This window comes from Pseudomonas sp. Irchel 3F3 (assembly GCF_900187545.1).
Classification (GTDB): domain Bacteria; phylum Pseudomonadota; class Gammaproteobacteria; order Pseudomonadales; family Pseudomonadaceae; genus Aquipseudomonas; species Aquipseudomonas fortuita.
In genome coordinates, this window is record NZ_FYDS01000017.1 from 1 (window position 1) to 57,671 (window position 57,671).

The window sequence follows — 57,671 nt, forward strand, 5'->3', positions numbered from 1 at the left end:
TCACCTTTCCGCCCTTACGGCGGGTCACTTTTTGTCAAACGCGACAAAAAGTAACCAAAAAACGCTGCGCTCCCATCATCCGGCCCCTACGCTGCGCTCCGGGGTCCCCTCGCTCCGGGCTTGCTCCCGGGAGGACCGCGCTGCAGGCCCCATCCTGGGGCCCAGCGCTTGACGGGCATCCATGCCCGTCACCTCCCTCCGCAAGCCCTGCGCTCGGCCTCCTGAAGTCGCAATCTGCGTCGCCTGAGCTACCGCGCGCTTAAAAGCAAAAGCAAAAGCAAAAGCGAAAGCGAAAGCGAAAGCAAAAGCAAAAGCAAAAGCCGAAGCAGGGTTACTGGGCGAACGCTCGCCCTAACCCACCCGGCACGCCACTGCTGTCAGTGTCCTGCCAAGGCCCATTCGGGCTCAGCGACCAGCTCCAGCCGTTATCAAACCGGTAGTACGTACGCTGCCGGTAGAACGTATTGGGCTGCTTTTCCAATACATATACACCCAGCTTGGGGTCCCAGTGGCTGGCACCGCCAGGCGGTGGCGCAAAGCTGGCCGAGGTACGCGGCATCGGCTTGGGAATCGCCGCCGGTTTGCTCGGCTGGGTGGACGGTTGCCCACCCGGCAACGGCTTGACCACCGGCCCTTGCGGCGGCACGCGCTCGATCGGGGGTGCCGGCTGTTCATACGGCTGATGCACCGTACACGCAGACAAACCCAGGGCCAGGGTGATCAGGGTCAGGCGGACGGTGCTGTGCATGGCTTTGCTCTCTTACAGGTCTGGGCTGTCGATGGTCAGGTGCTGGGTAGCCTGGGTGGTGCTGGGCAACGGCGCGCCCTGGCCAATCCACTCGCCGCGGGTAGGCTGACCAGCGCGGGAAACCCGTGCAACCAGTTGGACTTCGGCAAATTGCGACAGTTTCATCTGCGGCATCATCGCGTCAGCATCGGACAACTCCACTTCGATCGGCAACTGCGCCACCGTCACCCGCTTGGCTGCCAGGGGCATCGGCGGGCCATTGCTGGCGCGAGCGAAGATGAACACCGTATCGTCAGGTTTTACCTTGTCCTTCAGTGCCGCCGCCAGTTCCACCCGCACTTTCATCCGCGCAGCCACCGGCGCGGGCTCTGCAGCCTGCCCTGCCGGGCCACCCAGGCGTTCGGCAGCGCGGTCGATGCCGCCTTGCAGGGCATCGCGCGATGCATCGCCTTCCGGCAACTGCGCCAACAGGCGCTTCCAGTAGTCGATGGCTTCCTGGTAACGCTCGCCTTCAAAGGCCGCGATACCGCGCAGGCCCAGGCTGGTCACCTCGTTGGGGTCGGCCTTCAGCGCTTCATCCGTCAGTGCCTGCAACTGCGGGCTCCACCGCTTGTCGGCGGCAAAGTACAGGGCCTGGGCCCACTGGCCCAGCAGCTCGGGCTGGCGGCCAGCCAAGGCCACCGCCCGCTCGAAAGTACGCGCAGCATCGGCCGGGCGCTGCTCGGCCATGTAGGCACGGCCCAGGAAATACACGGCCTCGGCCGACTCAGGCTGGGCCTGCACCACACGCTCCAGGCGCGTGGTCATTTCTTCCATCGACTTGGGTGCTTCGGCGAATTCCTGGGTCAGCGCCACCTTGTCGGCCGCACCAAAATGCAGGTACAGCCCCAGCGCCATCAGCGGTACCAGCACGGCAGCCAGTAGCGGCAGGGCTTTGCCCAAATGCCCCTGGCGTGGGGCATCGGCGCCTTCGGTATCAGCCAGCAATTCGCGGGCAGCCTCGTCACGGCCCTTGGCCAACTGTGCCTCATCGAGCACACCGGCAGCCTGCTGGGCAGCCAGTTCGGCAACGCGTTCCTGATACAGGGCCACGTTCAGGGCAGTGCGGTCTTCTTCCTGCTGGCGACGGCGGCCACGCAGGATCGGGATCAGCAAAAAGCTGAGGGCGGCGAGCAGCAGCAGGCCCGCGCTAAGCCAGAATTCAATCATGGGTCTGTTCTTTTTCCAGCAGTTTGGCGAGTCGCTCGCGTTCTTCGACAGAAAGCTCGTTGTTGCCCGGCAAAGCCGTACCACGGCGTCGGCGCACGATCACCGCCAGCACCACGAAACCACCGGCCAACAGGATGCCCGGGCCGAACCACAACAGCCAGGTACGCCCGCTGAGCGCCGGCTTGTAGCGCACGAAGTCACCGTAGCGGTCCACCATGAAGTCGACGATCTGCTGGTTGCTCTTGCCTTCGCCAAGCATGCGGAAGATCTCTCGGCGCAGGTCGGCAGCAATCGGTGCGTTGGAATCGGCGATGTCCTGGTTCTGGCACTTGGGGCAACGCAGTTCCTTGGTCAACTGCTGGTAGCGCTCGCGCTCGGCTTCATCGCGGAACTGGTAAGTGTCGATGGCCGCCTTGGCCACACTGGCCAGGCTCATGCCCAGCACGGCAGCTGCCAGCCAGCGCCTCATTGCCTGGCCTCATCGACCAGGCCCTGGTACAGCGGTGCCAGCTGCTCACGCCACACCGTGGCATCGACAATGCCCACATGCTTGTAGCGGATGATGCCCTTGGCGTCGATCAGGAAAGTTTCCGGCGCGCCGTACACCCCGAGATCCAGGCCAAGGCTGCCCTGCTCGTCACGGATATCCAGCTGGTAAGGGTTGTGGAATTCGGCCAGCCATTTCTGCGCAGCGGCGTTGTCGTCCTTGTAATTGACGCCGTGGATCACCACGCCCTGCTGCGCCAGCTGGTTCAGGTAGGGGTGCTCGACCTTGCACGACGGGCACCAGGTGGCCCACACGTTGACCAATGCCGGGCGGCCCTGCAAGTCGGCCTGGGTCAGGGTCCGGTCGCCCTGGGTCGAAGCCAGGGAAAACACCGGGAACGGTTTGCCGATCATTGCCGAAGGCAGCTCGTCGGGCTTGAGAAACAGCCCCTTGTAGAGAAACACCGCCACCAGCAGGAACACTGCCAAGGGGACTACCATGATCCAACGCTTCATGCAGCTGCTCCAGACACGCCCAGGGCCTCACGCACCCGGGTCTTGACCTTGACGCGGTAGCGCCGGTCGAGTGCCGCCAGCAACCCGCCCAGGCCGGTCAGCAGACCGCCCAGCCAGATCCAGCGGACATAAGGCTTGATGTGCACACGCACGGCCCAGGCGCCGTTCTCAAGCGGCTCGCCAAGGGCAACGTAAAGGTCGCGGGTAAAGCCGGCGTCGATGCCGGCTTCCGTCATCATCGATTGCTGCACGGTGTACAGGCGCTTTTCCGGGTGCAGGGTCGTCACTTCACGGCCACCACGGCTGACTACCACCGTACCCTTGTCGGAGATGAAGTTCGGCCCTTCGAAGTGCTTGGCGCCCTGGAACAGGAACTGGTAGCCACCCAGCTCCACGCTTTCGCCCGGGGCCATGCGCAGGTCGCGTTCGGCGCTGTTGTTGCTCGACAGCACCACACCCAGCGCACACACCGCCAGGCCCAGGTGTGCCAGTTGCATGCCCCAGTAGCTGCGGCCCAGGCCAGGCAGGCCCTTGAGCAGGCCTTTGTGACGGGTCTTGTCGAGGATGTCGCGCAGCCCGCCAAGTACCACCCAGGCAGCCAGGGCGAAGGCGGTCAGGGTCGGCCAGTCGAAGTCGTCAACGATAAAACCGGCAACCGGAGCAAGAATGGCACTGCCGATCAGCACCGGGGTCATCATGCTGACCAGCCATTTGACCGGGGTGTCCTTCCAGCGCACCACCACGCCCACGCTCATTACCACCATCAGCAGTGCCATCAGCGGCAGGAACAAGGCATCGAAATAGGGCGGCCCCACCGACAGCTTGGCCCCGGTCAGGGCATCAAGCACCAGCGGGTACAGCGTGCCGAGCAGAATCATCGATGCGGCCACCACCAGCACCAGGTTGTTGGCCAGCAGCAGCGTCTCGCGCGACCACAGGGCGAAACCGACCTGGCTCTTGACCACCGGTGCGCGCAGGGCGAACAGGGTCAGCGAACCACCGACCACGAACAACAGGAAGAACAGGATGAAAATGCCCCGCGATGGGTCGGCAGCAAATGCGTGCACCGAGGTCAGCACGCCGGAACGCACCAGGAAAGTACCCAGCAGGCTCAGCGAGAATGCGGCAATTGCCAACAGCACGGTCCAGCTCTTGAACACCCCGCGCTTTTCAGTCACCGCCAGCGAGTGGATCAGCGCCGTGCCCACCAGCCAAGGCATGAACGAGGCGTTTTCCACCGGGTCCCAGAACCACCAGCCACCCCAGCCCAGCTCATAGTAGGCCCACCAGGAGCCCAGGGTGATGCCGACCCCCAGGAAAGCCCAGGCGACGATGGTCCAGGGCCGCGACCAGCGCGCCCAGGCAGCGTCCAGACGGCCGCCGAGCAAGGCGGCAATGGCGAAGGCAAAGGCCACCGAGAAGCCCACGTAGCCCATGTACAGCATCGGCGGGTGAACGATCAGGCCGAAGTCCTGCAGCAACGGGTTTAGATCGCGACCGTCGGTGGGCACTTGCGGCAGCAGGCGCTGGAATGGGTTGGAAGTAATGATCAAAAAGCTCAGGAAGCCGACGCTGATCATGCCCATCACTGCCAGCACGCGGGCCAGCATCACCTGCGGCAACTGCCGCGAAAACACCGACACGGCAAAGGTCCAGCCGCCCAGGATCAGCGCCCACAGCAGCAGCGAACCCTCGTGGGCGCCCCACACGGCGCTGAATTTGTAGTACCAGGGCAAGGCGCTGTTGGAGTTGCTGGCCACATAGGCGACCGAGAAGTTGTCGGTCATGAAGGCATGGGTCAAACAGGCGAAGGCAAAAGCCAGGAAGGCGAATTGCCCCCAGGCCGCCGGCCGTGCCAGGCTCATCCACAGGCTGTCGCCACGCCACGCGCCAAGCAGCGGCACACTGGCCTGCACGGTGGCAAAGCAGATGGCCAGGATCATCGCCAACTGGCCGAGTTCGGGTATAACCAGCGCCGCATTCATGGCCTGGCCTCCGTTCCTGTGGCGGCTTGGCCGCTTTCCTTCAGGGCCTTGGTGACCTCGGGCGGCATGTACTTCTCGTCGTGCTTGGCCAGTACTTCATCGGCCACCACCACGCCGTCGGCGTTGACTTTGCCCAGGGCAACAATGCCCTGCCCTTCGCGGAACAGGTCAGGCAGGATGCCGCGGTAGGTGATCGGCACCGACTTGTTGAAGTCGGTGACCACAAAGCGCACGTCCAGCGAGTCGGACGAGCGCTGCACCGAGCCTTTCTCGACCATGCCGCCAGCACGGATGCGGGTGTCCAGCGGCGCTTCGCCATTGGCGATCTGGGTGGGCGTATAGAACAGGTTGATGTTCTGCTGCAATGCGCTCAAGGCAAAGCCGACGGCAACCCCGACACCGACCAGCAGGCCGACGATGAGCAACAGGCGTTTCTTGCGCTGCGGATTCACTGGTTGTTCTCCCGGCGCAAACGGCGCGCCTCTTCTTGCAGGTAGCGACGACGGGCCAGCAGCGGCGCGGCGACATTCAGCGCCAGCACTGCCAGGCAGATGCCATAGGCCGACCACACGTACAGGCCATGGTGGCCCATGGCGAGAAAATCACCGAAGGTGGCAAAGCTCATTGTGCGGCCCTCCGCCCCAGGCTGTTCAACACTTCATCCTTGACCCAACTGGCGCGCGCCTCGCGCTTGAGCACTTCAAGGCGCATGCGTAGCAACAGCACGGCGCCGAAGAAACAGTAGAAACCCAACGCCGTGCACAGCAACGGCAGCCACATTTCGGCGGGCATCGCCGGCTTTTCGGTGAGGGTGAAGGTGGCGCCCTGGTGCAGGGTGTTCCACCACTCCACCGAGTACTTGATGATCGGGATGTTGACTACGCCGACAATCGCCAGCACCGCGCAGGCCTTGGCCGCACTGTCACGATTACTGATCGCCTGGCCCAGCGCAATAATGCCGAAGTACAGGAACAGCAGAATGAGCATGGACGTAAGGCGGGCGTCCCACACCCACCAGCTGCCCCAGGTCGGCTTGCCCCAGATAGCGCCGGTAACCAGCGCCACGGCGGTCATCCAGGCGCCGATGGGCGCGGCACATTGCAGGGCGACGTCGGCCAGTTTCATCTTCCACACCAGCCCCACCACACCGGCGACGGCCAGCAGCACGTAGCAGGATTGCGCCAGCATCGCCGCCGGCACATGAATGTAGATGATGCGGAAGCTGTTGCCTTGCTGGTAGTCCTGGGGGGCAAACGCCAGGCCCCAGGTGATACCGACCAGCAGCAGGAGCACGGCAGCGCCGGCCAGCCATGGCAGCATGCGGCCGCTGATGGCATAGAACCATTTCGGGGAGCCCAGCTTGTGGAACCACGTCCAGCTTATTTTCATCAGGGTACATCCAGGGTATTTGCCGGGCTTGAGAGCCCGGGACTCGTTATTCGCCGACGCTGATCTTCAGGCCGGCCGCTATCGCAAAGGGTGCCAGGGTCACGGCCAGGGCCGTCAGGCTGGCGAGCCAGAGCAGGTGGCCGGTTGCGGGCATATTTTGCAATGCCGCTTGCAACGCACCACTGCCCAGGATCAATACAGGGATATACAACGGCAGAATCAGCAACGCCAGTAACAAACCACCGCGCTTCAGACCGACCGTCAGGGCGGCGCCCACCGCACCCAGCAGGCTCAATACCGGCGTGCCCAGCAGCAAGGAGCCAAGCAGCACCGGCAGGCAATGGCTCGGCAGCCCCAGCATCAGCGCCAGCAGCGGCGCCAACAATACCAGTGCCAGCCCGGAAAAGATCCAGTGCGCCAGCACCTTGGCCAGCACCAGCAACGCCAGTGGGTGCGGTGACAGCACCCACTGCTCCAGCGAGCCGTCCTCGAAATCGCTGCGGAACAAGCCGTCCAGCGACAGCAGCACTGCCAGCAGTGCCGCCACCCAGACCAGGCCCGGCGACAAGGTTTGCAACAATTGGCTTTCTGGGCCGACCGCCAAAGGGAACAGCGCCACGACGATGGCAAAGAACACCAGCGGGTTGGCCAGCTCGGCAGGGCGACGGAACAGCAGCCGTGCTTCGCGACGCAACAACAAAATGAATACGCTCATGCCGCCCATTGCCCCAGGTTCAGTTCACGGTAACCGGAGGGCTTGCGTTCCAGCGTGTGGTGGGTGGTCAGCACCACCGTGCCGCCCTGTTCGCAGTGTGCCGCCAGGTGCGCTTCCAGCTGGGCCACGCCTTGCTTGTCGAGCGCGGTGAACGGTTCGTCGAGAATCCATAACGGCGGGCAAGCCAGGTGCAGCCGGGCCAGGGCCACGCGGCGCTGTTGACCAGCTGACAGGGTATGGCAGGGTACGTCTTCGAAACCGCGCAGGCCGACCGCCTCCAGCGCCGCCCAGATCGCCTCGCGGCTGGCCGGCTGGTGCAAGGCGCACAGCCAGGTGAGATTTTCCTCGGCGGTGAGCAGGTCCTTGATACCTGCGGCGTGGCCAATCCACAGCAGGATGCTTTCCAGCGCATGGCGCTGCTCGGCCAGTGGCTTGCCGCCCAGCAGAATCTGCCCGGCGGTCGGCTGCATCAAGCCGGCCAGCAGGCGCAGCAAGCTGGTCTTGCCGCTGCCATTAGGACCGCTGATTTGCAGCATGTCGCCGGCGCCCAGCTCAAAATCGAGCTGCTCGAACAGCAAGCGCCAGTCGCGCTCGCAGGCCAGGCCTGCGGCTTGGAGGTGAAGGGTCACGGTTTCGCCTTATCTTTGTAGGGCTTCGGGCCGGCGTCGCCTGTTTCGCGGGCTTGCCCGCGAAGCAGGCGACGCCGCTCCAGAACCCTTGTGTCTCAAGTCGCCCCGCGCGCTGCCGTTATACTGGCAACCACGGGCGCCCGGCATTATTACACGCGCCGCCGCGCTGCCAAGAGGCCGGGCTCGACAGGTTGTATACAATCATGACTGAAATCAATAGTCTCGGCGCACAAACCGCGATCAACAGCCAAGCCATGAAGGCAGGCATGACCGGTGAACTGCTGCGCCTGATCCAGGCGCAGCCGGGTCTGCTGGCCCCCGGCGAGACCGCGCAGGCCGAAGTCGTGTCGTTGCGCCAGACGGGCCAGGAGTTCCAGTTGGTACTGCGCCTGATACAGGCCAACGGCGTGCAGACCCAGCTGCAAGCCAGCGCCAGCCAGCCACTGCCCCAAGGCAGCCAGGTCACCGTCAGCCAAACCGAAAGCAACCGACTGGCAATCATGCTGCAGCAGGCCAATACCAGCCAGATCGCCACCCTCACCCGCCTGGACACCAGCAAAGTGCCCGTCGGCACCCTGCTGCAAGGCAAGGTCCTGACCAACCAGGCATTGGCCCAGGCGCCCGGCCAACCGCCGATCTACCGGGCGCTGGTCAGCCTGCTCAACAGTGCACAGGCCGGCGCCACCTTGAGCGTCGACAGCCCACGCCCCCTGGCCATTGGCAGCCTGCTCAGCGCGTTGGTGCAAGGCGACCAGTCGCTGCGTTTCGTGCCGCTTAGTGGCAGACAGGACCAACTGAGCATTGCCCAGCAACTGCTGACCCAGCAAAACCGCCAAGCCTCCCTGCCCGGTGTGCTCAACGCGCTGCAACAGCTCGCCCGCGACCCGAGCGCCGATGGCGACCTGCGCGCCAGTGCCGAACGCCTGTTGGCCGGCCTGCCGGACGCGCGGCAACTGGGCGACGCCAAAGGCGTGGCCCAGGCGCTGAACAACAGCGGCGCCTTCCTTGAAGCGAAACTGCTGGGCGGTTTTCCTGCCAGCGTGGCCACTGACCTTAAGGCACACCTGCTGCGCCTGATCACCCAGGCCCCGGTCAGCACACCAGGCATGCCCAACCTGGCGCCCGCCAGCCTGGCCGTGACCATGCCGGCGCTGGCCCGCAGCGCACTGGGCATGCTCGAACGGGTCAGCCCCAAGCCGCAGCCAGGGGCGTTCCCCCTGCCGTCGCGCCTGCTCAAGGCCCTGGAAGACGAAGGCGACCTGCAACAGCTGCTGCGCCTGGCCGCAGCTGCCGTTTCACGCTTGCAAAACCATGCCATGAGCAGCCTGCAACAAACCGGCACACTGGAAAACGGCAACCTGCAGACCACCTGGCAAACCGAAGTGCCGATCCGCCACGGTCAGGAGTTCATCCCGCTGCAAGTCAAAATCCAGCGCGAGGAAACACCGCAACAGCAGGCCGACCGCCAACATGAAGCGCAAGACCCGCTGCAAGCCCTGTGGCGCATCGAGCTGGCCTTCGACCTGTCACCCCTTGGCCCGCTGCAAGTCCAGGCGCAGTTGAGCCAAGGCCGCCTGAGCGGGCATCTGTGGGCAGAACGTGAACCCACCGCAAGGCTGATCGACAGCCAGCTCGGTGCCTTGCGCCAGCGCCTGCTGGACCGCGGCCTGGACGTTGGCGACCTGGAATGCCACCCGGGCATCCCCCCTCAAGGCCCGCGCACACGGGTGGAGCAACGCTGGGTAGACGAAAACGCATGACACAGCAACCAACACGCCAGGCCATCGCCCTGACCTACGACGGCCAGCAGGCCCCTACCCTCAGCGCCAAGGGTGACGATGCGCTGGCCGAGGCCATCCTGGCCCTGGCCCGCGAGCACGAGGTGCCGATCTACGAAAATGCCGAGCTGGTGCGCCTGCTGGCGCGCCTGGAGCTGGGCGAACAGATTCCCGAAACACTGTACCTGACCATCGCCGAGATCATTGCTTTCGCCTGGCAACTGCGCGGCCGCGTCCCGGCGGGCTTCGCCGACGACACCGCCACGCCCCGTGACATCACGCCAGCGCTGCTGGGGCTGCCCCCTCCCGGCAGCGTTACCTGACGCCGTGAGTTGCACCCTCACACTACCCTGATGCCCTTCATCGATAGAAGGGTTACTCAATGCGCCCCATTCCGCACCACAGCCTGGCCCGTATCCGCCAGGCACTGCAGGACTTTCCCCGCCCCGACCTGCTGGCACAACAGACACTTTCCGAATGGCTTACCTCGAAGGGGGTGGCGCAGTCGCCTTTGCTGACCGACGTGGTCACCTTCCACTACCGGATAGAACCGGCGGGAGAAGGGCGTTCACAGGGCAGTACGAAGGCCGTCATCACCCAGAAGATGAACCTGGTCGAAGCATTGCTTGCCAACTGGCAGGGCGAACCGGCCGCAGGCTATGACGGTTTCCACTATGGCGACTGGGCAGGCCTGCCGCCACAGGACCCATTGACCATCGTTGAACGGCTTGCGCCACTGAGCCCGTTATCCAATGCTTCGCCCTATCAGGTGTTCAACGGCCTGTACAAACGCACAGAGCCTCCCCGCTACGCCCCGGATACGCGCCTGCCGATACGCGCAGAAGACTTTCAGACCGCTAACTGGAGGCTGAATTTTCACACCCTGTTCAAACAACAACTCGACAACTACTGGGCTCAACACAATGACGATTATCGGCAGGCCATTCACCTTGCCTTGATTGCCGCCTGCAACCGTCAGGTAATAGAGGGCAGCCTGTCCGAGCCTCAGCGCCAGCTGGTCTGGCGAGTTTGCGGGCTGTTACCTCAGGGCGACCTCAGTATTTCGATGCTGAACGTCTACGGTTATACCGCGACCGATATTCTGTACATCAAACAAACCAGCGACCCAGGGGTTGTCCTGTACATTCCAGGCAATGCTTCGCCGCTTCATGCGTTCACCGATGCGTCCGCCATGAAGGATTGGTTCGCAGAACAATGCAAGGTCCCCGACAAGCGCAATGCAATGCTGGTCCACTTCGCCCGTGCCGACTGGCCCGACGGCCTGGACTTCAGCGGCTTGCGTACGGCCTTGATCGGCTTGGGCTTGTACCCTGCTGCGCATCATTTCAACCCCCAGCACCCGGGTTTTGCGACCAGCGGGCATTGGGACCCGCAAGCGATCATCGACTATCGCCCCGACACCTACTCCCCCCCGATCATCGGCGACCTGTTCGAGCACCTGAGCTTGCAGCGCAAGCGCCGCACCTATGCCGATACCGACAGCCTGATCACCAGCAATCATGACATCGACAAGTCCCGCTGGGGCAACTACCTCTCTGTGGCCACTGCGCTGCTTGCCCCGTTTGCCCTCCTTTTGCCCGAACTGGCTCCGTTGCTGGTGATCGGTGGCCTGAGCCAATTCACCCTTGGCCTTGATCAGGCCATCAATGGCAAGAGCCTGGAGAGCCGAAGCGCAGGCGTCGCCGACCAGACATTCGGCTTGTTCAACGCGCTCCCCCTGGCCGGCCAGGGCTTTGCCAGGGAGGCGTCGGTGTTTCGTTGCAGCCGCCCCGGGTTCTTCACCCCGTCACGCCTCTCCAATGTGCTGGGTATGCCGGTTGGCGCCGCCCCCATCGCCCAGGCGAGCGACTCGGTAGAGTTGGCATTCCGTGAGCAAGCGACCCTGTCCTCCGACAGCCTCGCGGCTGTGGTGACGCGTGTCGACGAAAACCTCGAGCACCGCTTCATGGCATGGCTGCAAACACCCGAGGGCGTGGTCAGCGAATGGGTCGAGTACGAGTTTGCCAGCGACAGCTTCGTCCGCTCCCGTGACACACACATGATCGTGCCACCGCGCTGGCGGCTCGCCAATACCAGCGACACCTCGCTGACGCTGTCCAGAAGGCGATTCAACGCCACCGATGAGCAGCGCAACACGACGCTTCGGGCTTTGGGGATCGACGTGGAGATGCCCATCGACTACGCCCTTTACGGGCAATTGGTGCGCACACCGATTCCCAGACTGATCAGCAGCGTCTGGGTGGGTGACAGCGTGCTGCAAGGTGAATTCCTCGAAGCATTGGCCCACAACACGCGCATCGCCCGCCTCAGCGGGTATCGCTACCAGATTTTGCTATCGCAGCAAGACCCACTGGTTTTTGAACGCAATATGCGTCTGCTCCGCACCAGGGCTGAAGGCGCGCAGCTGCTCCCTCTGGAGACTCAAGGTTTCTTTCAGGCGTTCACCCAATCAGCTTATTACCCGCAATACCAGGCCGCCATCGCAGGCAACGGCGGGCTCGGCCGCAACCTTGCCTCTGCGTGCGACATCTTGCGCTACCGCTTGCTCAAGCACTATGGCGGGCTTTATCTGGATGCCGACGATCGGCTGCTGGACACCACCAGAGGTGAGCTCAACCCACCCTTGGCCACCGTGATGCTCCAGGCCACGGATGATGGCCTGCTGTTCTCGCCGCCGGTGTCTAACGACCAGTTGGGCATGTACGTCAAGTTCAACAACAGCATGATCGGCAGCCTCCCCGGTAACCCGACGCTGGACGCGGTGTCCGATGAGATCCTGCGACGCTACGGCATGGAACCCGAGTTCTACAACAGCCGCCCGGACCCTCGCCTGGCGCCGTTGCCGTTCCAGGCGTACGCCCGGCGTCTGAGCCTGTTGACCGGCCCAGGTGTGCTCAATGCCGTAGTAGACCAACGACTGCCGCTCCTCAAACAACTGCGTGAAATCTGTCATTTGCTGGTGTCACCGGTTTACGACATCCATGCAACGCTGAACTTCGATATGTTCCATGCCGTGCTGCAACAACACGTACCGCTCGACAGGGTGGCCCGCATGGGCCACGAGCACAGCTGGGCCTATACCTGAAACGGTCGCGGCGGGCCAGGTACAAGCCGGGGGCAATCGACGGGTTTCGTCGTCGCGCACGGCTTGGTTTACCAAGGATGCGCAACGCCTGCGACACTCACCTACATATGTAGTGCCACCGCCCCCCGTATGCAGGTCACCTTTGCCAGCCCATACAGACTCAAAGGTGACCGCCATGACAACCCAATACGTCAATGCCAAGGGCGTGCAATTTGTGCGTGACAGCCTCGCCGGTTTTCCGCGCCCGGACCGTGCGGCAGCCAGTGCCATCCATCAGTGGGCCCAGGAACGCTCCATCGACCTGGACCCAGACCGCGTCGACGCGGTCACCCTGCATTACCAGTTCAGCCCCAAGCTCGGCTGGATTGCGCTCGTCGCGCAGAAGATGACACTGACCCAGGCCGTGCTCTCGAACTGGCAGGGTGAGTCGGCCAACAACTGGTTAGGCGCGGCGATCGATGCTCCTTGGGCCGGCGAGTTACCCGAAGGGCCACTGACCATTGTCCAGACACTGCGCGAGCAAAACCTGTTTGACCATCACGCACCCTATAGCGTCTACAACGGGTTGTTCAGGCACAGCGACCACCCGCTATACAACGCAGACACGCACGTCCCGCTGGCAGCTGAGGAGTTCCAGTCGTTTATCTGGGGCCTGGACTTGCAGGTGCAGTACAAGTCGATGCTCGACAGCTACTGGGATGCCAACCTGGAACGCTACCGTATCAGCGCAAAGATCAACTTCATCGCCGCCTGCAACAAGCAAGTCACCGAGGGCAGCCTCAGTGATGCCGGCAGAAAGCTGGCCTGGCAGGCATGCGGCCTGCAAGCCTCAACGTCGGTAACGCCCGGTGACGAAAAGCCGGGCAGCAAACCGAGGCTGCGCGCCAGGTGGCTAAATGTGTACGGCTACACCGCCACTGACCTGCTGTGCCTGCACGACGCCGTCAGCGGCCTGGTTTTACTCTACATTCCGGGTAATGCCTCGCCCCTGCACGAGTTCAGCGACAAAAAGGCCATGCTGGACTGGTTCGCCAACCAGTGCCGTACCCCGCGCACGCGCGACGCCCTGCAGGGCCACTTCGCCCTGGCCGATCGCGAAGACGGTTTGAGCTACAGCGGCCTTCATACTGCCCTGTGCGGCCTGGGCAGCTACCCAGCTCCCTACCACCTCGACAGCAACCGCCCCGGCTTCACGGCGCAGGGCATCTGGCCCCCACAGGACTACATCAACTACAAGGTCAAGGACTACAGCCCCCTGATAGAAGGCGACCTGTTCCTTTCCCTGGCCCGCCGCCAGAAACAGCGCAGTTACCAGGACGCTCATTTCATCATCACCAGCGACAGCGAAGTGACCAAGGCCAAATGGCGCGGCTACTTGAACTCGGCAATCAACGTGCTGGGCCCTTTGGCCCTGGTAGTGCCCGAGCTGGCCCCGCTGTTCGCCCTGGGCGGCATCGCCCAGTTCGGCCTGGGCCTGGACCAGGCCATCCACGCCAAAAACGCCCGGCAAAGCGCCGAAGGCATCGGCACGTCGGTGTTTGGGGTGCTCAATGCACTACCGCTGGTGGCTGCCGGGGTGTCCAAGGCACCTGTGCTGCTGCGCTTCAAGCATGAAGGTTTTGTGATCCCCAGCCGGGTCAACGAACAAATCGGCTACCCCTTGAGCCCCATCACCCCCCCTGAGCTGCCACTGGCCGACGTGGCAGATTATTTCCATACTCCAGACCCCATCGCGCCTCTGCCGGGTGCCGACGACGGTGTGGCCGGTGCCGTTGTCAGGACGCCTCGCTACGACGGTTCGCCCGACCTGCTCACGACGATGATCGGCGGTTATCAAGAGCATGTGCTCTACGACATGGAACTCGATGCCTTTCGCCTGGAAAGCGACCTCAATGAGGTTGAGCCAAGCTGCTACATCGCAACGCCCGGCTCGCTCAATCTGGTCGAGGTGGATGCCCGAGCGCGTCAGGTGACCGATGACATGCGCATGGCGACCTTGCGTGCATTGGGCGTTGATCTGAACCTGCCCATTGCGCTACCGGTCGTACCTACCGAAGGACTGCGACCAATCCCTAAACACGTCCTGAATATCTGGGTAGGCGACAAGGTCATTGAGCAAACCCTGATCGACAATATCGCCCGCAACGCCCGCACGCTGCAGGAGACTCAGTATGTTCATCGCCTGTATCTCTCCAGGGCAGAGCCGGCTGCGTTCCAGGCCAACCTGCAGCTTTTGGCGGAGCATGCGCCCGGGGTAGAAGTATTGCCACTTGAGGACCAGCCGTTCTATGCGCGTTTCAAGGAGAGTGCCAACTTCCCCCAATACCAGGCAGCGATCCACGGTAACGGTGGGGTGGCCAGCAACTTTTCGTCGGCGTCGGACGTTTTGCGCTATGCCCTGCTTGAACAGGAAGGTGGCCTGTACATGGATGTCGACGACACGCTGCTAGCGCCTGGTGAGTACCCTGTGTTCATCGATGGCGCCCCCAGAGGCACGCCGGGAGAGCGCCTTGATGACGTAGCACTTGCCACCTCTGAAAACGGCCTGCTGCTGCACTCGGCGGTGTCCAACGAAAAATTGGGCATGAACTGCCTGTACAACGGCAGCCTGGTAGGCAGCCACGCGAATAATCCGACGCTCAAGGCAATCCTGGAAGAAATGCAGGCGCGCTACGAACAAGCGCCAAACTTCTATCAAAGCAAGCCATCCCTACAAACCGACCCGCAAGCGTTCTATGGTTATGCCCAGGCCCTTAGCCACCTCACCGGGCCGAAGTTGCTCACCGACGTGGTCGACCGTCTGTTGCCTGAGCTCGGCATGATGCGTCAGATCATCAACCTGTATGCGTTCCCCCGCACTAACTCCTGGCAGTTCGTCAGCCTTCCTGAGTTTCAGGCGGTGCAACGGCAACTGCTGCCACTCAACCGCATTGCCAGGATAGGGGGATACAACTCCTGGGCCAGGCCCTGAGCGGCACGTCCAGCTAGGGCCCGACAGGCTTGAGCAAGCAACCGCGGCAATAGAAAAAGGCGACCTCAGGTCGCCTTTTCACGTTATTCGCTGCGATGCAACTTGCTCATCAACTCTGCCTCGGCCCGCGTCAGCCCGCAGGTTTCGGTCAACTCCGACACGCTCGCGCCCATCCCCACCAACTTGGCCGCCTGGCTGAACGTGACACTACTGGGGTCGCGTTGCTCCAGCCGCTCCAGCCGGTCAGGCACACTGGCCACCGACACACGCAGCTCGTGAAGGGCCTCGCCCATGCGCACGGTACCGTTCTGGTAGTCGTCCAGGCGCTTGGCCAGGTCCTTGATGCGCTGGTCACGCAGGGCATCGCCCTCGGCCTGCTGCGCAGCCAGCTCGCGCTGGCGCTTGCTGTAGTTGAGGAAGAACCACAGGCTCAGCGCCCAGACCAGCGCCAGGAAGATGACAGCAACCTCTAGGATCAACTCAGATGTTCTCCAGCTCGGACCACTCTTCCTCGGTCATCATCTTGTCCAGTTCGACGAGGATCAGCAGTTCACCGTTCTTGTTGCACACGCCCTGAATGAATTTGGCCGACTCTTCGTTACCCACATTCGGCGCGGTCTCGATTTCGGACTGGCGCAGGTAAACTACCTCGGCCACGCTGTCGACCAGAATGCCGACCACTTGCTTATCGGCTTCGATGATGACGATACGGGTGTTGTCGGTGACCTCGGTCGGCATCAGGCCAAAACGCTGACGGGTGTCGATCACTGTCACCACGTTGCCGCGCAGGTTGATGATACCCAGTACGTAGCTTGGCGCACCCGGCACCGGGGCGATCTCGGTGTAGCGCAGCACTTCCTGCACCTGCATCACGTTGATGCCGTAGGACTCGTTGTCCAGACGGAAGGTAACCCACTGCAGGATCGGATCTTCGGAACCTTGTGCAGACGACTTTTTCATTCCCCTACCCTCAAAATCCGCTGTTTGGCGGTTGTGTTCTGTGTCATTTCTGTTTGGCGTGCATCTGCTTGACCGCGCCGCTGGCGATCAGCTCGGCCAGTGCGGCGACGTCGAGCAATGCACACATGTGTTCAATCACCGTGCCAGCCAGCCAAGGGCGCTGGCCCCGCTGGCTGCGCCACTTGATTTCGGACGGGTCCAGGCGCAGCGAACGGCTGACCTGGTGTACGGCCAGCCCCCATTCGTAGCCCTGCACGGAAATCACATAATTCAGGCCTTGGCGAAAATCGTCGCGGTAGCGGTCGGGCATTACCCAACGCGCCGTGTCCAGCACCTTCAGGTTACCGGCCTGGCAGGTCAGGATGCCGAGGAACCAGTCCGGCTGGCCGAACAGCGGGGTCAGCTCCTGGCCGGCCAGGTTGTAGATCGAGCCCAGGCACACCAGCGGCACCGCCAGGGTCAGGCCGGCGACATCGAACAACAGGCATTCGAATGGTTCGGCCGCCCACACCGGGCGGCCGTCCACGGTGGCCGGCGGCACCGGCAGGTTCGGCGCCGGGAGGTGCACGTCGACCAGCGGCACTGCGGGTTCCACGGTTTGTTCTTCGACCAGCACCGGGATGGCGGCCTCGGCGATCACCTGCTGCTCGACCACTGTGACCACCGGCGCTTCTATCGGCATGACGCTGGGCAACACCGCCACCTTGGGTTCGGCAAACGGCCGTTGGGCAAGGCTGACAGGGGCTTGGGCTGGCATCGGCCCGGCGGGCTGACGCGCATCACGTGCCTGCTCCTCGCGCACCGCCTCGGCGAACTCGTCTGGCGCCGCTGGCGGCTCAAACAGCTCTTCGGCTTCGGTGGCCTCCTGCAGCAGGCCGTCGAGGTACGACTGCAGGGCCATCTGCGGCCGGGTGCTGGTGTGTCGGGTCTGGGTCATCAGGCCACCTGCACTGCGGTCTTGTAAGTCAGCAGGTGCTTGAGCAGCGCCCGATAGGCAATCAGACCGCGGCTCTTGCTGTCGAACTGCGAGGGCGTGACGCCCTTGCGGCTGGCATCGCGCAGGCGCGTATCGACTGGGATGTAGCCCTGCCACACCTGTTGGCCGTAGGTATCACGCAGCAGCTTGAGTGTGCCCAGGGAGGCCTGGGTACGGCGGTCGAACAGGGTGGGTACGATCTGGTACGGCAGCGCCTGCTTGCGCGAACGGTTGATCATGGCCAAGGTGCCAACCATGCGTTCCAGGCCCTTCACTGCCAGAAATTCGGTCTGCACCGGTATCACCAACTGCTGGCTGGCGGCCAGGGCATTGACCATCAGCACACCCAGCAAGGGGGGGCTGTCGATCACGGCATAGTCGAAATCCTGCCACAGCTGCGCCAGACTCTTGGCGATCACCAGGCCCAGGCCATTTTGCCCGGGTGACTGGCGCTCCAGCACTGCCAAAGCGGTGCTCGACGGCAACAGCGAAATGCGCTCGTCGCTGGTAGGCAGCAACAACTGCCCGGGCAGGCCGTCTGGTACTGCGCCCTTGTGCAGGAACAGGTCGTAGCAGCTGTGCTCCAGCGCATCGGGGTTGTGCCCGAAATAGCTGGTCATCGACCCGTGCGGATCGAGGTCGACGACGACCACGCGCTTGCCAGCCTCAGCCAGCAGGCCAGCCAGGGCGATGGTTGTGGTGGTCTTGCCGACGCCACCTTTTTGATTGGCTACTGCCCAGACTCTCATCAAGCAAACTCTATCTATTGATTTGGCAGGGACACTGTAGAAACAACTATCCAAGAGCCGGCACGACCCCTGTGGGAGCGGGCGAGCCCGCGAACACCGGCGCAGCCGGTGCCACTCACCGCGTCGCCTGCTTCGCGGGCATGCCCGCTCCCACAGGGGACGGAGTCACTTTCAATACAATGGCGCGACGGGGAATTGACGGATCACTGCCCCGCCACCGTTGCTGACGTTGCCGGTGCACTTTGTGTGCCAGCCCGGCGCAATGCGGCATCCGGCGTTGCATTGGCACTGCCCGAGCCCGTCAGGCTGCGGCGCACTTCGAGGTTACGGGAAATCACCAGCACCACCCGGCGATTACGCGCGCGACCGTCGGCGGTGTCATTGCCGGCCACCGGCTGGTACTCGCCATAACCCACCGATGCCATGCGTGCCGGGTTGACCCCTTCCATGGCCAGCAGGCGCACGATGCTCGCCGCCCGTGCCGACGACAGCTCCCAGTTGGTCGGGTACTGTGCCGTGCGGATCGGCAGGTTGTCGGTGAAGCCTTCGACATGCACCGGGTTGGCGAATGGCTTGAGGATGTTTGCCACCTTCTCGATGATGGCAAACGCCTTGTCGCTGGGCATGGCATCGCCACTGCCGAACAACAGCGATGAATTCAGCTCGATCTCGATCCACAGCTCGTTGCCGCGCACGGTCATCTGGTTGCTGTTGATCAGGTCGCCAAAGGCATCGCGCACGTCATCGCTGATGGTTTTCAACGGGTCGACCTGGGTCGCCGCCAAGCCCGCTTCGGTCTGCTCGCTGTCTTTGACCAGCGGCTCTGCCGGGCGCACGCTCAACGGCTGCTCATCGGCAATAGGGATCGGTTTCATGCTGCGCTCAGGGTCGTTGAACACCCCGAGCAAGGCCTGGGAAATGACCTTGTACTTGCCCTCGTTGATCGAGGAAATCGAGTACATCACCACGAAAAAGGCGAACAGCAAGGTGATGAAGTCAGCGTACGACACCAGCCAGCGTTCGTGGTTTTCGTGTTCCTCGGTATGACGACGGCGACGCATGGGTTACTCCATGAAGCCTTGCAGCTTCAACTCGATCGAGCGCGGGTTTTCACCCTCGGCAATCGACAACAGGCCTTCGAGCAGCATCTCGCGGTAGCGCGACTGGCGCATGACGTTGGCCTTGAGCTTGTTGGCGATCGGCAGCAGGATCAGGTTGGCGCTGGCCACGCCGTAGATGGTGGCGACAAAGGCCACGGCAATCCCGTTGCCCAGCTGCGAAGGGTCAGCGAGGTTGCCCATCACGTGGATCAGGCCCATCACCGCACCGATGATGCCGATGGTCGGCGCGTAGCCGCCCATGCTCTCGAATACCTTGGCAGCCTGGATGTCACGGCTCTCCTGGGTCAGAAAGTCGACTTCAAGGATGCTGCGGATGGCTTCTGGCTCAGCGCCGTCCACCAGCAATTGCAGGCCTTTGCGCGCATACGGGTCGGGCTCTGCATCGGCCACGCCCTCAAGGCCCAGCAGGCCTTCCTTGCGCGCGGTCAGGCTCCAGTTCACCACACGGTCGATACCACCCGCCAGGTCTACCCGCGGCGGAAACAGTATCCAGCGCAAAATCTGCAAGGCGCGCTTGAAGGAAGACAGCGGCGACTGCAACAAGGCTGCCGCCAGGGTGCCACCCAGCACGATCAGCGCCGCCGGGCCATTGACCAGCGCGCCGGCATGGCCACCTTCCAGAAAGTTGCCACCGACGATGGCGACAAAGGCGAGAATCAGGCCGATCAGGCTGAGGACGTCCATCAGACGCAGGCCTCCACCAAGTGCTTGCCGATTTCGTCCAGGCTGTAGACCGCATCGGCCAGGTTGGCCTTGACGATGGCCATGGGCATGCCATAGATCACGCAGCTGGCTTCATCCTGGGCCCACACGGTACTGCCGCCCTGCTTGAGCAGGCGTGCACCTTCACGGCCATCGGCGCCCATGCCGGTGAGCACCACCGACAGCACCTTGTCGCCGTAAGACTTTGCTGCCGAACCAAAGGTGATGTCCACGCACGGCTTGTAGTTCAGGCGCTCGTCACCGGGCAGGATCTTCACGGTGCCACGGCCGTCGATCATCATCTGCTTGCCGCCGGGGGCCAGCAGGGCCAGGCCTGGGCGCAGCACGTCGCCGTCCTCGGCTTCCTTGACGTTAATGCGACACAGCTTGTCCAGGCGTTCGGCAAAGGCCTTGGTGAACGCCGCCGGCATGTGCTGGATCAACACGATCGGCGCCGGGAAGTTGGCAGGCAGCTGGGTCAATACCCGCTGCAGGGCCACGGGGCCGCCCGTGGAGGTGCCAATGGCCACCAGCTTGTAGGGTTTGCGCTTGGGGGCTGGCGAGTGCGACGCCGCCGGGGCAGCTGCACGGGCCGGCGCCGCAGGACGGGCTGGCGCGGGGTTGGCGAAACTGCTGGCGGGCGCAGGGCTGCTGGCCGGCACCGGCGCGGCGGCCGGTGCCGGCCTGGCATAGCTGCCCAGGCGGCGGTTGCTGCGCGAAAGGGTATGCACCTTCTCGCACAGCATTTGCCTGACCTTGTCGGGGTTGCGCGAAATGTCCTCGAAGTTTTTCGGCAGGTAATCCACCGCGCCAGCATCCAGCGCGTCGAGGGTGACGCGAGCGCCTTCGTGGGTCAGCGAGGAAAACATCAACACCGGCGTCGGGCAGCGCTGCATGATATGCCGCACCGCGGTGATGCCGTCCATCATGGGCATCTCGTAGTCCATGGTGATGACATCGGGCTTGAGCGCCAGCGCCTGGTCGATTGCTTCCTTGCCATTGGTCGCGGTACCCACTACCTGGATCGTCGGATCCGCCGAGAGGATTTCCGAGACGCGGCGGCGGAAGAAACCGGAATCATCCACCACCAGGACCTTGACTGCCATAAACACTCCATTAGGCGGCGCAACCCGCCAGGGTGCGCCACCGAAATCAAATACGCCGTGCGGCGTAACGCTTGAGCATGCTCGGGACGTCGAGAATCAACGCGATACGACCGTCACCGGTGATGGTGGCCCCGGACATGCCCGGGGTGCCCTGCAACATCTTGCCCAGCGGCTTGATTACCACTTCTTCCTGGCCCACCAGTTGATCGACGACAAAGCCGATGCGCTGCGTGCCAACCGACAGGATCACTACGTGGCCCTCGTGCTGCTCTTCGTGCACCTGGCCCTGTACCAGCCAGCGCTTGAGGTAGAACAGCGGCAGCGCCTTGTCGCGCACGATCACCACTTCCTGGCCGTCGACCACGTTGGTGCGCGACAGGTCGAGGTGGAAGATTTCGTTGACGTTGACCAGCGGGAAGGCAAACGCCTGGTTGCCCAGCATCACCATCAGGGTGGGCATGATCGCCAAGGTCAGCGGCACCTTGATGACGATCTTCGAGCCCTGGCCCTTGGCCGAGTAGATATTGATCGATCCGTTGAGCTGGGAAATCTTGGTTTTCACCACGTCCATGCCCACGCCACGGCCAGACACGTCGGAAATCTCGGTCTTGGTCGAGAAGCCCGGGGCGAAGATCAGGTTGTAGCAGTCCGATTCACTCAGGCGCTCAGCGGCATCCTTGTCCATCAGGCCTTTTTCCACGGCCTTGGCACGCAGGATGTTCGGGTCCATGCCCTTGCCGTCGTCAGAGATCGACAGCAGGATGTGATCACCTTCCTGTTCGGCCGACAGCACCACACGGCCGGTGCGGGCCTTGCCAGAGGCTTCACGCTCATCGGGCATCTCGACACCATGGTCGACGGCGTTACGCACCAGGTGCACCAACGGGTCGGCCAGGGCCTCGACCAGGTTCTTGTCCAGGTCAGTCTCTTCGCCGACCAGCTCCAGGTTGATCTCTTTCTTCAACTGGCGGGCAAGGTCGCGCACCAGGCGCGGGAAGCGGCCGAACACTTTCTTGATCGGCTGCATGCGGGTTTTCATCACCGCCGTCTGCAGGTCGGCAGTGACCACGTCGAGGTTGGACACGGCCTTGGACATGGCCTCGTCGCCGCTGTTCAGGCCCAGGCGTACCAGGCGGTTACGCACCAGCACCAGTTCGCCGACCATGTTCATGATTTCGTCCAGGCGCGCGGTGTCAACGCGGACCGTGGTTTCCGCTTCGCTGACGGCATGCTTCTCTGCTGCCGGAGCCGGTGCACGAGGGGCCGGCGCAGGCTTGCTGGTGGCCGCGGGTGCGGGGGCAGCAGGGGCTGGCTTGGCGACCGGCTGGCTGTCGGCCTTGGCTTGAGCAGGCGCTTGCACCTTGGCAACAGCCGGGGCCTCGACCGCAGCAACGTCACCACCAAACTTGCCCTTGCCGTGCAACTGGTCCAGCAGGGCCTCGAACTCGTGCTCGCTGATTTCGTCGCTGGCGGCGCTGTTGTCAACCGCGACCGGCGCCGGCGCGTTGGCGGCAGGCAAGGCATCGGCCTGGAATGTGCCCTTGCCATGCAACTGGTCGAGTAACGATTCGAATTCTTCGTCGGTAATTTCGTCGCTTGCCGCGTCTGCAGGCACGGCGACCGGCTGTACCGCGACTTCGACACTGAACTGGCCTTTGCCGTGCAACTGGTCGAGCAGCGACTCGAATTCGGCGTCAGTGATTTCGTCACCTTCGCCACTGCCAGCCTCGCCCTGCATCTGCTCGTCGACCGCGGCTTGCGCCTTGACCGCATCGAGCGAGTCGAGCAACTGCTCAAACTCGCTGTCGGTGATGTCCTGTTCATCGGCAGGGGCCGTGGCCGCAACCGGCGCCTCGGCTGACGGTGCCGCTGCAACAGGCGCTTGGGCAACCTCGGCGCCACCGGGTTCGGCCAGCCGCGACAGGGCCGCCAGCAGCTCGGGCGTGGCCGGGGTAACCTCGGCACGCTCGCGCACCTGCCCGAACATGCTGTTGACCGTGTCGAGTGCCTCAAGCACCACATCCATCAGTTCCGCATCGACCCGGCGCTCACCTTTGCGCAGGATGTCGAACACGTTCTCGGCGATATGGCAGCACTCCACCAGCTCGTTCAGCTGAAGGAAGCCGGCGCCCCCTTTTACAGTGTGGAAACCGCGAAAGATCGCATTGAGCAAGTCGGCATCGTCGGGTCGGCTTTCCAGCTCGACCAGTTGCTCGGACAGTTGCTCAAGAATTTCGCCGGCTTCTACCAGGAAATCCTGGAGGATTTCTTCATCGGCGCCGAAGCTCATCAAACGTGCTCCTTAAAAACCCAGGCTGGACAGCAAATCATCGACATCGTCCTGACCGGACACAACGTCTTCACGCTTATCGGCATGAATCTGCGGACCTTCACCCCGAGTCGGATGTTTTTCTAGATCTTTTTCTGCGCGCAGTTGATCGTGGTCATGCTGGATACCGGCAAAGCGGTCGACCTGGCTGGCCATCAGCACCAGTTTGAGCAGGTTGCTTTCCACCTCGGTCACCAGCGTGGTGACGCGTTTGATCACCTGCCCGGTCAGGTCCTGATAGTCCTGAGCCAGCAGAATGTCGTTGAGGTGGCCGGCAACCTTGCGGTTACCTTCAGCGCTGTGCGTGAGGAAACTGTCGACGCGTTTGACCAGGTCACGGAACTCCGGCGCTGCCACTTCGCGGCGCATGAAGCGCTGCCAGTCGGTACTCAGGGCCTTCGCTTCGCTGGCCAGGTCGTTGAGCACCGGGGTGCTTTCCTCGACCAGGTCCATGGTGCGGTTGGCCGCACCCTCGGTCAGCTTGACCACGTACGACAGGCGCTCGGTAGCGTCGGTTATCTGCGACACCTCCTCGGCCTGTGGCATGGTCGGGTCGATCTGGAAGCTGACGATAGCGCTGTGCAACTCGCGGGTCAGCTTGCCGACCTCCTGGTACAGGCCACGGTCGCGAGTCTGGTTCAGCTCGTGAATCAGCTGTACCGCCTCGCCGAAACGGCCCCGCTCCAGGCTTTCGACCAACTCCTGGGCATGTTTCTTCAGGGTCGATTCGAACTCCCCCAAAGACGTTTGTGATGAATCCATGGCGCGCCCCCTGACGTGACTCAGCCGTTGACGCGTTCGAAGATCTTCTCGATCTTTTCTTTGAGCACCTGGGCGGTGAACGGCTTGACCACATAGCCATTGACGCCGGCCTGGGCCGCTTCGATGATCTGGTCGCGCTTGGCCTCGGCAGTCACCATCAGTACCGGCATGGTTTTCAGCTTTTCACTGGCACGCACTTTACGCAGCAGGTCGATACCGGACATGCCGGGCATGTTCCAGTCGGTCACCAGGAAGTCGTAGTGGCCGTTTTCCAGCATCGGCAGCGCCGTGGTGCCATCGTCGGCTTCTTCGGTGTTGGTGAAGCCCAGGTCACGCAACAGGTTCTTGATGATCCGCCGCATCGTCGAAAAGTCGTCAACGATGAGGATTTTCATGTTCTTGTCCAATTAGACCTCCAAGCAGTCTCAAACGCGCCCGGCCGACCGGGCACGCACTCATTCAATTCGGTACAACGTGGAAAACGCACGTGGAAAACGACTGCAACGACCCCGGGCTCAACGTGCCCGCCATTCCCCCAGGCGGCTACGCAGGCGCGCGGCACATTGGCTGTGCAACTGGCTGACCCGCGATTCGCTGACCCCAAGCACCTCGCCGATTTCCTTGAGGTTCAGCTCTTCGTCGTAGTACAGCGCCAATACCAGGCGCTCACGCTCCGGCAGGTTGGCAATGGCCTCGGTCAGGGCAGCCTGGAAGCGTTCGTCCTCAAGGCCACGTGCAGGTTCGACGTGGCCACTGGCGCCATCCTCATGCAGCCCTTCGTGCTCGCCGTCCTGCAACAGGTCGTCAAAGCTGAACAGGCGGCTGCCCAAGGTATCGTTCAAGATCCCGTAGTAATCATCGAGACTCAACTGGAGTTCGGCAGCAACTTCATGATCTTTAGCGTCTCGACCGGTTCTGGCTTCAACGGCACGCATCGCGTCACTGACCATGCGGGTATTGCGGTGCACCGAACGCGGTGCCCAGTCGCCCTTGCGCACCTCGTCCAGCATGGCCCCGCGGATGCGGATGCCGGCATAGGTTTCAAAGCTGGCGCCTTTGCTGGCGTCATACTTGTTGGCCACTTCAAGCAGGCCGATCATGCCGGCCTGGATCAGGTCCTCGACCTGCACGTTGGCCGGCAACCGCGCCAACAGGTGGTAGGCAATGCGCTTCACCAGCGGGGCGTAGCGTTCGATCAGCTCGTACTGGCCGTCTTTCGCTGCCCGGCTGTACATCTTGAAGCCGCTGGCATTCATAGCACGGGTCCCGCGCTGGTGGGCTGCACCAGACGCTCGACAAAGAACTCCAGGTGACCGCGCGGATTGGCCGGCAGCGGCCAACTGTCAACCTTCTGGGCAATCGCCTTGAAGGCCAGCGCGCACTTGGAGCGTGGGAACGCTTCGTAGACGGCGCGCTGCTTCTGCACCGCCTTGCGCACGCACTCGTCGTACGGCACGGCACCCACGTACTGCAGGGCCACATCGAGGAAGCGGTCGGTGACCTTGGTCAGCTTGGCGAACAGGTTGCGTCCTTCCTGCGGGCTCTGCGCCATGTTGGCCAGCACACGGAAACGATTCATCCCGTAGTCGCGGTTGAGCAGTTTGATCAGGGCGTAGGCATCGGTGATCGAGGTGGGCTCGTCACACACTACCAGCAGCACTTCCTGGGCGGCGCGAACGAAGCTGACCACCGACTCACCAATCCCCGCTGCAGTGTCGATCACCAGCACGTCGAGGTTGTCGCCGACTTCACTGAACGCCTGGATAAGACCGGCATGCTGGGCCGGGGCCAGGTGCACCATGCTCTGGGTGCCCGAGGCTGCGGGGACGATGCGCACGCCGCCAGGGCCCTGCAACATCACGTCACGCAGCTCACAGCGCCCTTCGATGACATCGGCCAGGGTACGTTTGGGGGTAAGGCCCAGCAACACGTCGACGTTGGCCAGGCCCAGGTCGGCGTCCAGCAGCATGACCCTGCGGCCAAGCTCGGCCAGCGCCAGGGACAAGTTCACTGAAACGTTAGTCTTGCCGACGCCACCTTTGCCACCGGTCACGGCGATCACCTGTACGGGATGCATGCTACCCATGTCTGTTCTTTACCTTGTCTCGCTGGGACTCAGGCCACACGTGGGGCAATTCTGCGTACCCCTTGGCATAGCTACTTTGCACACGCTTCATGGTCAACCCGCTCGCCGGGGGTTGTGATAGAGATCAGCGAACATGTCGGCCATGGCCTCTTCGCTGGGCTCGTCCTGCTGCTGCACATTGACCGCACGGGAGACCAGTTGGTGGCCGCGCGGCAGGTGCAGGTCGTCAGGAATGCGCGGGCCATCGGTCAGGTAGGCCACGGGCAGTTCATGACTGATGGCAAGGCTCAGCACATCGCCAAGGCTTGCCGTTTCATCCAGCTTGGTCAGGATGCAACCGGCCAGACCACAACGTTTGTAGCTGTGGTAGGCGGCGGTCAGCACCTGTTTCTGGCTGGTGGTGGCCAGCACCAGGTAATTCTTCGCGGCAATGCCACGCCCGGCCAAGGTTTCCAGCTGCATGCGCAGTGCCGGGTCGCTGGCCTGCAGGCCGGCGGTATCAATCAGCACAACGCGCTTGCGCAACAGCGGTTCCAGCGCCGCGGCCAGGGACTGGCCCGGGTCGACGTAGGTCACTGGCACGTTGAGGATGCGGCCCAGGGTCTTGAGCTGCTCCTGCGCGCCGATACGAAAGCTGTCCATGCTCACCAGCGCCAGGTTCTGCGCGCCGTACTTGAGCACGTAGCGGGCAGCCAGCTTGGCCAGGGTGGTGGTCTTGCCCATGCCGGCAGGGCCGACCATGGCAATCACCCCACCCTCTTCGATCGGCTCGATTTCCGGCATTTCGATCATCCGCGCCAGGTGCGCCAGCAGCATGCGCCAAGCCTGGCGAGGCTCTTCGATCTCGGTGGTGAGGTCCAGCAGCTCACGGGCGATCGGCCCGGACAGGCCGATACGCTGCAGACGGCGCCAGAGGTTGGCCTGCTGTGGCTTGCTGCCTTGCAGCTGGTTCCAGGCCAGCGAACCGAGCTGCACTTCCAGCAACTCGCGCAGGCCCGACAGCTCGGAGCGCATCGCATCGAACAGGCGCGGGTCGACCGGCGCGGCAGCCGGGGCAGCGGCGGGCTCAGGGGCATCGACGTGCGGCTCGATCAACGGCTCGGCGGCCGTCAGCGACTGCCCGGCAAACAATTGGCGGTTGTTGTCGCTGCTGTCCTGGCGGTGGTCCAGCTCGGCCTGGGCGGTAGCGATGCGCGTGTGGGTCTTGCGCAGCTCTTGTTCCAGCTCGGCGTTAGGCACGCGCGGGGCCAGGGCGGACAGCTTGTAGTCCAGCGCGGCCGTCAGTTCGACACCACCGGCAATGCGGCGGTTGCCAATGATCGCGGCATCGGCGCCCAGCTCGTCACGGACCAGTTTCATGGCCTGACGCATATCGGCGGCGAAAAATCGCTTAACTTGCATTATCCACTACCTCAGCCGTTAGGGCCCACGGTGGCAACGATGGTGACTTGCTTGTTGTCCGGTATTTCCTGATACGCCAGCACATGCAAATTCGGTACAGCCAGGCGACCGAAACGCGACAGCATGGCGCGGATCGGGCCGGCGACCAGCAGGATGGCCGGCTGGCCCTGCATCTCCTGACGCTGGGCCGCTTCGATCAGCGAACGTTGCAGCTTCTCGGCCATGCTCGGCTCCAGAAGAACACCATCTTCCTGACCCTGCCCGGCCCTTTGCAGACTATTGAGCAAAATCTGTTCCAACCTTGGCTCCAGGGTAATCACTGGCAGCTCCGACTCAACGCCGACAATGCTTTGCACGATGGCGCGACACAATCCGACGCGCACCACCGCCACCAGCGCGGCGGTATCTTGACTCTTGCCGGCGTTGTTCGCGATGGCTTCGGCAATACTGCGAATATCGCGCACCGGCACCTGTTCCGACAACAGCGCTTGCAGCACCTTGAGCAGGCCCGACAAGGAAATGACACCGGGCACCAGCTCTTCTGCAAGTTTAGGCGATGCCTTGGACAGCACCTGCAGCAGTTGCTGAACCTCTTCGTGGCCGATCAGCTCGTGACAGTGCTTCTGCAAGATCTGGTTGAGGTGGGTGGCCACCACGGTGCTTGCGTCGACCACGGTGTAGCCCAGCGACTGCGCCTGTGAACGCTGGCCGACATCGATCCACACCGCCTCCAGGCCAAACGCCGGGTCGCGTGCGGCAATGCCGTTGAGGGTGCCGAACACTTGCCCAGGGTTGATCGCCAGCTCCCGGTCCGGGTAAATCTCCGCTTCGGCCAGGATTACCCCCATCAAGGTCAGGCGATAGGCGCTGGGCTGCAGGTCGAGGTTGTCGCGAATATGCACGGTGGGCATGAGGAAACCCAGGTCCTGGGACAGCTTCTTGCGCACACCCTTGATCCGCGCCAGCAACTGGCCGCCCTGGTTGCGGTCGACCAGCGGGATCAGCCGGTAGCCGACTTCCAGGCCGATCATGTCGATGGGCGTCACGTCGTCCCAGCCCAGTTCCTTGGTATCAAGCGCGCGCTGCGGCGAGGGCAGCAGGTCTTGCTGCCGCTGCGCCTCCTGCTGCGCGTCCAGCTTGGCCTTGTGCTGCTTCTTCCACACCAGGTAGGCACCGCCACAAGCCAGCAGGCCAAGACCGAGGAAGGCCACGTGGGGCATGCCAGGCACCAGCCCCATGACGATCATCAGCGCACCGGACACCGCCAGCGCCTTGGGCGAATCGAACATCTGCCGGTTGATCAGCTTGCCCATGTCCTCGGAGCCCGAGGCACGGGTAACCATGATTGCGGCGGCAGTGGACAGCAGCAGGGATGGCAATTGCGCCACCAAACCGTCACCGATGGTCAGCAAGGCGTACACCTTGCCGGCATCACCGAAACTCATGCCGTGCTGCAGCATGCCGATCAGCATGCCGCCAATCAGGTTGATGAACAGGATAAGCAGGCCGGCAATGGCGTCACCGCGCACGAACTTGCTGGCACCGTCCATCGAGCCGTAGAACTCCGCCTCCTGCGCCACCTCGGCACGGCGGTGCTTGGCCTGGGCCTGGTCGATCAGGCCGGCGTTGAGGTCGGCGTCGATGGCCATCTGCTTGCCGGGCATGGCGTCGAGGGTGAAACGCGCGCTCACCTCCGAAATACGCCCGGCACCCTTGGTCACCACCACGAAGTTGATGATCATGAGGATGGCAAACACCACGGCACCGACCACGTAGTTGCCGCCGATCACCACCTCACCGAAGGCCTGGATTACCTTACCGGCAGCACCGTGGCCCTCCTGGCCGTGCAGCATGACCACACGGGTGGACGCCACGTTCAGGGCCAGGCGCAACAGCGTGGCCACCAGCAGGATGGTGGGGAAGGCGGCAAAGTCCAGTGGGCGCAGGGCGTACACGCAGACCAGCAGCACCACGATCGACAGGGCGATGTTGAAGGTGAAGAACACGTCGAGCAGGAACGGCGGTATCGGCAACATCATCATTGCCAACATCACCAGCAGCAGCAACGGCACACCCAGATTGCCCCGGCCGAGGCCGGCCAGGTTGTTGCGGGCGTTGCTGATTAACTGAGTGCGATCCACCGCGAGTCCTCTTGATGCAAAACTTTGACGCCCAGGGGGCGCCTGGGCGTGGCTTTGCAAGAAGCCTTCCAACTTTGCTCGGTGGGAGATTTATGTTTCCTGTGCTGGCCTCTTCGCGGGCATGCCCGCTCCCACAGGCCCCCGCAATACCTGTGGGAGCGGGCGTGCCCGCGAAAGGGCCAGAAGCCCTGACACAAGGTCAACTGTCGCGGCGCAGGTCCGGCGGGATCGGCAGGTCTTCTTTCAACGGCTCTGGCCGCTTGCCCCTGCCAGCGCGGTACTGGCGGATCTGGAACACATAGGCCAGTACCTGCGCCACGGCCAGGTACAAGCCGGCAGGGATTTCCTGCTCAGGCTCGGTGGAGTAGTAGATCGCCCGCGCCAGCGCCGGCGATTCGAGGATCTGGATCTTGTGCTCCACACCAATCTCACGAATCTTCAGGGCCATGAAGTCGGTGCCCTTGGCCAGCAGCAAGGGTGCTGCCCCGCCCTTCTCCGGGTCGTACTGCAGGGCCACCGCATAGTGCGTCGGGTTGGTGATGATCACATCGGCCTGCGGCACCGCCGCCATCATGCGCCGCTGCGACATCTCGCGCTGCAGTTGGCGAATACGTTGCTTGACCTCGGGCTTGCCCTCGCTGTCCTTGTACTCGTCGCGCACTTCCTGCTTGGTCATCTTCATTTTCTTGTGCGTCTGGTACAGCTGGATGGGCACGTCCGCCGCCGCAATCAGCAGCAGCCCGGCCGACATCCACAACGCACTCCAGCCCACCACCTGCAGGCTGTGAATGATCGCCTGCTCAAGCGGTTCGTTGGCGATCGACAACAATGCCTGGCGGTCGCTGACCAACACCACCACCGCCACCGCCAGAATCACGAAGAATTTGGCCAGCGCCTTGAGCAGCTCGGTCAAGCCGTTCACCGAGAACATCCGCTTGATCCCCGACAGAGGGTTCATGCGGCTGAATTTTGGCTGCAGCAAGCTGCCCGAGAACAGGAAACCGCTAAGGGCAATGGGCGCAACGAAGGAAATCACGAACAGCAGGATAAGCACCGGCTGCACAGCCCATATCGCCATCTTGCCCGAGGCCAGCAGGAAGGCGCCCATTGCCCGCTCGTCGACAATGATGTCGCGCGTGAGGCTGAAGTTCATGCGCATGATGCTCAGCAACGTCTCGGCCATGTGACCGCCGAACGCCAGCAGGCCTCCAGCGCCAGCCAAGGTCACCGCCACCGTGTTCAGCTCCTTGGAGCGCGCGATCTCGCCTTTCTCGCGGGCATCGCGCTTGCGTTTCTCGGTGGGGTCTTCTGTCTTGTCCTGACCGCTCTCGCTTTCTGCCATGCTCAGCGCGCCCTCGCCAGTTCACGCAGCCATTGCAGCGCTTCGCTGGCCAATGCCTGATAGTGGGACAGCACATCGGCCAGACCCACCCAGAAAATGAGCATGCCCAGGACCAGGGTCAACGGGAGGCCAATGGAGAAGATGTTCAACTGTGGCGCGGCTCGGGTCATCACGCCAAAGGCGATGTTCACCACCAGCAAGGCGGCGACGACCGGCAGGATCAGCAGCAGGCCGGCCGCAAACATCCAACCCACTCGCCCGACCAGTTCCCAGAACTGGTTGACCACCAGCGCATTGCCCACCGGCAAGGTGGTAAAGCTTTCGGTCAGTACTTCGAACACCACCAGGTGGCCGTTCATCAACAGGAACAGCACGCTTACCAGCATGGTCATGAACTGGCTGATCACCGTGACGTTCACGCCGTTGGCGGGGTCGACCATCGAGGCGAAGGCCATACCCATCTGCACCGCGACGATCTGCCCGGCAATCACGAAAGCCTGGAACAGCAACTGCAGGGCCAGGCCGAACAGCGTGCCGACGATGATCTGTTCGCCACACAGCAACAGGCCTCGCAGGCTCAGCGGGTCGAATTCGGGCAGCGGCGGCAGCGCCGGCACGATCACCACGGTAATGGCCACCGCCACGTACAGGCGCACCCGCGCCGGCAGCATGCGAGTGCCAAAGATCGGCATGGTCATCAGCACCGCAGTCACCCTGAACAACGGCAGGATGAAGGTGGCGACCCAGGTGCCGATCTGCGCGTCGGTCAGCTCCAGCATGTCAGCGTCAACCGATGAGCTGCGGGATGTTGGTGTAGAGGGTGGTGATGTACTCCATGAACTTCTGTACCAGCCATGGCCCGGCAACGATCAGCGTAACCAGCATTACCAGCAGGCGCGGCAAAAAGCTCAGGGTCTGTTCGTTGATCTGCGTGGCGGCCTGGAACATCGCCACCACCAGGCCCACCAGCAGGCTCGGCACCACCAGCACAGCGACCATCAGGGTGGTCAGCCACAGGGCGTCACGGAACAGGTCGACGGCTACTTCGGGTGTCATCGGCGGCTCTCCTTGACGGCGTCAGACGCCGCCGAAACTGCTGGCCAGGGTGCCCATGATCAGCGCCCAGCCATCCACCAGCACGAACAACATGATCTTGAACGGCAGCGAGATGATCAGCGGCGACAACATCATCATACCCATGGCCATCAGCACACTGGCCACGACCATGTCGATGATCAGGAACGGGATGAAGATCATGAAGCCGATCTGAAACGCGGTTTTCAGCTCGGAGGTAACGAATGCCGGCACCAAAATCGTCAGCGGGACCTGATCGGGGCCGGCGATGTCGGTGCGCTTGGACAGGCGCATGAACAAGTCCAGGTCGCTTTGCCGGGTTTGCGCCAGCATGAAGTCCTTGAGCGGCACCTGGGCCTTGTCGATGGCCTGCTGGGCAGTCATCTGCTCCTTGAGGTACGGCTGCAGGGCGTCCTGGTTCACCCGGTCGAACACCGGCGCCATGATGAACATGGTCAGAAACAGCGCCATGCCGGTCAGGATCTGGTTGGACGGCGTCTGCTGCAGGCCCAGGGCCTGACGCAGGATCGAGAACACGATGATGATGCGGGTAAAACTGGTCATCAGGATGACGAACGCCGGGATGAAGCTGAGCGCCGTCATGATCAGCAGAATCTGCAGGCTGACCGAATACTCCTGCTGCCCGTCCGCCCCGTTGGACAGGGTAATGGCCGGGATCGACAACGGGTCGGCGGCCAGGGCCAGCGGCGCAGCCAGCAGCAGCGCCAAAGTCAACAACATACGCAGCGGGCCGCTCATCACTTCTTGTCCTTAGGGTCCTTGCCCATCAGCTCCATCAACCGCTGGGCAAATTCCGGCGTTGCCTGACGTGCGCCAGCCGGCACTTCCACGGGTTCGGCCAGCACATGCAGCGCCTCGATGCTACCGGGGGTGTGGCCAATCAGGATCTGCTCCTTGCCCACCTGCACCAGCAGCAGGCGGTCACGCGGGCCGATGGCCCGGCTGCCGACGATCTCGATCACCTGCCCGCCCTTCACCGCCGTGCTCTGCATGCGCCGCAGCACCCAGGCCAGAAAGAAGATCAGGCCCACCACCAGCAGCAGACCGAAGACCATCTGCGCCAACTGACCGCCAAGGCTGCCAGGCGCCGTCGCCGGGGTTGCCGCCGGCGTGGCTGCAGCCAGACAGGCCTGGCTGGCCAGCAGCGCAGCGAACGCCGCAAAGGCGCGCATCGTGCCCTTCACTCAGCGCAGCTTCTTGATACGTTCGCTGGGGCTGATCACGTCGGTCAGGCGAATGCCGAACTTCTCGTTGACCACCACCACTTCGCCATGGGCAATCAGTGTGCCGTTGACCAGCACGTCCAGCGGCTCGCCGGCCAGGCGGTCAAGCTCGATCACCGAGCCCTGGTTGAGCTGCAGCAGGTTGCGGATGTTGATCTCGGTGCTGCCCACTTCCATGGAAATGTTCACCGGAATGTCCAGGATCACATCCAGGTTCGGGCCTTCGAGGCTGACGTTTTCGTTCGGCTTCGGCGAGCTGGCGAACTCTTCCATCGGCATGCGGCCGGGGCCGCCGCTGCTGCCGGTGTCACCGCCCAGCAGCGCATCGATGTCGGCCTGCCCCGCCGAGCCGGTCTCTTCAAGGGCCGCAGCCCACTCATCGGCCAGCGCCTGGTCCTCTGCGGAGGTGATCTCGTTTTCGTTAGCCATGGTTTCCTCTACAGGCATTCAATTCGTTATGAGCGACCGGTACGCCGTCAGCGGCGTTCGATCGGGTCGATGATCTGCAGGGCCAGGTTGCCCTTGTGCGAACCCAGGCGCGCCTTGAACGACGGCACGCCGTTGGCACGCAGCACCAGGTGCTCGGGCAGCTCCACCGGGATCACGTCGCCAGGCTGCATGTGCAGAATGTCGCGCAGCTTCAGCTGGCGGCGGGCGACCGTGGCGGTCAGGGGCACGGCCACATCCAGCACGTCCTCGCGCAGGGCCTTGACCCAGCGCTCGTCCTGGTCGTCCAGGTCGGACTGGAAACCGGCATCGAGCATTTCCCGCACCGGCTCGATCATCGAGTACGGCATGGTCACGTGCAGGTCGCCGCCACCGCCGTCCAGTTCGATGTGGAAGGTGGACACCACCACTGCCTCGCTGGGCCCGACAATGTTGGCCATGGCCGGGTTGACTTCGGAGTTCATGTACTCGAAGGTGACCGGCATGATCGCCTGCCAGGCTTCCTTGAGGTCGACGAAGCACTGGTCCAGCACCATGCGCACCACGCGCAGTTCGGTAGGGGTGAATTCGCGGCCTTCGATCTTGGCGTGGCGGCCATCGCCACCGAAGAAGTTGTCTACCAGCTTGAACACCAGCTTGGCATCGAGGATGAACAGCGAGGTGCCGCGCAGCGGCTTGATCTTCACCAGGTTGAGGCTGGTGGGCACGTACAGCGAGTGCACGTATTCGCCGAACTTCATCACCTGCACGCCGCCCACGGCCACGTCGGCAGAACGGCGCAGCAGGTTGAACATGCTGATACGGGTGTAACGGGCGAAGCGCTCGTTGATCATTTCAAGGGTCGGCATGCGACCCCGTACGATACGGTCCTGGCTGGTCAGGTCGTAGCTTTTGATACTGCCAGGCTCGGATGCGCTTTCGGTCTGCACCAGCCCGTCGTCGACGCCGTGCAACAGGGCATCGATTTCATCCTGGGACAGCAGGTCCTGTACGGCCATTGCGGACTCCTACTGCAATACGAAATTGGTGAACAGCAACTGGTCGATGACCGGCTTGCCGACTTCCTTCTGCGCCACTTCCTGGACCACTGCGGTAGCCTTCTGGCGCAACATCTCCTGCCCGACCGGGCTGCTGGCCAGGGTGTCGAAACCCTGCCCGGAGAACATCATCACCAGGTTGTTGCGGATCACCGGCATGTGCACCTTCAGGGCATCCAGGTCAGCCTGGTTACGCGCCTGCATCGTGATGCTCAGTTGCATGTAGCGCTGGCGGCCGTTCTGGTTGAAATTCACCACGAATGCCGGGGTCAGCGCCTCGTAGATCGCCGCAGGCTTGACGTTGCCGGCGGCAGGCTCGGCGGCCGGGGCCGACTCGCTCTTGTGCATGATGAACCAGGTAGCGCCCACCGAAAGGCCGATTGCCAGCAACAGGCCTACGACCGCCAGCAGGATCAGCTTGAGTTTGCCTTTAGTGGCGGGGTCTTTGACTGCTTCGCTCTTCGCCATGCCAATAATCCGTCGTCCATCGGGGGTTCAAAGGTGGATGGCTTGGCTTGAGCAAGTGTTATGCCAGAATTCGGCTTCAGGGATTTTACGGCGGTGAGATCGAGCGCCGCGCGGGCGGCGCTCGATCTAAGTAGGCGCCACCCCCCCCAGCCATGCATCACGCGTAGTAATCAACCGCACTGTCGCCGATAACCACTTGCTGTTCCACAGGTCGGGCGCTTTCGACTGGCTCGGCCCCACCCTGCTCCGCCTGCCGTGCCGCCACCCCGGACAGGTTGCTGCCCTGCGCCTGCCCCTGCTGCTGTTGCTGCCCGCGCGACTGGTCGGCCACGTTGACATCTGGCTGCGCCAGCCCCTGCTGGGCGAACAGTTCGCGCAAGCGGTGCACCTGGCTGTCGAGTGCATCACGCACACCGGCGTGGCCGCTGATGAAGGTGACTTGGGTCGATTGGTCCGTCGCAACATTGACGCGAATATCCAAACGGCCCAGCTCGGCCGGCTCCAGCTGGATATCCGCCGACTTGAGGTTCTGGCTGGACAAGTACATGACCCGGTTGACCAAGCCCTCGGCCCAGGCGCCCTGGCTCATCGGCAATGGCTGGTGCAGCGGGCCGGCATTGGCCGGTACGGCGTTGGCGGTCTTGGCCGTGGCAGCCTGGGTCAGGCTGGCCAGGCGGTTGGCAAAATCATCGATGCGAGTGTCGCTATCGGCGCTCTTGGTGTCTTTCAGGCCATCTTCAAGCAGGGCACCAAAAGCCTTGTCACCCGACTCACCCGCTTCACCCTCGGCATGCTCCACCAGGTTCGCCAAGGTATTGACGGTTGCCTGCCCATCTTCGCCCTGGGCGCGGGACGGGTCCAGGGCATGCGCCGAGGTAGCGCCTTTGGCCTGGGCGCTGTGCTCCAGCGCCAGGCGCAAGGTTGGCAGGTTGGCCAACGGGTCGGCATCGGGGTCGAAGGCTTCTTCGGCAGATGGCGCTTCGGGCAGTGCCGCAGCCTGCGCCGTGGCCGCCTGCAGCACCGGCGCGACAGCCTCGGCCTGCGCCTGGATCAGCTGGGCGCCAGGCTGGGCGTCGGTGACCTGGCCGGCCACCAGGCTGGCATCACGCAGCGCGGTATCGGCCTGGGCAGCGTCATCAGCTGGCAACTTGTTGCCGTCATCGGCAACCGCAGTTTTCTCGGCGGGCTCTTTCTTGCCCCCCGCTGCCGCCTCAGGTTTGTCCTTGGGTTGGGCCGGGGCGACCTTGTCATTTTGCCCAGCGGCCTTGTCACGCCCCTGCCTGGCCATCACCTGGCCAAAGCCGTCACCCTTGTCACCCAACGCCTGCAGCGGTTTATCCGCCTGCGCGGTGGCCGAACGCGAGGTGCTTTTAATGGCGTTGGCTTGCAACAAAGGGTTGGGTGCGACAGGCATTGAGCGGTCTCCGCGCCAGGAACAGTAAAATCATCCAGCCAGAGAAAAGCAAGACTCGCGCCAACTCACGCATCAGCCTGCAGAAATACGCTGCTGCTCATCACGGTAGAAGCGCTGCACCACGCCATATTCCAGATCGATACGGTGGATCAGGTCTTCGATACCATACAGTGGACGCTGCCGGGCGCGGTCTTCCAGTTGCTGACACAAGCGCGCCAGGGCCACTGCGCCCATGTTGCTGCTGCTGCCCTTGAAACTGTGGGCGGCAGCACCGAGCTCTTCGGCGCTTTTGGCCGCGTGCAACTGGCTCAAGCGCCGCTCGGAATCGTCGAGAAAGGTCTTCACCAACTGCAGGAAGCCATCTTCCATGACTTCACGCAGGTCACTGAGGACCTTGTGGTCAATATGCATGTCAGTCACTTGCTCACTCCTTGATCAAGCCAGATTATGCCCGAGCCAACCTGTGGCTCACCATATGAACTCCACATGCGCGCGACGCCCGTCCTCACTCCAGCGGGCGTTGCTGGCCAGCCGCTGGACCAGGTTCAGGCCTCGCCCGCTCAGGCCGTGCGCCAGCGAAGGCCGCGACAGCACACGCTGCACGTCGAACCCGGCGCCGCTGTCGAGCACCTCAACTATCAGACGCCCGCCACCGGCGTGCGGTTCAACCGTAAAGTCGATGCGCACGAACCCGTCGGTCAACGCGCCCAGACGCCGGGCGCGCTCCTGGTAATAGTCGGCAAACCCCTGCCCATCGCGCTTGAGCCGCGAATCCAGGCCCAGCACCCCATGCTCCAGCGCATTGGAATACAGTTCGCTGAGCACTGCGTGCAGGCTGCCGGTGCGTGCGCGCAGGCCGTGAATTTCCTGCAACAACTGCACCAGGTACGGCACCGGATTGAAGCGCTTGAGGCTTTCGCCCCGCACCTCGAACCCCAGCGACCAGTCCAGCGGGCTGGAGCGGCCGCTATCAGAGTAGATGATCGGCGCCGGCACCCGCTCCTCAGCGCTGAACATGCGAATGTCGCACAGGCTGATATCGTCCCGCGGGCGCCCGCCAAAGCGCTTCAATGCCTGCATCACCTCATCGAACAGCCGCTCCGGGTCGCGATTGTCGGCCAGCACCGTACGCAGGCGCCGGACGCCGAATAACCGCTCCTGGTCATCGGCGGTATCCAGCACGCCGTCCGACAATAATAACAGCCGCTCACCCGGCGCCAATGGCAACACTTCGGTGCTGTCATCGAAACGCTCCGCAGCCAGGATGCCCAGTGGGAGGTGCCGCGACCTCAGCGATGATAGCACCTGGCCATCAATCGACAAGTGATAACCATCGGGCATGCCCCCATTCCACACCTCTACTGCGCCACGCTGCAAGCTGAGGTCGAGCAGCAGCGCACAGCAGAACATGTCCACTGGCAGGATGCGTTTGAGCTTGGCGTTCATCTCGCGCAGGATCTGCGCCATGCCGTAGCCCTTGGCAGTCATGCCGTAGAACACCTCTGCCAGTGGCATGGCCCCCACCGCCGCCGGCAGGCCGTGGCCGGTGAAATCGCCGAGCAGCACGCGCATGTCACCGGCCGGCGTGAACGCGGCCAGCATCAGGTCGCCATTGAACAGCGCATAGGGCGATTGCAGGTAGCGGATGTTGGGGGCAGACAGGCATCCGGAGTGAGCCACCTTGTCGAACACCGCCTTGGCCACCCGCTGCTCGTTGAGCAGGTGGTGGTGGTGCCGGGAGATCTGGTCGCGCTGCTCCAGCACGGTAGCCTGCAGCCGGCGCAGGCGGTCCATGGCGCGAATCTTGGCGCCGAGGATCACCGCACTGTAAGGCTTGGCCATGAAATCATCGCCCCCGGCCTCCAGGCAACGCACCAGGCCCTCTTCTTCATTCAGCGACGTCAGGAAAATGATCGGCACCAGCGCCTCGCCGGCCAGGGCCTTGATCTGCCGCGCCGCCTCAAAGCCATCCATCACCGGCATCAGTGCATCCAGCAGCACCAGCTGCGGGCGCCGCTCGACGAACAGCGCCACCGCCTGCTCGCCATTTTCTGCGGTGACTACCTGATGGCCCTGGCGTCGCACGATCTGCGCCAACAGCAGTCGGTCGGCGGCTCCGTCTTCGGCGACCAGCACTGTCAACGCCTGTTCGGCGGGCATGTCGACGCTCAACTGATGTCGAAGAGTTTTTCGAAATTGGAGATCGCAAGGATCTTGCGCACATCAGAGCTGGCATGCACCACGCGCACGTCCGACTCATCGCCGCCCGCGTGGTCCCTGAGCAACAGCAGCATGCCGAGCGCGGAACTGTCGAGGTAGGTGGTGTCTTTCAGGTCAACGATCACCGAATCGGGCCGGTACGGCTGGCGTTCGTAGGCGTCACGAAATTCCTGATGCTTGCCGAAATCGAAGCGCCCCTTGATCTTGATTGTCAGCTTTTTCCCTTCCTGCGAAAAATCAGTCTCGACTGCCATGCTAGCGATTCCTTCGATGATGGCGAATGCAACTCCAGTAAGGTTTAGCAGGCGATGGCATGGGTCGCAAGAACGCGCCCCCTGTAGGAGCGGCCTTGTGCCGCGAAAGGGGCGCGTAGCGGCCCCAGATTTTCAGCTTCGCAGCAGATATCGCCGGGGCCGCTCTGCGGCCCTTTCGCGGCACAAGGCCGCTCCTACAAGGCACAGCGCAAGGCTTTGGCTAAAGGATTTGGCGGGGCAAGCGCTGCGACAACTCATCCAGCAACCGCTGCTCACGCTTGTCTTCGGCGCGCCGGGCTTCGTCCATGTAGCGCTGCACCAGCTTGCGCAACCCCTCTACCCGGGCATAGGCCTGCTGCCAAATGCCACGGGCATTGTTGAGGTTGTTCTGGTGCCAGACCAGGCTCTGACGCTGCTGGGTCATGGCCGTTTCCAGCTGCCCCAGAAAACGCTGGTAGTTGACCAGCCAGCTGCCATTTACCCCCTGCCCGCCACGGTTGATCCACTGCAGCTGGTAATCCTCACGAAAACGCTCCAGTTCGGCCAGCTTGGCCTGAGCCGTGGCCACTTGCTGCTGGAAATGCCCCAGGCGCTGGGCGGCCTTGCGCTCGGCCTCTTCGGCCATGCCCACCACCGGCGTCAGGCGCGCCGCGCGCCCAGGCAGGGCCATGCCCTATCAGCCTGCCGGGGGCGTGAAGATCGCCCCCAACTGTTCGCGGCTCTGCGCCATGCCCACATTCTCCTGCAGGCCTTGGCGCAGAAAATCCACAAGCCTGGATTGCAAGGCAATGGCCAGGTCGGTTTCCGGGTCGCCGCCGGCCACGTAGGCGCCCACGCTGATCAGGTCGCGGCTTTGCGACAGGCGCGACCACAGTTGCTTGAACTTTTGCGCCTGGCGCAAGTGGTCGGCGTCGACCACCTGGGGCATCACCCGGCTGATCGAGGCTTCGATGTCGATCGCTGGGTAATGGCCCTCTTCGGCCAACCGGCGCGACAGCACGAAGTGGCCGTCGAGTACACCGCGCGCCGAGTCGGCGATGGGGTCTTGCTGGTCATCACCTTCGGACAATACGGTGTAGAACGCGGTAATCGAGCCACCGCCCGGCTCGCCATTGCCCGCCCGCTCCACCAGCTTGGGCAGCTTGGCAAATACCGACGGCGGGTAACCACGGGTGGCCGGCGGCTCACCGATGGCCAGGGCAATTTCCCGCTGGGCCTGGGCGAAACGGGTGAGCGAGTCCATCAACAACAGCACGTTCTTGCCTTTGTCACGGAAGTACTCGGCAATGCGCGTGCAATACATGGCAGCACGCAGGCGCATCAGCGGCGCATCATCGGCAGGTGAAGCCACCACCACCGAGCGCTTGAGGCCCTCCTCACCCAGGATGTGCTCGATGAATTCCTTCACCTCGCGGCCCCGTTCGCCGATCAGGCCAACCACGATGATTTCGGCTTCGGTAAAGCGGGTCATCATGCCCAGCAACACCGACTTACCCACGCCGGTACCGGCGAACAGGCCCAGGCGCTGGCCGCGACCAACGGTCAGCAGGCCATTGATACTGCGGATGCCCACGTCCAGCGGCTTGCTGATAGGGTCACGGTTGAGCGGGTTGATCACCGGCCCATCCATCGGCACCCAGTCCTCAGCCTTCATCCCGCCCTTGCCATCCAGCGCGCGGCCGGCGCCATCCAGCACCCGACCGAGCATGCTCATGCCCATGGGCAATCGGCCGCCGTCGTCCAGCGGCACCACCCGGGCGCCGGGGGCGATACCGACAATGCTGCCGACCGGCATGAGGAACACCTTGGGCCCGGCAAACCCCATGACTTCGGCTTCCACCTGGACCGGGTGGTAGCTGTCGTCGTTGATTACCAGGCAGCGGCTACCCACGGCGGCGCGCAGGCCTTCGGCCTCCAGGGTGAGCCCGACCATGCGCAGCAGGCGGCCTTCGACGATGGGTTGGGTCGGCAGCGCGATGGCCTCGGCATAACTGCCCAGGCGCTTGCCGAAGCTGGTGCGCTTAAGGTGCATCAGGGCTTTCCACCGAACGCTCGACGGGGGCGTCCAGGTCTACCGACATGTCTGGCGCCGCCGGGTGCAGAGAATGATCGTGCAACTGGTCGAACAGCTGCGCCACGGTTTTCTCGATGCGCGTTTCCATGGTTGCATCAATGCGGCTATGGGCAGTCTCGATACGGCAGCCCCCCGGTAGCAGTGCGCTGTCTTCCAGCAACCGCCAGTTTTCCTCATGGCGTTCGCGCAGGGCCTTGACCAGCTCGAAGTCCTGCGGGTTGAGGTGAATGCGGATATTGTCCGCCCCCATGGGCAGCAGCTTCAGTGCTTCGCGCAGCACCTGGGTGATCTGGCTGGAGTCGTTGCGCAATTCGCGGCCAATCACCTGGCGGGTCATGTGCGCCACCAGGTGAACGAGGGTTTTCTCGATCTGCGTGTCTTGCTCGGCGATCGGGTCCATCAGGTGGGTCATCAGTTGCTCGAGGCTGTCGAGCTTGGCCTTCAGGGCCGCTTCGGCCTCTTGGCGGACCTTGAGCTGGGTGCTGTGAAAGCCCTCTCGCTCGCCGGTGGCGAAACCTTCGTTGTAGGCTTCCTGGCGGATCGCCTCGAGCTCTTCCAGGGTGAGTGGCTGGACTTCTTCCAGCGGCACTTCCTCGATTTCTTCCTCGACCGCCTCGGGTTCCGGCTCAGGCTCGGGTACGGGCTCTGGCTCCGGGTCGAAGCTGGGCAGCGTCCACACGTCCACACCCTCGAGGTCGCGGGCGCGGATCAGGTCGCTGGGGTGATGTTCTTTGCTGGACATGTTTTCAGGTACTCACAACCCTGTTCAAAGGGATACAGGTCTGGCCCCTGTGGGAGCGGGCTTTTCCCGCGAAGCAGGCGCCGCGGTGCATGGCACCGGCGTTGCCGGTGTTCGCGGGGCAAGCCCGCTCCTACACAGAACCCTCAAGGCCCGCCGCTAGTGACTCAGATCATTTCCTCGGCACCCTTGCCGCCGAGCACGATCTCGCCGGCCTCGGCCATGCGGCGGGCGATGGTGAGGATTTCCTTCTGCGCCGTTTCCACGTCGCTGACCCGCACCGGCCCTTTGGCCTCCAGGTCGTCGCGCAGCAGTTCCGAGGCACGTTTGGACATGTTCTTGAAAATCTTGTCCTTGACCCGCTCGTCGGCGCCCTTGAGCGACACCACCAACACGTCGGACGACACTTCGCGCAGCAGCGCCTGGATACCCCGGTCGTCGACGTCGGCCAGGTTGTTGAAGACGAACATCAGGTCTTCGATCTGCTCCGACAGGTCGCTGTCGACTTCGCGGATCGCATCCATCAGTGCACCTTCCACGGAGCTGTCGAGGAAGTTCATGATGTCGGCAGCGCGCTTGATACCGCCCAAGGTGGTGCGCGCGGCGTTGGAGTTGCCCGAGAACTGCTTCTCCAGAATCTGGTTCAGCTCTTTGAGCGCCGCCGGCTGCACGGTGTTCAGCGACGACACGCGCAGGACGATGTCCAGGCGCACCTTGTGGTCGAAGTTGCTCAGTACTTCACCCGCCTGGTCAGGGTCGAGGTAAGCGACCACGATGGCCTGGATCTGCGGGTGCTCGTAGCGGATCACGTCGGCGACGGCGCGCGGCTCCATCCACTTCAGGCTGTCCAGGCCGCTGGTGTTGCCACCCAGCAGGATGCGGTCGACCAGGCCGTTGGCCTTGTCCTCGCCCAGCGCCTGGTTGAGCATCTTGCGGATATAGGCATCGGACCCCACGCCCAGGCTGGTCTGGTCGCCGACAATGTCGACGAACTCGCTCATCACCTGCTCCACCTGGTCACGGTGCACATTACCCATCTGCGCCATGGCCACACCCACCCGCTGCACTTCCTTGGGGCCCATGTGCCGCAGTACCTGGGCCGCATCGGTCTCGCCCAGCGAGAGCAACAGGATTGCCGCTTTGTCGACGCGGCTCAGCTTGGCGGTAACGGCTCGGTTATCACTCATCGGCGTTGATCCAGTCTTTGACGACCTGGGCTACACGGCCCGGGTCTTCGGCCACCAGGCCTTTGATTGCGTTGAGCTGTGCCTCGTAACCCTCGCTCGGGCTAGGCAGCAGAATGCTTGTCGGGCCACCCAGGCTGACGCGGTCGTTGGCCAGTTCGCCATCCAACCCCACCATGCCGCCCAGCTCCATGTCGCTATCGGAAGCCGCCTGCTTGCCGCCCCCTGTGATGTTGTTAAGCACCGGCCGCAGCACGCCGAACACCAGCACCAGAATGAACACCACGCCCAGCACTTGCTTGACGATGTCCCAGAACCACGGCTGCTGGTAGAAGGCGATATCGGCGATTTCTTCGCCACGGTCGGCGGCAAATGGCACGTTGATCACCGTCACGCTGTCACCACGGCTGGCGTCGAAGCCGACCGCGTCCTGCACCAGGCGAGTGAAGCGCGCCAGGTCTTCGGCAGCCCACGGCGCACGGCTGGTGTTGCCGGTGGCCGGGTCGATCTTGACCTGGTCGTCCACGACCACCGCCACCGACAGGCGGGTCATGCGCCCCTGCTGCTGACGGGTGTGGCTGATGGAGCGGTCCAGCTCGAAGTTCTTGGTGCTTTGCTGGCGTTTGTCCGACGGGTACGGCGCGAGCATCGGCTGACCGGTAGCCGGGTCCATGACCTGCTGGCCGTTGGCATCCACCAGCGGCTGGCCAGGCTGAATGGCGGCGGCCGGGGTAGCGGCGCCACCGGTGGTTTGCGGTGCCGAAGCGGCGCCTGGCGGCTGGTTGCTCAGCGCACCAGGCACGCCTTGCGGGCCTTGGCTGCTGGCACGTTGCTCTTCAACCGACTGCTCGCTGCGCAATGCTGGCTGATCGGGGTTGAACTGCTCGGCGGTCGACTCGACGGCACTGAAGTCCAGGTCGGCAGACACTTCGGCCTTGTAGCGGTCATTGCCCAGCACGGGCTGCAGGATGTTGCGCACGCGCTGGGTGAGCATGCTTTCCATGCGGCGGCTGTAGTCGTACTGCTTGCCGGCTTCGGTCAGGGCAGAGTCCTGCAACTGCTCGGACAGCAAGTTACCCTTCTGGTCGACCACGGTGACCTGGGATTTATCCAGCTCCGGCACACTGGTCGCCACCAGGTTGACGATGGCCAACACCTGACCGGCCTCCAGGGCACGGCCCGGGTACAGCTCGACCAGCACCGAGGCGCTGGGCTTTCGATCGTCACGCACGAACACCGAGCTTTTCGGGATGGCCAGGTGCACGCGCGCGGCCTTCACGTTGTTCAGGCTGGAAACGGTACGCGCCAGCTCGCCTTCCAGGCTGCGGCGGTAGCGCGTGGCCTCCATGAACTGGCTGGTGCCCAGGCCTTGCTCCTTGTCGAGCAGTTCGAAGCCAACATTGCCATCGCTGGGCGCTACGCCGGCAGCCGCCAGTTTCAGGCGCGCACGGGAGAGGTCGTCGGCCTTGACCAGCAGAGCACCGGAGTTGGGCTCAACGTTATAAGGGATATCAGCGGCACCCAGGGTGTCCATGACCTGCTTGGTGTCCATGCCCGACAGGCTGCCGTACAGCGGACGGTAATCGGGTTGTTGCGACCACAGCACCACGGCAAAGCCGATCGCCACGCTGGCCGCCAGGCCGACCATGAGGCCGACCTGGCGCAGCATGGGCATCTGCGCGATGTTTTCCAGGAACGACATACCTGGCAGCGGGCGCTTGGCCGCTGCCGGGCCCGTCTTGGCGGGGGCGTTGTCGACGACTGCTTCAGCCATGGTTTACGTCCGTCCTCAAACCGGCATCTGCATGATGTCCTGATACGCCTGGACCAGCTTGTTGCGTACCTGGGTCATGGCCTGCATCGACACGCTGGCCTTTTGCGAAGCGATCATCACGTCAGTCAGGTCGACGCCGCTCTTGCCGATCTCGAAGGCATTGGCCAGTTGGGTCGATGCCTGCTGCGTCTCATGCACCTTGCCGATGGCCTGGCCAAGCATGTCGGCAAAGGTACTCTGCCCCGGTGCCAGCTCGGGGGCTGCGGTGACCTTAGGCAGCGACATGGCATCGGCCTGCATGGCCCGCATGTCCAGCATCAGACGATTGAATTCAACACCTTGGCTCATGACCCTTCTCTCTCCTGCGGCCGCATTTTTTTGACACTCATGCGGCGAATAGCCTACGTAAAGCAACAAAGGTGCCAGCCTTGGCAATCACCTTCACGGGTTGGTGCGGCCCCTGTGGGAGCGGGCGAGCCCGCGAACACCGGCGCAGCCGGTGCCAGCCACCGCGTGGGGTTCTTCGCGGGCATGCCCGCTCCCACAGGGTGGTATCCATTCACAGCGGGGCGCAGTGTCAGCCGAACAGGCTGGCCTCGACGTCGAACCCGGCATCGCGCATCTGCGCCAGCTTGTAGCGCAAGGTGCGTGGGCTGATGCCCAGCCGTTCGGCCGCCTCTTTGCGCCGACCGCGCTCGGCGCGCAGGGTGTCGATGATCATCTGGTACTCATGGCGACGCATGTCATCGCCCAGCCCGCTGGCCTCGACTGACACTCCAGGTGATGGCTCTGTGCCAGCTGACAATGGAATGGCGCCTGCCAGACAGAAATCCGCCGCCTCGATCACCCCGCCCTGCTGCAGGATCAGCGCCCGCTGAAGCGCGTTGTCGAGTTCGCGCACGTTGCCCGGCCAGGCATAGGCCTGCAGGCAAGCCCGGGCCTGCGGCGACAGGCGCACCGGGGCGTGTTTCATCTTGGCCGCGTGGCGCGCCAGGAGGCGCTCGGCCAGTTGCAAGATATCGCCCGGGCGCTCACGCAATGGGCACCAGGCCAGGGGGAACACTGACAGGCGGTAGTACAGGTCTTCACGGAAGCGCCCGGCGGCCACTTCGCCAGCAAGGTCGCGGTTGGTCGTGGCCAGCACACGGATGTCCAGGCTGATCGGCTTGCGCCCGCCGACCCGCTCCACCTCGCGCTCCTGCAACACGCGCAGCAGCTTGGCCTGCAAGGCCATTGGCATTTCCGAAATTTCGTCGAGCAACAAGGTGCCCCCTTCGGCCTGCTCGAACTTGCCGGCCTGGGCAGCGATAGCACCGGTGAAGGCACCCTTTTCATGGCCAAACAAGGTGGCTTCGAGCATGTTGTCGGGGATGGCCGCGCAGTTGATTGCCACGAAGGGCTGCGCTGCCCGCGGCGATTGCTGGTGGATGTAACGTGCAAGCACTTCCTTGCCGGTGCCGGATTCCCCGGAAATCAGCACAGTCGAATCACTGCGCGCCACGCGCGCGGCCAGCTCCAGCAACTGGCGGCTGGCCGGCTCGCAGGCCACCGGGCCTTCTTCGGCGACCACCCGCCCCGCGGCATGCCGCTCGACCAGGCTGAGCAGCGCCTTGGGCTCGAACGGCTTGACCAGATAGTCGGCAGCCCCCTGGCGCATGGCCTCGACGGCACGCTCGACGGCGGCGTGCGCCGTCATCAACAGCACCGGCAACTGGGGCTGCTGACGGCGCAACTGGCTCAGCAACTGGTGCCCGTCCATACCGGGCATGTTCACATCGCTGACCACCAGGCTGAAAGCATCATCCAGCACCGCCTCCAGCGCTTCCTCAGCACTGCCCACCGCCTGGTAGGCGAAACCGCCGATTTCCAGGGTATCGCCCAGCGCCTGGCGCAATACGCGGTCGTCCTCGACCAGCAGCACCTTGATTGCCATTACACCCCCTCCGCCAATTGCCCGTCGATCAACGGCAGCTCTACCCGCACGCAGGTGCCACGGCCCACTTTCGAGCGCAGATGCAAACGGCCCTGATGGGCACGCACCACAGCCTGGACCACCGCCAGGCCAAGGCCGGTGCCAGTGGCTTTGGTAGTCAGGAACGGCTCACCCAGACGCGCCAACAACCCGGCGTCGATACCACTGCCCGCATCACTTACGCACATCTGCAAGGTGCGCTCGCGGCGGAACAGGTGCACCTTCAACCGCGCCGAGCTGTCGCTGGCCTGCAGGGCATTCTCGATCAGGTTGAGCAAGGCACCGACCAAGGTATCGCGATTGCACAACAGCTCACCCAGATGGCTGTCGCACTGCCAGCGCACAGCGTGCCCCTGCACATGGGCCTGGGCCGCCTGCTGCAGGGCCTGGAAAAGGGCTTTTGGGGTAACCCGGTCACCCAGCGGCAACTCGCCACGGGCGAACACCAGCATGTCGCGCACCTGATGCTCCAGCTCGTGCAGGCGCTCCTTCAAGGTACCGGCGAAACGCTGGCGGGTTTCCGCGCTCAACGCTTGCTCGCTATCGGCCAGGTGGCTGGCATAGAGCATGGCTGCCGACAGCGGCGTGCGAATCTGGTGGGCCAGCGAGGCGACCATCCGCCCCAGCGATGACAGGCGCTCGTGGCGGGCCAGTTGGTCTTGCAGGCGACGGGTTTCAGTCAGGTCGTTGAGCAGCACGAGTTGGCCGGGTTCGGCATCCAGCGACCGGGTGGAGATCGACAGGCGGCGGCCATCGCGCAGCGAGATTTCATGGCCGTCGTCCTTGCGCGGCGCAAAGCTGCGGGCGATTACCTGGCGCCACAATTCGCCGATCAGCGGCTCGCCGAGCAGTTCGCAGGCAGCCGGGTTGGCTTCACGTACAAGGCCATGACCATCGATCACGATTACCCCGCCAGGCAGCAGGTCCAGCAGGTTCTGCAGGCGGTTGGCCAGGCGTTCCTTTTCGCTGAGTTCTTCGATGCGCTGCGCACTGACCACCGCCAGCTCGCCTTTCAGCTCACTGACCCGGGCTTCGAGCAGGCTGTAGGACTGGCTGAGTTGGCTGGACACCTGGTTGAACAGGGCGAAGGCGTGCTCGATACCCTGGTGGCTGTCCTGCTCGATCGGGGCATGCCCCTGCTGATTGGGGGCTCGGGTTACGTGGGCGGCCTGGGGCATCGTGCTCTCTCGCGTGGCTGACCGTCATAAAAACGGTGTGTTGCCAGCGGTGTAGCAATAGCCGTGCCGGAGATGGGGATTTGAGTTGCCTGTGCCGGCCTCTTCGCGGGCTTGCCCGCTCCCACGGGGCCAGCATGGGTTTAAGCCCTGTACTGTACCTATGGGAGCGGGCAAGCCCGCGAAGAGGCCGGCCCAAGCCTACGGCGATGTATCAGTCCGGCAGCCAGGCCTTGCGCCAGTTGCTCAGGTTGTCACCTTCGAGCATCCAGCCGCCCAGCACTGCATCGCGCAGCGCATCACCGGCCTTGGCCGTGGCATCCAGATCCGAGATGTGCATGCGAATGGCATCTACCCAGCCTCGGAAACGGTTTTTCACCAGAGTGACCGGCAAATCGCTGTAGCCCTGGTAGCAACGCAGGTCGCTGGCGATTACCGGGAAACCACAGGCGCCGTACTCCAGCAGGCGCAGGTTGCTCTTGCACTCGTTGAACAGGTTCTGTTCGACGGGCGCCAGGGCCAGGTCCAGGTTCATCCTGGCCAGCGTCGCGGGGTATTGCTCAATCGAGACACTCGGGTGGAACTCATGAACATAAGGCCGCAGCTTGTCCGGGCACATGCCGAAGAACACCCATTCCACCTCATTGGCCAATTCCTTGACCACGTCCGCGATCACTTCCAGGTCGCCCGTATGGCTCGCCCCACCTGCCCAGCCGACACGCGGTTTGCGCGACTGCCGGCGCAGGGCCTTGAGGTCTTTCCAGTAGCGCGTATCCAGCGTGTTGTGCACCACCCGGATATCGCCATGCAGGCCTGCGAAGGCCTCGGCCAGCGGCTGGGTAGAGACGACAAAGCGGTCCACATAGGCCAGGCCGCGACGCAGAGAGCGCAGAATGTCCTTGGGCATGTGTGCCCTGTGCACGCTCTTGAGTGGCAGGTTGGGCAGATAGTCGTCCAGCTCGAAGACCTTGAAGGCCCGCGAAAACGCGTGCATCCGGCGCATGTGCTCAATCTGCTCGTCGCCCACCTGGCGCTGCAGGATGATGCTGTCCGGCTGATAGCGCTCAAGCTCCGCTGGCGCCAGATAATTCCACGCCACCACCCCCTCGGCCAGCCCCTCGCGGTTGAGCGTATCCAGCGGCTGAATGACCCGGTAGTTGCCACACCCCCCTCTGTCCGCCGCATGGGCAAGGACAGTCGGCAGCGGGTTCCAGGACGACAACGGTCGCCAGCTCAGACCGGAGGGCGCCAGGCCGAGGCCATTGTTGGAAGACAGCGAGAAATTCGGGTTGTGGAGCGGGTCGCGTGCCAATACAGGCAGCCAGCGGTCATACAACGCATCTTCTTCTGCGGCGGTGGCCGGCGTTACAGCATCCTCACTGAGCAGCAACTGCACACGCGGCGTCCACACGTTCAGGTAGCCGCCACGGTGCAGGCGCAGGCACAGATCAACATCCGTCCAGCGCTGCAACTCGGGCGCCTCGTCGAAACCGCCTGCCTCCAGGAACAGGCTTTTGCTCACCAGCAAGCACTTGCCGCTGACTGCGACATAGTTCTGATCGATTTGCAGGCGCTGCAGATAGCCGGACGCGTCCATCGGCTGACCAGCAAAGGCTTCGCCAACAGGGCCATTCAGGCCAAGCACGTAACCGGCATGGCTGATGGTGGCGTCCCCCGCCACCAGTTTGGCCCCCACTACGCCGACTTCCTGGCGCATGCCGTGGTTGAGCATCTGCTGCAACCAATCGTTATCGAGCACCGCTGCGCCTTCGTCCAGCCACAGCAAGAAATCACCACGGGCCTGCCCGGCAGCCTGGTTGCGCATTTGCACAGGCGCCATGCCTGCCGGGAAACGCATGCAACGAATGGCATCGGTGCCAAGCCGGGCAACGTTGTCGAGCCAGCTGTTTACTGCCGGGCTGGCATTATCACGCGCCAGCAGCAGCACCTCGTAGTTTCGATAGGTTGTCTTCTCCAGAATGGTTTCCATGCAACGCTGCACCCGCTCGGTGCTGTTGCCCTGGAGCAGAATCAGGATGCTGACCGGTGCGTCACCGGGGGCGCCATAGTCGAGATCATAACGACCGGGCAGACGAGACCCGACGCGGGCGTGGGCAAAGCCGCGGGTCTGCAGATGGCGCTGAATGACACCACGCTCGTCCGGGCAGTCGCGCAGCGACGGGGCATCACAGACCAACAACGGCTCGCTGATATGTCCCAACCCCTCGAAACCGGCAGACTCGATAAGGCGCAGGATGTAATCCAGCTCGAATGCCTGGCCGGCCTCCTGGCGGAAGCCCCCCATCTCCAGCCACACCTGACGGTTGAACAGCCAGTGGCGTGACAGGCTTGCCGGCAAACTGAGCAGCAGATCAAGGTTGAGATCAGGGCGCAGCGCGGCGCCCATTTCCGCCCCATCGAAACGCAACCCTTCATCGCCATATACGGCACGACAGCCTGGCGCCGCCAACAGATCAAGCGCGGCAATCAGCAAGCCGCTCGCAGTGAACTCACTCCCCGCCTCTACCAGCATGAACCAGTCGAACTCACCCGCCTGAACTGCCTGGTTCAGCTGATCGCCCAGACTGGCATCGGTCAAACGCAGGAAATGCAGCTTGTCCTGCGCCGAAGTCGCGGGTGCCTCGCCCCTTGTCAGCGCCACAATTTTCAACGTGGAATAGAGGCAGTGATCGCTACTCAGGCTTTGCACAGAGGCTTTCAATGCATCTGCGTGCCCATCAGCGTCAACCACGATAATGCCGATCACAGGGCCGCCCTGATGGGCCTGCAGACGCTGTTCGATCAGGCGACTCTGCATGGCATCCGGAATGCGTTCGGCCAGCCAGGTTTGCAGTGTCAACGCCTTGGGCTTGCCACCCAGATGCTCCAGCATTTGCTGGCGCCCGCGCTGTACTTCTTCGCTGCCGACGTCGCCATGGCGCGCATACAGCTCGCGATAAAGCGCTGGGTAATCTTTCAGTGCCTGCTCGGAGCGTCGTGCAGGTGCATTGTCGTCCCGGCGCATACGGACTTCCACCGTCTCGCTGCGCACATGATGGAAAGCGCTTCGCGCACTCAGGCGCATGAGGAAATCCCAATCCTCCAGCCCTGCCAGCGACTCGTCGAAGTCCCCCACGGCGAGGGCAAGCGCGCGTGGGCAGGCAAAGGTGTTGATCGGGATGTAGTTGTTTACAAGCAAACGCTCTCGCGAGTAGGCCTCGTGTGGATAGCGTTGTTCACGCGACACCTCGGTCCGCTTGCCTGCCGCAATGGTTTCCTGAATGAAGACTGCATCCGTGTACACCACACTGTCGGGGTGGGCATCCAGCGCTTTGGCCAATGTTTCAAGATGGTCAGGCAGGTAGAGGTCGTCGTCGTCCAGATACACGACGTACCGACCCCGGGCCACGTGCAACGCGGTATTACGGGCTGCGGCAGGGCCGCGATTACGGCCTTGGCGGATGTACGTGACAGGGAAATCGTACTCAGCCAGCAGCGACTCGACCGGGTCACCGTTGTCATTGACCAGGATGACGTCAAGGTCCTTGAAGGACTGATGAGCAATGCTGTCCAGCGCATCCTTGAGCAATTGCGGGCGGTTGTAGGTGGTCAGGATAACAGAGAACAACGTCTCCTCTTGCTGCCGCGCCTGTTCTTCCAGGCGCTCGCAAAGCCGGCGCGCCCGGGCCCCCAGCTCGGAACCCTGCTCGTCAGGATACAGATCCAGACGCCGCTTGAGGTGCCCCGCCACCTCGCGCTCACGCCCGTGAAGGTGATGCTGCGCATTGCGCTCGAATACGCCTTCGACAATGGCCACGTGCCCCATCAATGGCTCGCTGGAGGCATAAAACCCGCTCGAATACTGCGCACCATGCCAGCGATAGCTGACACCCGGCATGTCGACGTAGGCGAAATCGGGGTAACGCTCCGCCATCTGCACGACCATTTCCCAGTCACCAGCACCGTAGGTGTTCCCCGGCTTCCAGACACTGCAAAACGCTTCACGCCGGTAGATTACCGCCGAGGGCGTCATGTAAAGGTCGTGGATCAACAGATCAGCGACTTCATTGCGGTCGCCTACGTAATCGCCATTGCGGTATCCCGGATGGCGAGACCGGTTCAAGGGCTGCCCGGCACCATCGACCCAGCGAATGCCGGTATAGCCCACTGCAACGTTGGGATTGTTTTCCAGCGTGGGCAGCAAACGCGTCAGGTGCCCTGGGTTGAAATAGTCATCGGCGGAAAGGAACGTGAAATAACGCCCCTGTGCGATACGCAAGCCATTTCGCCAGTTGTAACCCGGGCCGTAATTGTATCGGTTACGGATGTAACGCACTTTCGGGTTGCTCGCGAATGCCGCCATTACCTCAGCGGTATCGTCCGTGGAAGCGTTGTCCAGGACCAGGATCTCGATATTGTCCACACCCTGATCGAGCACCGACTGAACACACTGGGCCAGATAACGCCCGTAGTTGTAGGTGGGGATGGCAACACTCAGCAGAGGCTCGATCTTGCGTGCCGCTGCCGCATCATCAGCGATTGCGGCAGTTACCTGACAAAGCCAATAGTCAGCCGAACAGTGATAATTGAGGGAATAATCACGATCTTCCGTACCTCGGGGTATTGGCCACTCTCCCGAATCGGACCCGTCAGAATCGGAAAGCTCCAGGCAACCCGTATAGACCCGCGAACGACTGAGACGCCCTTCCCATGCTGGAACAAGAACTTTGCTGAAGGATGAATCTTCTTGCAGTGCGTCCGCTTGCTCGGAGGTGCGTAGCAGCAGATACCGTTGCGCCTGCAATGGCAACTTGAATACCGCTTGGGCATGACGAGAGTGGGCAATCAGCAGAACGCCATCGGACTGCCCCACGGCATCGGTAGCCCGCTCGAACAACATTCCATTGCCCAAGCCATAGGCTGCCAGGGGCTGCAGGGGCAATTGTCGCTGCAATGCTTCCCAATCAGCATCGGACAACAGGAATGCCTGCTGATCGTCCAGGCAAAACCCGGCGACCCGTACTCGCCAAGGCTGCCCGACACATCGCCCACCAGCGATCAAAGCCCAATTCGTCATGCTGTCACTCCCCAATATTGTTGCTCGCTTGCCGCAGGCGACACGGCGCCTGTCCGCACGCAGACTGTATGTCGTGAATCAAGAAGCTTCCGTCAGCTCTTTCCAGGACACGACGCTTGCCGGTGTCATGAGATTTTGGCGAATAAGCGCTTCGATGTAATGTTCATGATCCCGCTCGGAACTGATGATCACGACATCGTCTGGGCCGACTTGCTCACTCATCCAGGCCAAGGGCTGAATGGGTACGCCCAGCATTTCTTTACCCTGGCGATTGAGGTTGGAGTCGATGCAGGCGACGACCTGACCGCCGATTTTCTCGGCTTCAAGAATCAGCAGTGCGGCGACGAAGGCACTACCAAAGATGATGATCCTGCGCCCCTCCAGGCTGGCCAGGATGCTCGCCGATGGCGTTTCAATGGTTTTGCGTGTCCAGGTCAGAAGTTTCTGAGTAGCACTGGCGTGCCCAGACCCTGACAGTTTATCCATCTGGCCCGCCGCCAGATCCAGCGACAGAAGATGGGTAAGCAAGACCACCGGCAAGCCCGCCAGGAAGGCGTCGGGTGCGTGCTCCATGTTAGCCTGCAAGCCGGCGGCCGCTTTAGCAATCTTTCTCAGAACGCCTTTGCTGACCGACCTGCCTGCTTCGGTTGTAATTGCCTCCTGAATCTCAAAGCGCGCCGTGCAGGCATCGAAATGCAGAGCGTCTGCCTCTAACCCGGCAACTCCCCTGGCGATGTGCTTCAGCCCTCGATAAAGGGCGACCCCTGGCAACGACAGACTTGCCACATGGGAGAACTGCCTGGTATGCACGCGACGGCGCAGCAATGGTTGGTCAAGGTAGCCGATGGCATGCCGGCGATTGATGCGCGCCGGCAACAGCACATCCTCGATGCCCGCAGCGTCCTTCGTTTGCTTGCGGGGAGCGTCGCCAAGGTAGCGGTGTACCGCATAGGACTTGGGCAGTGCGGCCCGCTCCAGCATCACGCCGCTGGGCATCGGCCACAGCCGCTCCTTGAGAAAGCTGCTGATGTACTCGCCGGGAGCGAAGATTCGCTCCGAGTCGGGCACGGTGCTGCCGTCGACTAGCGCATGGCCATCCTGGTCAATGTCGCTGACGCGGGTCCACACCAGTCGTACGTCGGGATTGCAATCCATGAAACGCATCTGCCGTTCCAGCATGTCTCGCTCCATGATGTCGTCGTCATGAGTCACGATGACCCGACGCCCCAGAGCAAGGTGGTATGCCGAAAGGCAGTTGAACTCCACGGTGGAAATATTGCGAGAGTTCCTGACATAACGGATTCGGGGGTCGTCCAGGCGCAGAAGGAACTCGGCAGTCCCATCAGTGCTGCCATTGTCGAGCACCAGCAGCTCGAAATCCTCATAGCTCTGGCCGAGGACGGCAGCGATGGACTGCTCAAGGTAGTGCAGTCGGTTGTAGGTCAGCAGAGCAACTGTCAACGGCGGAATAGCTGGGTTCATAGCGAGGACCGCACCAGATCTGGGATTTCACGGTGCTTCTGCTCGTGGAGAAAGACAAAATTGGTTTCCTGAGTCTCCTCGTCAATGCCTGGGCACAGACGTAGTCCCTCATTACTCAGGGTATAGGCCTGATAGCCAAGGCGACCAAGCCGCTCCACCACCTCGTTGGGGTGATAGTCAAACTTCCTGGCCCACTTCCTCAATAGTTCGATCAGAATCACTGGCCTATCCCGGCCGAGCATGGCTTCGCCACCCTGGATCACCATCAATTCCGCCCCCTCTACATCACATTTGATGATTTGAGGTACCAGCTCATGCTGGGCGCAGAACCTGTCAAGTGTGGTGGCAGGGCAGGACACCCTCTGCAGGCTTTCCTGGCTGCCCGGCTGCCCTGCCAGCACTTGGGAAGTGGCTCCAGAGCAGTTTGGCGTATAGAGAAACTCCAGAGTTGCCTCCTGATTGGAAAAGGCCAGCCGGTGCGCCTGTATGTTGGGCAAGCCGTTGTGGCGGATGTTGCGCTCCAGGATCCCATGGGTATAGGGGATCGGTTCGAACGCGTGAATCTGTGCCGAGGGGCAGTGCCGAGCGAGTGCCAGGGCATACCAGCCGCAGTTGGCGCCGATGTCCAGAATCACCCCCTTCTCTTGAGTGATGGCTTTGAGGAACTCGGTCTCAATGGTTTCGTAGGCACGGAAGTTCATCAGTGTGCAGGGCACCAGGTGCTGATCCTGGGGGTCCAGGAACAACTCGATCTGCTGAGAGCGGGATCGGACGAAGATACCTTCCGGCAGGATGCGCAGAGACTCCACATCGGTACCGGCGATGAACTCGGGATAATCGAACAGACTGGCATGCCTTGCGTGGATGGCCTCGATATAGTCCTGCTTGGCAGTATCACCCGCCTCATAGGCCGTGCGGATGGAGTTGAGCATGTTCATCGGCATTACCTGGCTCCGGTAGCAAGGCTGAGGATCCTGCCGCTCCAGCCATATTGCTGGGTCAGGGTTTCGCGGATTTCTGCAGCGTAAGTGGTGCTGGCAATGAAGACGGTGGCCCCTTGGTGCCTTGTCAGATCATCGGGGTCGGCAATTGCCACACCGAGCAGGGACTTGCCCTGCAGGTTCTTGTTCCTGTCGACGATACTGCGGATATTGGCCTTGCCCAGCCGGGTATCGCAGAGCAACCGACTGGTGAGGGAACCAGCGCCCCAGATCACCAACGGCTCACCACTCGCCTCGAGCTGCTGCGCCAGCTCTTCCACAGGGCGCAATACCTGTCGCGATAGCTCGACATAGCTGAGCAGGCTGTCAGCGGCCACACCATCATCCCTGAAACGCTTCTCTGCCTTTGTCGTCTTGCGGTACAAGGCCAACAGATAGCGGTTGTCGTAAAAGTCATTGTGCTGGGAGATGACCGTCACTTTCTCGAAGCCGCTGGCAGCCAGCAGATTGTCGAGGCTGACGGCACTAAAGAAGTTGATGTGCTCGAGCGCAAACTCAAGGAAGGGCTCAGCCGGCGGGCTCTTGCCGAAGGCCTCGGCATCGGGAACAGCAATGAACAGGTAGCCATCGTCCGCCAGGAGCGCTGTCATCTTGGCCATACTGTTGCGCAAGTCTGCAATATGCTCCAGGACGCCGCACAGGCTGATCAATTGAAAGCGCTCATCAGTGACGAAAGCGTCCACGGTAGCGCTTCTGATCTCCAGCCCGTAAATTTCGCGCGCCAGCTTGGCAGCAGCCGGGCTGGGCTCCATACCGAGCAAGCGCTGGAAGCCTGCCTGCTGGAAATGTGCAAGGAAATGCCCCATGCCCGAACCGATGTCGAGAATGCGAGCGTCGCATGACAGGTCTGCATGTTGTTGAACGAAGTGGAAGAAATCCCCATGAATCCGCGCCAATCCGGGCGGCAGGTCGGTATGCAGATGATGCTCGACGTTCTGATAGAACTGATCGAGTGCCGTCTGATCCGGAATGTCGCTGGCGTAAGCAAATCCGCAGTTACGACAGGCCACCACATCGTAATGGACGGCCTGGGGAAGCCCTGGGAACAGAAAATGCTGACGGTGCAGTTGCTCTAGATGGCTTCCGCTACAAATTTCACACGCTCTCATATCGCTATCCACAGTGTTCCAGCATTCAGCCGCGTATTTTTTTGTTCCCTCAAGGCGAGGGAGGTAAACAATCAGTGCCGGACGTGAATCGAGCATTCATGTATTGGCTTGCAAGAGTCTGGTTAACCCCACATCCAGAGATGTGAATGGCACCCACCCCAAAGCGCGGATCTTGTCGATATTGAAATGCCCGGCGCTTCGCACGGCGGGCGCCGGACCACTGCGCGCCTTCGGCCTGACTTTGAGCTGCCCAGCCTTACCGGCTGAGGCAATCAACTTTTCGGCCAATTCCAGGATACTGGTTTCCTGCGTTTCACCGACGTTGTAGGCATGGCCCGCTTGGCCCCGGAACAGGATGTGGAACAGCCCGAGCACGGTATCGGAGACATAGCAGAACGGACGCGAGGCGCTTCCATCGGAATCCAGCTGGATATCCCGGTTGTGAAGTACATCGGCAAGCAGATCGGAAATCGCCCGGCCATCGTCCAGACGCATACCCGGCCCATAGCAATGGGAAATCCTCGCAATCCTGGCATCCACGCCGTACTGGGTGTGGTAGGCCCGGCACAGCGTTTCAGCCAGCCGCTTGCTCTCGCCATAGCAGGCCCGAGGAGCCAACGGGTCTTCACGGCCAAAATCACCTTCCGCGATTGCATCGGTTTGCCAGGGATTATCGCCGTACACCGCACCGCTGCTGAGAAACAGAACACGTGCCTGCT

At 62.8% G+C, this 57,671-nt stretch carries 53 protein-coding genes (1 of these 53 running past the window's edge); 4 read left to right on the plus strand and 49 right to left on the minus strand.

Going from position 1 to position 57,671, the window contains the following annotated elements; genetic code table 11:
• Positions 1-331: 331 nt before the first annotated feature.
• From CKW35_RS26285 to ccmA, 10 genes are read right to left on the minus strand one after another with little or no spacing between them, the layout of a single operon-like run.
• Positions 332-748: a hypothetical protein gene (locus CKW35_RS26285; protein WP_016488394.1), complete on the minus strand. Its 417-nt coding sequence runs from the start codon at positions 746-748 to the stop codon at positions 332-334.
• A gap of 12 nt (positions 749-760) precedes the next feature.
• Positions 761-1,957 (minus strand): c-type cytochrome biogenesis protein CcmI, encoded by a 1,197-nt coding sequence (ccmI, locus tag CKW35_RS26290; protein WP_095117223.1) that lies wholly within the window; start codon positions 1,955-1,957, stop codon positions 761-763.
• Positions 1,950-2,426 (minus strand): cytochrome c-type biogenesis protein, encoded by a 477-nt coding sequence (locus CKW35_RS26295; protein ID WP_016488396.1) that lies wholly within the window; start codon positions 2,424-2,426, stop codon positions 1,950-1,952. The genes ccmI and CKW35_RS26295 overlap by 8 nt, the downstream gene beginning before the upstream one ends.
• Positions 2,423-2,959, minus strand: a complete 537-nt coding sequence (locus CKW35_RS26300) for a DsbE family thiol:disulfide interchange protein (protein WP_016488397.1) — start codon at positions 2,957-2,959, stop codon at positions 2,423-2,425. Before CKW35_RS26300 ends, CKW35_RS26295 begins: the two co-directional genes overlap by 4 nt.
• Complete coding sequence (locus CKW35_RS26305) at positions 2,956-4,944, minus strand: heme lyase CcmF/NrfE family subunit (protein ID WP_095117225.1); 1,989 nt, start codon at positions 4,942-4,944, stop codon at positions 2,956-2,958. Before CKW35_RS26305 ends, CKW35_RS26300 begins: the two co-directional genes overlap by 4 nt.
• The gene (gene ccmE / locus CKW35_RS26310; RefSeq protein ID WP_016488399.1) at positions 4,941-5,396 is read right to left on the minus strand and encodes a cytochrome c maturation protein CcmE; all 456 of its coding nucleotides are present in this window, start codon (positions 5,394-5,396) and stop codon (positions 4,941-4,943) included. The genes CKW35_RS26305 and ccmE overlap by 4 nt, the downstream gene beginning before the upstream one ends.
• Entirely contained in the window at positions 5,393-5,569 is a 177-nt protein-coding gene (gene ccmD, locus CKW35_RS26315; protein ID WP_012273475.1) for a heme exporter protein CcmD, read from the minus strand. Before ccmD ends, ccmE begins: the two co-directional genes overlap by 4 nt.
• Positions 5,566-6,333: a heme ABC transporter permease gene (locus tag CKW35_RS26320; RefSeq protein ID WP_012273476.1), complete on the minus strand. Its 768-nt coding sequence runs from the start codon at positions 6,331-6,333 to the stop codon at positions 5,566-5,568. Before CKW35_RS26320 ends, ccmD begins: the two co-directional genes overlap by 4 nt.
• 46 nt (positions 6,334-6,379) lie before the next feature.
• The gene (gene ccmB, locus CKW35_RS26325; RefSeq protein ID WP_013973563.1) at positions 6,380-7,057 is read right to left on the minus strand and encodes a heme exporter protein CcmB; all 678 of its coding nucleotides are present in this window, start codon (positions 7,055-7,057) and stop codon (positions 6,380-6,382) included.
• Positions 7,045-7,677, minus strand: coding sequence for a cytochrome c biogenesis heme-transporting ATPase CcmA (gene ccmA, locus CKW35_RS26330; protein ID WP_016488400.1), 633 nt, complete (start codon positions 7,675-7,677; stop codon positions 7,045-7,047). The genes ccmB and ccmA overlap by 13 nt, the downstream gene beginning before the upstream one ends.
• Positions 7,678-7,880: 203 nt before the next feature.
• Here ccmA and CKW35_RS26335 point away from each other — a divergent pair, with 203 nt between their 5' ends.
• From CKW35_RS26335 to CKW35_RS26350, 4 genes are all read left to right on the plus strand, one after another.
• Positions 7,881-9,437, plus strand: a complete 1,557-nt coding sequence (locus CKW35_RS26335; RefSeq protein WP_016488401.1) for a flagellar hook-length control protein FliK — start codon at positions 7,881-7,883, stop codon at positions 9,435-9,437.
• Entirely contained in the window at positions 9,434-9,778 is a 345-nt protein-coding gene (locus CKW35_RS26340; RefSeq protein ID WP_016488402.1) for an EscU/YscU/HrcU family type III secretion system export apparatus switch protein, read from the plus strand. Before CKW35_RS26335 ends, CKW35_RS26340 begins: the two co-directional genes overlap by 4 nt.
• 59 nt (positions 9,779-9,837) lie before the next feature.
• Positions 9,838-12,561 carry a dermonecrotic toxin domain-containing protein gene (locus CKW35_RS26345; RefSeq protein WP_016488403.1) on the plus strand — a complete coding sequence of 908 codons (2,724 nt, stop codon included), beginning with the start codon at positions 9,838-9,840 and terminating at the stop codon, positions 12,559-12,561.
• Positions 12,562-12,736: 175 nt separating this feature from the next.
• Positions 12,737-15,532, plus strand: coding sequence for a dermonecrotic toxin domain-containing protein (locus CKW35_RS26350; protein WP_016488404.1), 2,796 nt, complete (start codon positions 12,737-12,739; stop codon positions 15,530-15,532).
• 83 nt (positions 15,533-15,615) lie between these two features.
• Here the strand turns inward: CKW35_RS26350 and CKW35_RS26355 are convergent, their stop codons facing one another.
• The 39 genes from CKW35_RS26355 to CKW35_RS26555 form a co-directional block, all read right to left on the minus strand.
• Positions 15,616-16,011: a DUF2802 domain-containing protein gene (locus tag CKW35_RS26355; RefSeq protein ID WP_016488405.1), complete on the minus strand. Its 396-nt coding sequence runs from the start codon at positions 16,009-16,011 to the stop codon at positions 15,616-15,618.
• A 1-nt stretch (position 16,012) separates the two neighbouring features.
• Complete coding sequence (locus tag CKW35_RS26360; RefSeq protein WP_003254393.1) at positions 16,013-16,492, minus strand: chemotaxis protein CheW; 480 nt, start codon at positions 16,490-16,492, stop codon at positions 16,013-16,015.
• A 43-nt stretch (positions 16,493-16,535) separates the two neighbouring features.
• Complete coding sequence (locus CKW35_RS26365) at positions 16,536-17,429, minus strand: CheW domain-containing protein (RefSeq protein ID WP_016488406.1); 894 nt, start codon at positions 17,427-17,429, stop codon at positions 16,536-16,538.
• Complete coding sequence (locus CKW35_RS26370) at positions 17,429-18,217, minus strand: ParA family protein (protein ID WP_016488407.1); 789 nt, start codon at positions 18,215-18,217, stop codon at positions 17,429-17,431. Before CKW35_RS26370 ends, CKW35_RS26365 begins: the two co-directional genes overlap by 1 nt.
• Positions 18,218-18,420: 203 nt before the next feature.
• The gene (gene motD, locus CKW35_RS26380; protein WP_095117229.1) at positions 18,421-19,278 is read right to left on the minus strand and encodes a flagellar motor protein MotD; all 858 of its coding nucleotides are present in this window, start codon (positions 19,276-19,278) and stop codon (positions 18,421-18,423) included.
• 3 nt (positions 19,279-19,281) lie between these two features.
• Positions 19,282-20,022, minus strand: coding sequence for a flagellar motor protein (locus tag CKW35_RS26385; protein WP_016488409.1), 741 nt, complete (start codon positions 20,020-20,022; stop codon positions 19,282-19,284).
• Entirely contained in the window at positions 20,022-21,146 is a 1,125-nt protein-coding gene (locus CKW35_RS26390) for a chemotaxis response regulator protein-glutamate methylesterase (RefSeq protein WP_016488410.1), read from the minus strand. The genes CKW35_RS26385 and CKW35_RS26390 overlap by 1 nt, the downstream gene beginning before the upstream one ends.
• A gap of 46 nt (positions 21,147-21,192) precedes the next feature.
• Complete coding sequence (locus CKW35_RS26395; protein ID WP_016488411.1) at positions 21,193-23,436, minus strand: chemotaxis protein CheA; 2,244 nt, start codon at positions 23,434-23,436, stop codon at positions 21,193-21,195.
• A 12-nt stretch (positions 23,437-23,448) separates the two neighbouring features.
• Positions 23,449-24,237 carry a protein phosphatase CheZ gene (locus CKW35_RS26400; protein ID WP_016488412.1) on the minus strand — a complete coding sequence of 263 codons (789 nt, stop codon included), beginning with the start codon at positions 24,235-24,237 and terminating at the stop codon, positions 23,449-23,451.
• A 20-nt stretch (positions 24,238-24,257) separates the two neighbouring features.
• Complete coding sequence (locus tag CKW35_RS26405) at positions 24,258-24,632, minus strand: chemotaxis response regulator CheY (protein WP_161775562.1); 375 nt, start codon at positions 24,630-24,632, stop codon at positions 24,258-24,260.
• A 120-nt stretch (positions 24,633-24,752) separates the two neighbouring features.
• Entirely contained in the window at positions 24,753-25,493 is a 741-nt protein-coding gene (gene fliA / locus CKW35_RS26410) for an RNA polymerase sigma factor FliA (RefSeq protein WP_016488414.1), read from the minus strand.
• On the minus strand, positions 25,490-26,323 hold the full coding sequence (gene fleN / locus CKW35_RS26415; protein ID WP_016488415.1) for a flagellar synthesis regulator FleN: 834 nt from the start codon (positions 26,321-26,323) through the stop codon (positions 25,490-25,492). Before fleN ends, fliA begins: the two co-directional genes overlap by 4 nt.
• Before the next feature lie 93 nt (positions 26,324-26,416).
• Positions 26,417-27,724, minus strand: coding sequence for a flagellar biosynthesis protein FlhF (gene flhF, locus CKW35_RS26420; RefSeq protein ID WP_016488416.1), 1,308 nt, complete (start codon positions 27,722-27,724; stop codon positions 26,417-26,419).
• Positions 27,725-27,735: 11 nt separating this feature from the next.
• Positions 27,736-29,865 carry a flagellar biosynthesis protein FlhA gene (gene flhA, locus CKW35_RS26425; protein ID WP_016488417.1) on the minus strand — a complete coding sequence of 710 codons (2,130 nt, stop codon included), beginning with the start codon at positions 29,863-29,865 and terminating at the stop codon, positions 27,736-27,738.
• A gap of 199 nt (positions 29,866-30,064) precedes the next feature.
• Positions 30,065-31,207: a flagellar biosynthesis protein FlhB gene (gene flhB, locus CKW35_RS26430; protein WP_016488418.1), complete on the minus strand. Its 1,143-nt coding sequence runs from the start codon at positions 31,205-31,207 to the stop codon at positions 30,065-30,067.
• Positions 31,208-31,209: 2 nt separating this feature from the next.
• Complete coding sequence (gene fliR, locus CKW35_RS26435; RefSeq protein WP_016488419.1) at positions 31,210-31,986, minus strand: flagellar biosynthetic protein FliR; 777 nt, start codon at positions 31,984-31,986, stop codon at positions 31,210-31,212.
• A 7-nt stretch (positions 31,987-31,993) separates the two neighbouring features.
• Positions 31,994-32,263, minus strand: coding sequence for a flagellar biosynthesis protein FliQ (fliQ, locus tag CKW35_RS26440; RefSeq protein WP_016488420.1), 270 nt, complete (start codon positions 32,261-32,263; stop codon positions 31,994-31,996).
• A gap of 21 nt (positions 32,264-32,284) precedes the next feature.
• Positions 32,285-33,040 carry a flagellar type III secretion system pore protein FliP gene (gene fliP, locus CKW35_RS26445; protein ID WP_016488421.1) on the minus strand — a complete coding sequence of 252 codons (756 nt, stop codon included), beginning with the start codon at positions 33,038-33,040 and terminating at the stop codon, positions 32,285-32,287.
• On the minus strand, positions 33,040-33,474 hold the full coding sequence (gene fliO / locus CKW35_RS26450) for a flagellar biosynthetic protein FliO (protein ID WP_033734953.1): 435 nt from the start codon (positions 33,472-33,474) through the stop codon (positions 33,040-33,042). Before fliO ends, fliP begins: the two co-directional genes overlap by 1 nt.
• Positions 33,475-33,486: 12 nt before the next feature.
• Entirely contained in the window at positions 33,487-33,954 is a 468-nt protein-coding gene (fliN, locus tag CKW35_RS26455; protein ID WP_023048288.1) for a flagellar motor switch protein FliN, read from the minus strand.
• 47 nt (positions 33,955-34,001) lie between these two features.
• Positions 34,002-34,970 (minus strand): flagellar motor switch protein FliM, encoded by a 969-nt coding sequence (gene fliM / locus CKW35_RS26460; RefSeq protein ID WP_013973595.1) that lies wholly within the window; start codon positions 34,968-34,970, stop codon positions 34,002-34,004.
• A gap of 9 nt (positions 34,971-34,979) precedes the next feature.
• Positions 34,980-35,477: a flagellar basal body-associated protein FliL gene (fliL, locus tag CKW35_RS26465; protein ID WP_016488424.1), complete on the minus strand. Its 498-nt coding sequence runs from the start codon at positions 35,475-35,477 to the stop codon at positions 34,980-34,982.
• Positions 35,478-35,634: 157 nt separating this feature from the next.
• A complete protein-coding gene (locus CKW35_RS26470) occupies positions 35,635-36,891 on the minus strand; it encodes a flagellar hook-length control protein FliK (protein ID WP_095117231.1) in 1,257 nt (418 codons plus the stop codon).
• Between the two features lie 72 nt (positions 36,892-36,963).
• On the minus strand, positions 36,964-37,311 hold the full coding sequence (locus tag CKW35_RS26475; RefSeq protein ID WP_095117233.1) for an Hpt domain-containing protein: 348 nt from the start codon (positions 37,309-37,311) through the stop codon (positions 36,964-36,966).
• 48 nt (positions 37,312-37,359) lie between these two features.
• The gene (locus CKW35_RS26480) at positions 37,360-39,051 is read right to left on the minus strand and encodes a fused response regulator/phosphatase (RefSeq protein ID WP_070086896.1); all 1,692 of its coding nucleotides are present in this window, start codon (positions 39,049-39,051) and stop codon (positions 37,360-37,362) included.
• A gap of 8 nt (positions 39,052-39,059) precedes the next feature.
• A complete protein-coding gene (locus CKW35_RS26485) occupies positions 39,060-39,365 on the minus strand; it encodes an STAS domain-containing protein (RefSeq protein ID WP_016488428.1) in 306 nt (101 codons plus the stop codon).
• Between the two features lie 220 nt (positions 39,366-39,585).
• Positions 39,586-40,035: a flagellar export protein FliJ gene (gene fliJ / locus CKW35_RS26495; RefSeq protein ID WP_016488429.1), complete on the minus strand. Its 450-nt coding sequence runs from the start codon at positions 40,033-40,035 to the stop codon at positions 39,586-39,588.
• Positions 40,036-40,041: 6 nt separating this feature from the next.
• Complete coding sequence (gene fliI, locus CKW35_RS26500) at positions 40,042-41,397, minus strand: flagellar protein export ATPase FliI (RefSeq protein WP_060519404.1); 1,356 nt, start codon at positions 41,395-41,397, stop codon at positions 40,042-40,044.
• Positions 41,387-42,181 (minus strand): flagellar assembly protein FliH, encoded by a 795-nt coding sequence (gene fliH, locus CKW35_RS26505; RefSeq protein WP_095117236.1) that lies wholly within the window; start codon positions 42,179-42,181, stop codon positions 41,387-41,389. Before fliH ends, fliI begins: the two co-directional genes overlap by 11 nt.
• A 164-nt stretch (positions 42,182-42,345) precedes the next feature.
• The gene (gene fliG / locus CKW35_RS26510) at positions 42,346-43,365 is read right to left on the minus strand and encodes a flagellar motor switch protein FliG (protein WP_016488432.1); all 1,020 of its coding nucleotides are present in this window, start codon (positions 43,363-43,365) and stop codon (positions 42,346-42,348) included.
• Positions 43,358-45,136 carry a flagellar basal-body MS-ring/collar protein FliF gene (gene fliF / locus CKW35_RS26515; protein ID WP_016488433.1) on the minus strand — a complete coding sequence of 593 codons (1,779 nt, stop codon included), beginning with the start codon at positions 45,134-45,136 and terminating at the stop codon, positions 43,358-43,360. Before fliF ends, fliG begins: the two co-directional genes overlap by 8 nt.
• A 15-nt stretch (positions 45,137-45,151) precedes the next feature.
• Positions 45,152-45,484, minus strand: a complete 333-nt coding sequence (gene fliE, locus CKW35_RS26520; RefSeq protein ID WP_003254438.1) for a flagellar hook-basal body complex protein FliE — start codon at positions 45,482-45,484, stop codon at positions 45,152-45,154.
• A gap of 229 nt (positions 45,485-45,713) precedes the next feature.
• Positions 45,714-47,069, minus strand: coding sequence for a sigma-54 dependent transcriptional regulator (locus tag CKW35_RS26525; protein WP_095117238.1), 1,356 nt, complete (start codon positions 47,067-47,069; stop codon positions 45,714-45,716).
• Positions 47,069-48,286 (minus strand): PAS domain-containing sensor histidine kinase, encoded by a 1,218-nt coding sequence (locus CKW35_RS26530; protein WP_095117240.1) that lies wholly within the window; start codon positions 48,284-48,286, stop codon positions 47,069-47,071. The genes CKW35_RS26525 and CKW35_RS26530 overlap by 1 nt, the downstream gene beginning before the upstream one ends.
• 211 nt (positions 48,287-48,497) lie before the next feature.
• A complete protein-coding gene (locus tag CKW35_RS26535; protein WP_256583423.1) occupies positions 48,498-53,360 on the minus strand; it encodes a glycosyltransferase in 4,863 nt (1,620 codons plus the stop codon).
• A 78-nt stretch (positions 53,361-53,438) separates the two neighbouring features.
• Positions 53,439-54,842, minus strand: a complete 1,404-nt coding sequence (locus CKW35_RS26540) for a glycosyltransferase family 2 protein (protein WP_060519399.1) — start codon at positions 54,840-54,842, stop codon at positions 53,439-53,441.
• Positions 54,839-55,780: an FkbM family methyltransferase gene (locus tag CKW35_RS26545; RefSeq protein ID WP_256583424.1), complete on the minus strand. Its 942-nt coding sequence runs from the start codon at positions 55,778-55,780 to the stop codon at positions 54,839-54,841. Before CKW35_RS26545 ends, CKW35_RS26540 begins: the two co-directional genes overlap by 4 nt.
• Positions 55,781-55,785: 5 nt before the next feature.
• Positions 55,786-57,048: a class I SAM-dependent methyltransferase gene (locus tag CKW35_RS26550; RefSeq protein ID WP_256583425.1), complete on the minus strand. Its 1,263-nt coding sequence runs from the start codon at positions 57,046-57,048 to the stop codon at positions 55,786-55,788.
• Positions 57,049-57,671: the 3' portion of an NAD-dependent epimerase/dehydratase family protein gene (locus CKW35_RS26555; protein WP_095117246.1), read on the minus strand. Its footprint extends 421 nt past the window's final position; the window shows 623 of its 1,044 coding nt (coding positions 422-1,044); the start codon falls outside the window, past its right edge; it ends in the stop codon at positions 57,049-57,051. It lies immediately after the preceding gene.

Excerpts from the sequence above, each read along its gene's own strand:
- CKW35_RS26385 (WP_016488409.1), bottom strand. The coding sequence starts at position 20,022 with ATGGACGTCCTCAGCCTGATCGGCCTGATTCTCGCCTTTGTCGCCATC.
- CKW35_RS26305 (WP_095117225.1), bottom strand. The coding sequence starts at position 4,944 with ATGAATGCGGCGCTGGTTATACCCGAACTCGGCCAGTTGGCGATGATC.
- flhB (WP_016488418.1), bottom strand. The coding sequence starts at position 31,207 with ATGGCAGAAAGCGAGAGCGGTCAGGACAAGACAGAAGACCCCACCGAG.
- CKW35_RS26545 (WP_256583424.1), bottom strand. The coding sequence starts at position 55,780 with ATGAACATGCTCAACTCCATCCGCACGGCCTATGAGGCGGGTGATACT.
- CKW35_RS26295 (WP_016488396.1), bottom strand. The coding sequence starts at position 2,426 with ATGAGGCGCTGGCTGGCAGCTGCCGTGCTGGGCATGAGCCTGGCCAGT.
- CKW35_RS26340 (WP_016488402.1), top strand. The coding sequence starts at position 9,434 with ATGACACAGCAACCAACACGCCAGGCCATCGCCCTGACCTACGACGGC.
- CKW35_RS26320 (WP_012273476.1), bottom strand. The coding sequence starts at position 6,333 with ATGAAAATAAGCTGGACGTGGTTCCACAAGCTGGGCTCCCCGAAATGG.
- fliR (WP_016488419.1), bottom strand. The coding sequence starts at position 31,986 with ATGCTGGAGCTGACCGACGCGCAGATCGGCACCTGGGTCGCCACCTTC.
- CKW35_RS26485 (WP_016488428.1), bottom strand. The coding sequence starts at position 39,365 with ATGGCAGTCGAGACTGATTTTTCGCAGGAAGGGAAAAAGCTGACAATC.
- CKW35_RS26365 (WP_016488406.1), bottom strand. The coding sequence starts at position 17,429 with ATGACCCAGACCCGACACACCAGCACCCGGCCGCAGATGGCCCTGCAG.
- fliM (WP_013973595.1), bottom strand. The coding sequence starts at position 34,970 with ATGGCCGTACAGGACCTGCTGTCCCAGGATGAAATCGATGCCCTGTTG.
- CKW35_RS26550 (WP_256583425.1), bottom strand. The coding sequence starts at position 57,048 with ATGCTCGATTCACGTCCGGCACTGATTGTTTACCTCCCTCGCCTTGAG.
- fliO (WP_033734953.1), bottom strand. The coding sequence starts at position 33,474 with ATGCGCGCCTTTGCGGCGTTCGCTGCGCTGCTGGCCAGCCAGGCCTGT.
- fliP (WP_016488421.1), bottom strand. The coding sequence starts at position 33,040 with ATGAGCGGCCCGCTGCGTATGTTGTTGACTTTGGCGCTGCTGCTGGCT.
- motD (WP_095117229.1), bottom strand. The coding sequence starts at position 19,278 with ATGCGTCGCCGTCGTCATACCGAGGAACACGAAAACCACGAACGCTGG.
- CKW35_RS26530 (WP_095117240.1), bottom strand. The coding sequence starts at position 48,286 with ATGCCCCAGGCCGCCCACGTAACCCGAGCCCCCAATCAGCAGGGGCAT.
- fliI (WP_060519404.1), bottom strand. The coding sequence starts at position 41,397 with ATGCACCTTAAGCGCACCAGCTTCGGCAAGCGCCTGGGCAGTTATGCC.
- CKW35_RS26470 (WP_095117231.1), bottom strand. The coding sequence starts at position 36,891 with ATGCCTGTCGCACCCAACCCTTTGTTGCAAGCCAACGCCATTAAAAGC.
- fliG (WP_016488432.1), bottom strand. The coding sequence starts at position 43,365 with ATGAGTGATAACCGAGCCGTTACCGCCAAGCTGAGCCGCGTCGACAAA.
- CKW35_RS26525 (WP_095117238.1), bottom strand. The coding sequence starts at position 47,069 with ATGGCAATCAAGGTGCTGCTGGTCGAGGACGACCGCGTATTGCGCCAG.
- CKW35_RS26350 (WP_016488404.1), top strand. The coding sequence starts at position 12,737 with ATGACAACCCAATACGTCAATGCCAAGGGCGTGCAATTTGTGCGTGAC.
- fliN (WP_023048288.1), bottom strand. The coding sequence starts at position 33,954 with ATGGCTAACGAAAACGAGATCACCTCCGCAGAGGACCAGGCGCTGGCC.
- CKW35_RS26285 (WP_016488394.1), bottom strand. The coding sequence starts at position 748 with ATGCACAGCACCGTCCGCCTGACCCTGATCACCCTGGCCCTGGGTTTG.
- fliL (WP_016488424.1), bottom strand. The coding sequence starts at position 35,477 with ATGGCGAAGAGCGAAGCAGTCAAAGACCCCGCCACTAAAGGCAAACTC.
- CKW35_RS26540 (WP_060519399.1), bottom strand. The coding sequence starts at position 54,842 with ATGAACCCAGCTATTCCGCCGTTGACAGTTGCTCTGCTGACCTACAAC.
- CKW35_RS26335 (WP_016488401.1), top strand. The coding sequence starts at position 7,881 with ATGACTGAAATCAATAGTCTCGGCGCACAAACCGCGATCAACAGCCAA.
- CKW35_RS26395 (WP_016488411.1), bottom strand. The coding sequence starts at position 23,436 with ATGAGCTTCGGCGCCGATGAAGAAATCCTCCAGGATTTCCTGGTAGAA.
- CKW35_RS26360 (WP_003254393.1), bottom strand. The coding sequence starts at position 16,492 with ATGAAAAAGTCGTCTGCACAAGGTTCCGAAGATCCGATCCTGCAGTGG.
- CKW35_RS26370 (WP_016488407.1), bottom strand. The coding sequence starts at position 18,217 with ATGAGAGTCTGGGCAGTAGCCAATCAAAAAGGTGGCGTCGGCAAGACC.
- CKW35_RS26345 (WP_016488403.1), top strand. The coding sequence starts at position 9,838 with ATGCGCCCCATTCCGCACCACAGCCTGGCCCGTATCCGCCAGGCACTG.
- CKW35_RS26535 (WP_256583423.1), bottom strand. The coding sequence starts at position 53,360 with ATGACGAATTGGGCTTTGATCGCTGGTGGGCGATGTGTCGGGCAGCCT.
- ccmB (WP_013973563.1), bottom strand. The coding sequence starts at position 7,057 with ATGGGCGGCATGAGCGTATTCATTTTGTTGTTGCGTCGCGAAGCACGG.
- CKW35_RS26480 (WP_070086896.1), bottom strand. The coding sequence starts at position 39,051 with ATGCCCGCCGAACAGGCGTTGACAGTGCTGGTCGCCGAAGACGGAGCC.
- CKW35_RS26390 (WP_016488410.1), bottom strand. The coding sequence starts at position 21,146 with ATGGCAGTCAAGGTCCTGGTGGTGGATGATTCCGGTTTCTTCCGCCGC.
- ccmI (WP_095117223.1), bottom strand. The coding sequence starts at position 1,957 with ATGATTGAATTCTGGCTTAGCGCGGGCCTGCTGCTGCTCGCCGCCCTC.
- fleN (WP_016488415.1), bottom strand. The coding sequence starts at position 26,323 with ATGGGTAGCATGCATCCCGTACAGGTGATCGCCGTGACCGGTGGCAAA.
- fliE (WP_003254438.1), bottom strand. The coding sequence starts at position 45,484 with ATGAGCCAAGGTGTTGAATTCAATCGTCTGATGCTGGACATGCGGGCC.
- CKW35_RS26405 (WP_161775562.1), bottom strand. The coding sequence starts at position 24,632 with ATGAAAATCCTCATCGTTGACGACTTTTCGACGATGCGGCGGATCATC.
- ccmD (WP_012273475.1), bottom strand. The coding sequence starts at position 5,569 with ATGAGCTTTGCCACCTTCGGTGATTTTCTCGCCATGGGCCACCATGGC.
- CKW35_RS26300 (WP_016488397.1), bottom strand. The coding sequence starts at position 2,959 with ATGAAGCGTTGGATCATGGTAGTCCCCTTGGCAGTGTTCCTGCTGGTG.
- fliF (WP_016488433.1), bottom strand. The coding sequence starts at position 45,136 with ATGGCTGAAGCAGTCGTCGACAACGCCCCCGCCAAGACGGGCCCGGCA.
- fliA (WP_016488414.1), bottom strand. The coding sequence starts at position 25,493 with ATGAATGCCAGCGGCTTCAAGATGTACAGCCGGGCAGCGAAAGACGGC.
- fliH (WP_095117236.1), bottom strand. The coding sequence starts at position 42,181 with ATGTCCAGCAAAGAACATCACCCCAGCGACCTGATCCGCGCCCGCGAC.
- fliJ (WP_016488429.1), bottom strand. The coding sequence starts at position 40,035 with ATGGCCCTGCCTGGGCGCGCGGCGCGCCTGACGCCGGTGGTGGGCATG.
- CKW35_RS26400 (WP_016488412.1), bottom strand. The coding sequence starts at position 24,237 with ATGGATTCATCACAAACGTCTTTGGGGGAGTTCGAATCGACCCTGAAG.
- fliQ (WP_016488420.1), bottom strand. The coding sequence starts at position 32,263 with ATGACACCCGAAGTAGCCGTCGACCTGTTCCGTGACGCCCTGTGGCTG.
- flhF (WP_016488416.1), bottom strand. The coding sequence starts at position 27,724 with ATGCAAGTTAAGCGATTTTTCGCCGCCGATATGCGTCAGGCCATGAAA.